Below are 56,714 nucleotides of genomic sequence, written 5' to 3'. Positions count from 1 at the left end.
CATCCGCGCCAGCGACGAAGGCCGCGAGGGCGTGCAGGCCTTCCTACAGAAGCGCAAGCCGTCCTGGCTCGCCGGCTGACAGCCAACCAAGGACCGCCATGAACGCACTCGACATGCCGCAACTGCTCGCACTGGCCGCCGCCATCGGCTGGGCCAGCGGCGTGCGTCTGTACCTCGTCGTGCTGCTGACCGGCCTGGTCGGCTACTTCGGCTGGGTGCCGCTGCCCGCGGGGCTGCAGATGCTCGCGCATCCGATCGTGCTGGCGGTCAGCGGCTTCATGGTGTTCGTCGAGTTCTTCGCCGACAAGATCCCGGGCCTGGACTCGCTGTGGGACGTGGTGCACACCGCCATCCGCATCCCCGCCGGCGCGGCGCTCGCGGCCAGCGTGTTCGGTGCCGACCACGGCGCCATGGCCGTCGTCGCGGCGCTGCTGGGCGGCGGCTTCGCGGCCACGGCGCATGCGGCCAAGGCCACCACGCGCGCGGCCATCAACACCTCGCCCGAACCGTTCTCGAACGTGGGTGCGTCGCTGGTCGAAGACTCGATGGTGCCGGCCGGGCTGTGGCTCGCGGTGGCGCATCCGCTGGTCTTTCTGGTGCTGTTCGTCTTCGTGCTCGTGCTCAGCGTGTGGCTCATCCGCAAGAGCTGGCGTTTCTTGCGCGCGCTGTTCAGCCGCGTGGCACGCATCTTCAGTGGCCGGCCCGATCCGGGCGTCACGTCCGCCTTTCAACTGAAAAAGAATCCTCCGGGAGACACTCCGAATGTTTAAGAAGATCCTCATCGCCAACCGTGGCGAGATCGCCTGCCGTGTCGCAGCAACCGCACGTCGCATGGCCGTTCGCACCGTGGCGGTGTACTCCGATGCCGACGCGCACGCCAACCATGTGCGCGCCTGCGACGAGTCGGTGTACCTCGGCGGCAGCGCCCCGAAGGACAGCTACCTGCGCTGGGAAAAGATCCTCGAGGCCGCCAAGGCCACGGGCGCCGAAGCCGTGCACCCGGGCTACGGCTTCCTCAGCGAGAACGAAGAGTTCGCACAGGCCTGCGCCGACGCCGGCCTGGCCTTCATCGGCCCGCCGCCCTCGGCGATCAAGGCCATGGGCCTGAAGGCCGAGTCGAAGCAGCTGATGGAAAAGGCCGGCGTGCCGCTGGTGCCCGGCTACCACGGCGCCGACCAGGACCCGGCGCTGCTGCAGCGCGAGGCCGACCGCATCGGCTACCCGGTGCTCATCAAGGCCAGCGCCGGCGGCGGCGGCAAGGGCATGCGCGCGGTCGACAAGGCCGCCGACTTCGAGGCCGCGCTGGCCTCGTGCAAGCGCGAGGCCATCAACAGCTTCGGCGACGACGCGGTGCTGATCGAAAAGTACGTGCAGCGTCCGCGCCACATCGAGATCCAGGTGTTCGGCGACACGCAGGGCAACTACGTCTACCTGTTCGAGCGCGACTGCTCGGTGCAGCGGCGCCACCAGAAGGTGCTTGAAGAGGCGCCCGCGCCTGGCATGACCGAGGCGATGCGCAAGCAGATGGGCGATGCGGCCGTGGCCGCGGCGCGCGCCGTGAATTACGTGGGTGCGGGCACGGTGGAGTTCATCGTCGAGCAGCGCGAAGGCGGCGAGATGAACTTCTTCTTCATGGAGATGAACACGCGCCTGCAGGTCGAACACCCCGTGACGGAAGCCATCACCGGCCTCGACCTGGTCGAGTGGCAACTGCGCGTGGCCTCGGGCGAGCCGCTGCCCGCCAAGCAATCGGAACTGCAGATCCACGGCCACGCCATCGAGGCGCGCATCTGCGCGGAGAACCCCGACAACAACTTCCTGCCCGCCACCGGCACCTTGCGCGTGTACCGCAAGCCGCAGGCCACCGCCTTCCAGCGCAGCCGCGTGCGCATCGACGACGGCGTGCGCGAAGGCGGCGAGATCTCGCCCTTCTACGACTCGATGATCGCCAAGCTCATCGTGCACGGCAGCACGCGCGCCGAGGCGCTGGCCCGGCTCGACGCCGCGCTGGCGCAGGTGCAGATCGTGGGCGTGTCGACCAACGTGCAGTTTTTGCGCGGCATCCTGGCGACCGAGTCGTTCTCGAAGGCCGACCTCGACACCGCGCTCATCGAGCGCGAGCGCGCCGTGCTGTTCGACCGCGAGCCGCTGGGCCTGCCGCTGGCCGCGGCCGCCGCCATCACGCGCACGCTGGTCACCGAGTGGCCGACGCAGCTGCCCGACCCCTTCGAGCGCCGCGACGGCTGGCGTGCGCATGGCGAGTACAAGCGCCGCTTCGACTTCGAGTTCCGCGGCGCCGAGCACAGCGCACTGCTGACCTACCGCCGCGACGGTGGCCTGAACCTCGAAGTGGGCGGTGTCGAAGGCCCGCTCACCGTCGGGCGCTTTCCCACGGGCGAGTTCGAGCTCGAGTTCGCCGGCACGCGCCAGACCCTCGACGTGCACCTGGACGGCGCCACCGCCCACGTGTTCGCGGCGAAGGGCGCCACGCGCCTCACGGCCATCGACCGCCTCGCCCACGCGGGCGACACCCACGCCGAAGGCGGCCGCCTCACGGCGCCGATGCCCGGCAAGGTCGTGTCCTTCGCGGTCAAGGCCGGCGACAAGGTCAGCCGCGGCCAGCCGCTGGCCGTGATGGAAGCCATGAAGATGGAGCACACCATCGCCGCGCCGGCCGACGGCACGGTGGAAGAACTGATGTTCTCGCCGGGCGAGCAGGTGGCGGAAGGCGACGAATTGTTGCGAATGGCTGCGGCGGCTTAACCCCGTTGCGGGTCGTCGCCCGTATCAGCGGTGGTAGTCATTCTTTTCAAGGAGTCCTGATGAGCCGCCGCACCCTTTCCGTGTCGACCTCCCGCGCCGCTGTGCGCCACCGCGCGGGCGCTGTCCTGCTGGCCCTGGCGGCTGCCCTGTCGCTGGCTGGCTGCGACCGCCAGCACAGTGCCGAGTCGGCTGCGCCGGCCTCCGCGCCTGCGCCCATGCAGGCGCCGCCGATGGGCTACGGCGGCGGCATGGCCATGAAGGAACAGAGGGCGCGTGCGCCGCAGGCCGAGATCGCCGCGTCGCAGTCCGACGAGGCGCGGCAGGGCAGCGGCGAGACCGCGCTGCAGCGCTTCCTGGCCGTGCGCCAGGACCTGAACGTCGAAGTCCCGGCCGAACAACTGGCCGACGCCTGGGGCAAGGTGCGCGACCTGTGCGGAACGCTGAAGTGCGAGCTGCTGTCGTCGTCGCTGCTGCGCGAGACGCCGCAGCAGCCGGGCAACGCCCTGCTCGAGATGCGCGTGGAACCCGCCGACGTCGACAAGTTGCTCGGCGGCCTGGCCGGCGTGGCGAACGTGGTCTCGCACACCACCACCAGCGAGGACAAGACCTCCGAGGTGATCGACGTCGAGGCCCGCATCAAGAACCGCACCGAGTTCCGCGACAGCCTGCGCGTCATGCTGCGCGACACCGTCACCAAGCGCACCATGGCCGACCTGCTGGCGATCCAGCGCACGCTGTCGGACACGCAGGCCGAGCTCGACGCCATCGCCACCCAGCGCAAGGTGCTGGCGCAGCAGACCAGCAAGCAGCACATCCAGATCCAGTTCACGCCCAAGCGCGCGCTGGTGAGCGGCAGCGACGGCTACAGCCCGATGGCGCACGCGCTGCGCAACGCGGGCGACGTGCTGGCCGAAAGCGTGGGCGCGCTCATCACCTTCGTGGCCGCTGCCCTGCCGTGGCTGCTGCTGGTGGTGCTGCCCGTGGGGTGGCTGGTGCGGGTGCTGTGGCGTCGTCGTCGCGCCAAGGTGGCGTGAGACACTGCGCGCCGGCCGCGCCTGACACAGCGCGGCCGCACGACAAGAAGGAGGGGCCGCATGGCGGGTCGATTTCGGAAGTTTCTTGCGGGGCTGGGCCTGGGGAAGGCGCAGGACGAGGCGGCTGTGCCCGCACCTGCGCCGGCAGTACCTGAACCGGCGCCGCCATCTTCAGCGCCCCCCGCACTGCGCTACACCTTCGACGTCAAACCCGCCCAACCCATGGCGCGCTTGATCGCCGCCCCATGGGCCTCGGCGCCCCCGACGCCCTCGAAGCCTCCACCACGGAACCCGCCCGCGCCACCCGTCGAGGAACCTCCGGCGCAGTTCGACACGACACCCGATCTGCCGGAGCCCTTCGGCTACAAGGTCTGTTGGTTTGCCGTGCGCGCCTCGGACCCCGCGCAGGTGCTCGATGCCCTCGGATGGGAGTCCGAAGGGCCGGCCAACTGGCACACCGGCATCGCGGCGGCCTACCGCCGGGTGTTCGACGGCCAGGCCCCCTGGGTGTTTGCGTCACCGCCCGTCGACGGCTGGGTGTTGCTCGTGGGGGGGCGGCCTGCCGTATCCCGCCGTGTACCCGGAGGACCGCCTCGAAGGCATCGGGCAGGCCTTCGACGTGATCTTCACGCGCCTGAAGGAGCATTTCGGCGAAGCGCAGTTCTTCGGCAGCCACCGTGTCGCCGACTTCGTCGCCTGGGCGCGCGCAAGGCGCGGCGAGCCTGGGCGGCAGTTCAGCTATGCGGGCAGCAGCGGCGAGGTCTATGCCAACGTGGGTGCACAGAGCGCCGAGGAAGCCGCGCTGGGCTTCGCCGTGCTCAGCGGGCTGTCGCCGGTCGACGCGCGCGACCGGCTCTCGGAACTGCTCGAGGAAGAGATGGCGCGCAAGGACGCGCTGGTCGCCTCAGGCATGTCGCGGCGCGACGCCGGCCGGCAGGTCCGCCCGAGTGGCCGCAGCGTCATGCCCGGCGAAGAGGACGTCACGGCGCTTGCCGATGCGTGGAGTGTCGACCCGACGCAGTTCGACGAAGCGGACCGGGGCTATGTGCCGGGCGTGGGGTTGATGGCCCGCGTTCCGAAAGACCTGGGGCAGGAGCCCGTCAGCCCACCACCACTTCGCTGATCTGCATCACCGGCGCGATGTCGGTGTAGTTCTTCACGTCGCCCATGATCTCCTTCACGTGCGGGCCGAAGGCCTTCTGGAAGGACTCGACCGATTCGGCGAACACGTGGCACATGCCGACGTAGGTGGGCGGCGAGCCCGGTGCGCCGCCGCCCAGGCCCTTGTCGATGGTGTACGAGAGGCAGGCGTCGCCCATGCGGGCCTTGAGCATCGGCATGTGCTGGTCGCGGTAGTAGTCGTGGTCGAACCGCGCGCCGGGGGTGTGGGGGTACATCACGCTGACTTTGATCATGGAAGGTGTCTCCTGGGTGGCTGAATGCGGTCGAGCATAGGAGATGGCGCGCGACGCAACAAGCCGGTGCCTTCTAAGATGCTGCCCATGCGAATCTCCGTCTACCTCACCGACAACCGTCCCGATCCCTGGATCGATGGCCTCAAGGCCGAACTCCCCGAAGCCACCATCGAAGCCTGGGCGCCTGGCGCGCCGCAGGCCGACCACGGCGTGGTGTGGGCGCCGCCCCAGCAGTTCCTCGACGAGCAGCCCGACCTGCGCGGCCTGTTCAACATCGGCGCGGGCGTCGATGCGCTGCTCAAGCTCAAGGTGCCGGCGCACACGCGCATCGTGCGGCTCGACGACGCGGGCATGTCGGTGCAGATGGCCGAGTACGTGTGCCACACGCTCATCCGCCACTTCCGCGAATTCGACGTGTACGAGGCCGATGCGCGCGAGGGCAAGTGGAGCTACCGCAAGCCGAAGCTGCGGCGCGACTTCCCGGTCGGCATCATGGGTCTGGGCGTGCTCGGCGAGCGCGTGGCCAAGGCCGTGGCGCAGTTCGAATTTCCGGTGCTCGGCTGGAGCCGCTCTGCCAAGGCCATCGACGGCGTGCAGGTGTTCAGCGGCGAGGCGCAGTTCGACGAGTTCCTGGCCTCCACGCGCGTGCTGGTCAACCTGCTGCCGCTGACCGAGTCCACGCGCGGCATCCTGAACCGCACCACGCTGGGCAAGCTCAAGCCCGAGGGCTACCTCATCAGCATCGCGCGCGGCGGCCACCTGGTGGAAGACGACCTGATCCCGATGCTCGACGCCGGCCAGCTCGCGGGCGCCACGCTCGACGTGTTCCAGGTCGAGCCACTGCCGGCCGACCATGCCTTCTGGCGGCATCCGAAGATCACTGTGACGCCGCACGGCTCGGCGCGCACGCTGCGCGAGGAGTCCATCGCCCAGATCGCCGGGAAGATCCGCGCGATGGAGCAGGGCCTGCCGATCGCCGGCATCGTCGATCCCGTCCGCGGCTACTGACCCCCGTGCGCCGACGACGACGGTCCGGCTGACACGCGGCCGGCGGGGGAAAACCCCGACGCTTTTGTTTTTCACATACGAGAAAATTTCTTCATGGTTGTGAAAACAGCGTTTCGCGTGATCGAGATCGTCGAGCTCTTTGCCCGGGAGAAGCAGCCGCTGGCGCTGTCCGAGATGGCGCGGCTGCTCGACATGCCGGTGTCCAGCTGCCTCGGGCTCATCCGCACGCTCGAAGAGCAGGGCTACATGTACGAGACCGGCCGCCGCCAGGGCTACTACCCGACGGGCAGGCTGCTCGCGATGGCGCAGGTCATTGCCGCGCACGACCCGGTGCTCGACCGGGTGAAGGCCACGCTCGAGGAGCTGCGCGATGCCGCCCGCGAGACCGTGGTGTTCGGCAAGTTCCGCGATGCGGACCATGTCGTCTACCTCGACGTGCTGAGCGCGCCGCAGCGCATCCGCTACACCGCCGAGTCGGGCGAAACGCGCCCGGCGTATGCCAACTCGCTGGGCCGCGCGCTGCTCTCCACGCTCGCACCCGAGGCGCGTCGCAAGCTCCTGGACAGCACGGCGCTCCTGCCGCTGACCGACGCCACGCTCACCACCGCCGATGCCATCGAAGCCGAACTCCAGCGCTCGGCCGCGCGCGGCTGGTACGGCAACCTCGGCGAAAGCATTCCTGACCTGATCGGCCTGGCCTGGCCGCTGCGCATCGGCGGCGAGGCCTATGCGATCTCGGTGGCCGGCCCGCGCTACCGCGTGGAGCCGCGCATCGAGGACATCGCCGCGATGCTGCGTTCGGCCTGCCTCGCGATCGAACCCAAGACAGAAAGCCCCCGATGACTGCCACCGCTGCGCGCTACTTCGTCCGCGAGGACGAGATCACCGGCTACCACCCGGCCAACCACACCGGCACGCTGAACAAGCGGCTGATCGGCCCCGAGACCGTGGGCGCGAAGCAGCTCGAGGTGCTGGTGGGCCACATCCAGAAGGGCAAGGGCGCGCTGCCGCATGCGCACCCGGGCATCGAGCAGGTCTGCTACATGCTCGAAGGCCGCGCGGTCGCCGAGGTGGGCGGCCAGCGGCAGGAGCTGCACCCCGGCGACAGCTGCTTTTTTCCGGCCGACGCGATGCACACCTTCACGGTGGTGAGCGACGAGCCGGTGCGCGTGCTGGTGATCTACAGCCCGCCGTACGAGGAACTGCCGGAGCGCGTGATCCGGCCCTGAACGACAACCACCCGGAGACAAAACCATGCAGACGAAGAACGCGACAGAAACAGTCGCGGTGGAAAGCCGCCGCCGTTTCATTTCCATCGGCGCCGCGGCGGGGCTCGCGGGCGCCGTGCCCTGGGCCTTCGCGCAGGACGGCGGCTACCCGAAGCTGCCGATCCGGCTGGTCGTGCCTTTCGCGGCCGGCAGCGGCACCGACGCGGTCGCGCGCATCACCGGCCAGATGCTGGGCGAGGCGCTGAAGGGCTCGGTCATCGTCGACAACAAGGCGGGCGCCAACGGCGTGATCGGTGCGGAGGCGGTGGCCAAGGCGCCGCCCGACGGCTACACGCTCTTCATGACCACCAACACCACGCACTCGGCCAACCCGAGCCTGATGAAGCACCTGCCCTACGACCCGGTGAAGGACTTCGCGCCGGTGAGCCGCATGGGCAACCTGCCGTTCATGCTGGTGGTCAACAATGACCTGCCGGTGAAGACCGTGGCCGAGCTGCTGGCCTGGGGCCGCGCGAACCCCGGCAAGCTGACCTATGCGAGCGGCAATAGCACCGGCATCGTGAGCGGCGCCACGCTCTCGCGCATGAGCGGCGTGCCGATGCTGCACGTGCCCTACAAGAGCACGCCGCCCGCGATTGCCGACCTGATCGGCGGGCAGGTGTCGATGATGGTGGTCGACCTTGCCGCGGGGCTCGCCACGGTGAAGGCTGGCAAGATGCGCGCGATTGCGGTCACCACGCAGGAGCGCACCAAGCTCTTTCCCGAACTGCCGCCGCTGGCCGACACGCCCGAGCTGAAAGGCTTCGACATCACGTCGTGGAACGGCGTGTTCGCGCCGGCCGGCACGCCGCGCGACATCGTGCTGAAGCTGAACAAGGCGCTGTCGGACATGGCGAACGGCGCGGTGTTCCGCGAGCGGGTGAGCAAGCTGGGCTTCGATGCGTTCGGCAGCACGCCGGAAGAACTGGGTGCGTTCACCGTGTCCGAACTCGCGAAGTGGAAGAAGCTGATCCAGGCCGCGGGCATTCAACCCGAATGAGTTCGCACGACACCTCCGCCGCCGGCCCGCTCCAGGGCATCCGCATCCTCGACCTCACGGCCGTGGTGATGGGGCCGTACGCCACGCAGACGCTCGGCGACCTCGGCGCCGACGTCATCAAGGTCGAGCCGCCTTCGGGCGACAACCTGCGCGCGGTCGGGCCGATGCGCCACGCGGGCATGGGCGCGATGGCGATGCACCTGAACCGCAACAAGCGCTCGATCGTGCTGGACCTGAAGCAACCCGAGGGCCGCGAGGCGTGCCTCCGGCTCGCAGCGGGTTGCGATGCGCTCATCTACAACACGCGGCCGCAGGCGATGGCGCGCCTCGGGCTCGGCTACGACGCCGTGGCGGCGGTCAATCCGAAGATCGTTTATCTCGGCGCGTTCGGCTACGGCGAAGAAGGCCCGTACGCCGGCAAACCCGCGTACGACGACCTGATCCAGGGCGCAGCAGGCGTCGCCTCGCTCTTCGCGCAGCAGAGCGGCGATGCGCCGCGCTACGCGCCCGTCACGCTGGCTGACCGCGCCGTGGGCCTGCAGGCGGCCATCGCGCTGCTTGCCGCCGTGCTGAGCGCACAACGCACCGGCAAGGGCCAGGCGGTGGAAGTGCCGATGTTCGAGGCGCTCTCGCAATTCGTGATGGGCGATCACCTCGGCGGCCACAGCTTCGAGCCGCCGCTCGGTCCTACCGGCTACGCGCGCCTGCTCGCACCGCACCGCAAGCCCTATGCAACGGCGGACGGCCATCTCAGCGTGCTCATCTACAACGACAAGCACTGGCAGGCCTTCTTCGACGTGATCGGCCGGCCCGAGCTGCGCACTTCGCCGATGTTCGGCACGCACACGGCGCGCGCCGCGAACATCGGCGCGGTCTACGCGTTCGTCGCCGAGGTGATGGCCACGCGCGGCAGCGACGAATGGATGGCGGTGCTGGAAGCGGCCGACATTCCGGTCGCGCGCCTGCACAGCACCGAGAGCCTGCTCGACGACCCGCACCTGCGCGCGGTCGATTTCTTTCCCGAATTCGATCACCCGAGCGAAGGCCGCATCCGCACGCTCGCGCCGGTGGGGCGCTACAGCGCCACGCCCGCATCGATCCGCCGCCCCGCACCGCGCATCGGCGAGCAGAGCGTGGAGCTGCTGCGCGAAGCGGGCTACGCGGACGACGACATCGACCGCATGCTCGCGCGCGGCGTCACCCTGCAACCGGAACCTGCGAAAGACGACAGCGAATGAATTTCTCCCTGAACGAAGACCAGCGCTCGCTGGTCGCGGCCATCGAGCGCCTCTGCGAAGACTTCCCCATCGACTACTGGCGCGACCACGACGAGCGCGCCGCGTTCCCGCACGAGTTCCACCGCGCCGTCGCGGAAAGCGGCTGGCTCGGCATCGCGATGCCCGAGGCGCAGGGCGGCGCGGGGTTGGGCATCACCGAGGCGGCGCTGATGATGCGCGCCATCAGCGCATCGGGCGCAGGCATGTCGGGCGCGTCGTCGGTGCACATGAACATCTTCGGGCTCAACCCGGTGGTGGTGTTCGGCACCGAGGCGCAGCGCGTGCGCTTTTTGCCGCCGTTGATCGCGGGCACCGAGAAGGCCTGCTTCGCCGTGACCGAACCCGACGCGGGGCTCGACACCACGAGCCTCAAGACACAGGCGGTGCGCCAGCCGGGCGGCAGCTACCTGCTGCACGGCCGCAAGATCTGGATATCGACCGCGCAGGTGGCCGACCGCATGCTGATCCTCACGCGCACCACGCCCATCGACCAGGTGAAGAAGCCCACGCAGGGACTCACGCTGTTCTACACGGCGCTGGACCGCAGCAAGGTCGAGGTGCGCGAGATCCACAAGCTCGGGCGCGCGGCGGTCGACTCGAACATGCTCTTCATCGACGGCCTCAACGTGCCGGAAGAAGACCGCATCGGCGAGGAAGGGCGCGGGTTCGAATACATCCTGCACGGGCTGAATCCCGAGCGCATATTGATCGCGGCCGAAGCCATCGGCATCGGCCGCGCCGCGCTGCGCATCGCTTCGCAGTACGCGCAGGAGCGCGTCGTGTTCGGCCGGCCCATCGGCCAGAACCAGGGCGTGGCGCATCCGCTCGCGCGCGCCTGGGCCAACCTGGAGGCGGCCGACCTGATGATGCTCAAGGCCGCCACGCTGTACGACGCGGGCGAGCCCTGCGGCATCGAGGCCAACGCCGCCAAGTACCTCGCGGCCGAGGCGGCGCACGACGCCTGCCAGAACGCCGTGCTCACGCTCGGCGGCATGGGTTACGCGAAGGAATACCATGTCGAGCGCCTGCTGCGCGAGAGCTACATCCCGCGCATCGCGCCGGTCAGCCCGCAGATGATCCTGAACTTCATCGCCGAAAAGGCACTGGGGCTGCCGAAGTCGTACTGACCCACTTTCCATGAATGCCCACGCCACCATCACCCGCCATCTCGTCGTCCACGGCCTCGTGCAGGGCGTGGGCTATCGCTGGTCGATGGTGCAGGCCGCGCAGCGGCTCGGCGTGCGCGGCTGGGTGCGCAACCGGCGCGACGGCAAGGTCGAAGCGCTCGTGGCCGGCGAGGCCGATGCGGTCGAGGCGCTGGTGCACTGGGCGCGCCAGGGGCCGGCCGGTGCGCGCGTGGCGGCGGTCGATGTGACCGAGGCCGACGCCACGAGCGATCTGCCCGACGGCTTCGCGCAGCGCGAGACCGTCTAGCGGCTGTTTTCCTGCGGGGCCGACCGGTTGGCACCATTTGCAACCCCACAGGCGCGCATTGCTACCTTCCGCGACTTGTGTACCAAGCAGCGCAAGCCCATGTGTCGGACAATCGAAGCCGGTTTTTCATCACCCTCCCGCGACAGCGACACCAGAGACATCCCATGAAACTCCCCGCCCAGGTCAAGTTCGTCGACGTCGGTCCGCGCGACGGCCTCCAGAACGAAAAGCAACCCGTCTCCGCCGAAGTCAAGATCGGCCTCGTGCACCGCCTGCAGGACGCCGGCCTGAAAGAGATCGAGGTCACCAGCTTCGTCTCGCCCAAGTGGGTGCCGCAGATGGCCGACAACGCCGAAGTGATGCACGGCATCACGCGCAAGCCGGGCGTTCTCTACTCGGTGCTCACGCCCAACATGAAGGGCTTCGAGGCCGCCATTGCCGCGCCGCGCGAAGAGTGGCCCGACGAGATCGTGGTGTTCGGCGCCGCGAGCGAGGCCTTCAGCCAGAAGAACATCAACTGCTCGATCGCCGAGAGCATCGAGCGCTTCGCACCCGTGGTCGAAGCGGCGCGCGCCAAGGGTATCGCCGTGCGCGGCGCGATGTCGTGCACCGTGGGCTGCCCCTACGAAGGCGAGATCGCGCCGGCCAAGGTCGGCTACCTCGCGCAACTGATGAAGGGCATCGGCGTGCAGCGCGTGGACGTGGCCGACACCATCGGCGTGGGCACGCCGCGCAAGGTGCAGGCGGCCATGGAGGCCACGCTGGCGCACTTCGGTGTCGACGCCATCTCCGGCCACTTCCACGACACCTACGGGCAGGCGCTGGTCAACACGCTGGCGGCGCTCGAGCTGGGCGTGTGGAACTTCCAGTCGTCCTCGGCCGGCCTGGGCGGCTGCCCCTACGCCAAGGGCGCGACGGGCAACGTGGCGACCGAAGACGTGGTCTACATGCTGCACGGCATGGGCATCGCCACCGGCATCGACCTGGACAAGCTCATCGACGCGGGCGTGTACATCAGCGAAGCGCTGGGCCGCGAGCCGAACTCGCGCGCCTCGAAGGCGATCCGCACCAAGCGGGCCGGCTGAGCCTTCTTTCCTCTCAGCGCCCGAAGGCGCGCAGCCCCAGCAGCACCACCACCGCCGCGGCCAGCAGCACGGTGGTGCACTGCCAGAAGAGCACCGGGCGGCGCTCGATCAGCGGCGGCATCCGCGCACTCCAGAACTCCGGGCCCGGCGCGCGCAGGTCGTGCGCGAACTCCGACACCGCCTGCTGCCGCTTCGCGGCCTGCGGGTGCAGCGCCTTCTGCAGCACGGCATCGACCCACGCGGGCAGCTCGGGCCGCAGGTGGCGCACGGGCACATAGCGCAGGCGCCCCACATCGGCTTGCGTGCGGATGCGCGACACCTGCAGGCCGTAGGGCAGCTGCCCGCACAGCATCTGGTAGACGATCGCGGCCAGCGAGAACAGGTCGGAGCGCGCGCTGCCGCCGTGGCCGGTGAAGTACTCGGGCGCGGTGTACTGCAGCGTGCCTTCGATGGCGAGCGCGCGGGCCTCGCCGCTGCCGTCGGCCAGGCCGGCCACGTGGGTCGCGGCCAGGTCGATGATCTTCACGGTGCCGGTGCGGTCGATCATCACGTTCTCGGGCCGCAGGTCCTGGTGCAGCATCTCCTTGCCGTGCAGCGCCTGCAGCCCGCGCGCCAGCTGCGCGACGATGCCGCGCACGCTGTCCAGGTCGGGCCGGGGGTGGTCGACCATCCACTGCGCGAGCGTGTGGCCGTCGACGTACTCCATGGCCACGTACAGGTGCGCGCGGGGGCGCTCGACGGCGCTGGCCTTGAGCACGTGCGGGCTGTCGATGCGCCGCGCCACCCACTCCTCGAGCACGAAGCGGTCGAGGTAGCCGGGGTCGTCGCGCAGGTCGACCGACGGCAGTTTCAGCACGGCGGGCTGGCCGGTGGCGTCGTCGGTGGCCAGGTAGACGTGGCTGCGCGCGCTCATGTGCAGCTCGCGCACGAGGCTGAAGCCCTCGAAGCGGGCCCGCGGCGCCAGCGCCGGCGGCATCGCCAGGCCTTCGCGCTGCAACTGCGCGGGCGGCGCGGCGGCGTCGGGCAGCTCGTCGATGCGCAGCAGCTGCACGGTGATGTCGTCGGTGCTGCCTCGCGTGCGCGCAGCCTCTGCGAGCCAGCGCGCTGCTTCGTCGAAGTCGTCTGCGTGCAGCGCCAGCGCCTCGTGCACGGCGGCGGCGTCCAGGTGCGTGTAGGCGCCGTCGGTGGCCAGCAGGTAGACCTCGCCGACCTCGGCTTGCCAGCAGCGATGGTCGATTTCGACATGGGTGCCCGCGCCCAGCGCGCGCCCGAGGTACGACTCGGCCGACGACACGCGCACGCGGTGGTCCTCGGTGAGCTGTTCGAGCGCGCCGGCATGCAGCCGGTGGATGCGCGCGTCGCCCACGTGCAGCAGGTGCGCGTCACGGCCCTTGAGGATCAGCGCGCTGAAGGTGCAGACGTAGCCGCTGTCCTTGTCGAAGCGCGCGTCGCTGCGCATCGTCTGCGCATGCAGCCAGGCGTTGGTGGCGCCCAGCACGCGCTGCGCCGCGCGCTGCACCGACCAGGTGTCGGAGGTCGCGTAGTAGTCGTCGAGAAAGCCGCGCACGGCGGCCGCGCTCGCCACCTGGCTCACGCGGCTGGAGCCGATGCCGTCGGCCAGCGCCACGGCGATGCCCTTGGAAAGAAGCAGCGCGCCCTCGGGCAGCATGGCGCCGTGGAAGTCCTGGTTGACCGGCGCGTGAAGCCCCGCCAGCGAATGCTGGCCGAGCGTCACGCGCAGCTGCTTGCGCGGCGGCGCGGGCATGCGAACGATGCGGTGGCTCAGCCGGCGACGCGCTTGGCCGCCGTCTTGTAGTGCGTGGCGTACAGCGTGAGGCCCACGAAGGTCAGGCCGCCGACGAGGTTGCCGACCACGGTGGGCAGTTCGTTCCAGATCAGGTAGTCCATGAAGGTGAACTTGCCGCCCAGCATGAGGCCGGCGGGGAACAGGAACATGTTGACGATCGAGTGCTCGAAGCCCATGTAGAAGAAGACCATCACGGGCATCCACATGCCGATGGCCTTGCCCGACACGGTGGTCGACATCATGGCCGCGACCACGCCGGTCGAGACCATCCAGTTGCACATCACGCCGCGAATGAACAGCGTGAGCATGCCGGCCGCGCCGTGCGCCGCATAGCCGACGGTGCGGCCTTCGCCGATGTGGCCGAGCTTCTCGCCGATGGCGTTGGGCGCCTCGCTGAAGCCGAAGGTGAAGATGATCGCCATGAACACCGCGACGGTGAGCGCGCCGGCGAAGTTGCCGACGAACACCAGGCTCCAGTTGCGCATCACGCCGCCCCAGGTGGCGCCGGGGCGCTTGTCGAGCACGGCCAGCGGCGCCAGCGTGAAGACGCCCGTGAGCAGGTCGAAGCCCAGCAGGTACAGCATGATGAAACCGACCGGGAACAGCATGGCGCCGACCAGCGCATTGCCGGTGTTCACGGTGATGCTCACGGCGAAGGCCGCGGCCAGCGCGAGGATGGCGCCGGCCATGTACGAGCGGATCAGCGTGTCGCGCGTGGACATCAGCAGCTTGGATTCACCGGCGTCGACCATCTTGGTCACGAATTCGGCAGGGGCGAGGTAGGCCATTCGGGGTCCTTGGAGAGAGGCTGAAAAAAACGGAAGAGGGCGAAGCGGCGTCAGGCGAGCGCGACGAGCACGCGGCCGTCCTCGACGCGCACCGCATGCGCGCGCACCGAGTGCTCGGGCGCCTCCAGGCATTCGCCGCTGCGCAGGTCGAAGTGGTTCTTGTAGAGCGGCGAGGCCACGACGATGCGCTCGCCCAGGCTGCCGACCAGCCCGCGCGAGAGCACGCTGGCGCCGGCCTTCGGGTCGACGTTGTCGATGGCGAAGAGCGACGGCCCCTGGCCGACGCGGAAGATCGCGACATGCACGCCGTCGACCAGCGCGCACACGCCGGTGTCGGGGAGGATGTCGCCGGCGGCGCACACGGCGGTCCAGGTCTGGGTGTCTGTGGTCATGGTGGGTTTTCTTCCTTGTGGGTCGCTCAGGCTTCGCTGGTTTCGCGGCGCTCTTCGGGGCGTGCGGGACGGTTCTGGCCGCGCTCCTGCACGAAGACGATGTGCTCGTCGGGCTTCTCGCTGTTCACGAAGGAGCGGAAGCGCTGGCGCGTGGCGGGGTCGTTCACCGCGGTCTTCCATTCGCACTGGTATGTGTCGACCACGTGCTGCATCTGCGCCTCGAGCTCGGCGCCCAGGCCCAGCGTGTCCTGCAGCAGCACGCCCTTGAGGTAGTCGAGGCCGCCCTCGAGGTTCTCGCGCCAGGTGCTGGTGCGCTGCAGGCGGTCGGCCGTGCGCACGTAGAACATCAGGAAGCGGTCGATCATGCGGATGAGGTCGGCCTTGCTCAGGTCGCTCGCCAGCAGCTCGGCATGGCGCGGCTTCATGCCGCCGTTGCCGCACACATAGAGGTTCCAGCCCTTGTCGGTGGCGATGATGCCGACGTCCTTGCCCTGCGCCTCGGCGCATTCGCGGGTGCAGCCCGACACGCCGAACTTGATCTTGTGCGGCGCGCGCAGGCCCTTGTAGCGGTTCTCCAGTTCCACGGCCAGGCCGACGCTGTCGTCCACGCCGTAGCGGCACCAGGTGGAGCCCACGCAGCTCTTCACCGTGCGCAGCGACTTGCCGTAGGCATGGCCCGACTCGAAGCCGGCGGCGATTAGTTCTTCCCAGATGGCCGGCAGCTGCTCGACGCGCGCACCGAACATGTCCACGCGCGCACCGCCGGTGATCTTGGTGTACAGGCCGTACTTCTTCGCGACCTGGCCCACGGCGATCAGGCCCTCGGGCGTGACCTCGCCGCCGGGCATGCGCGGCACCACGGAGTAGGTGCCGTCCTTCTGGATGTTGCCCAGGAAGTAGTCGTTGCTGTCCTGCAGGCCGGCCAGGTCTTTCTTGAGCACGAACTCGTTCCAGCACGAGGCGAAGATGCTCGCGGCGGTCGGCTTGCAGATGTCGCAGCCCAGGCCCTTGCCGTGCTTGGACAGCAGGTCGGCGAAGCTGCGGATCTCGCCCACGCGGATGAGGTGGTACAGCTCCTGGCGCGAGTAGGGGAAGTGCTCGCACAGGTGGTTGTTCACGGCCATGCCGCGCTTGGCCATTTCCATCTTCATGACCTGCGTGACCAGCGGCACGCAGCCGCCGCAGGTGGCGCCGGCCTGGGTGCAGGCCTTCATCTCGGCGGGCGTGCACACGCCCTGGCCCACGGCCTCGCAGATCTGGCCCTTGGTGACGCTGTTGCAGGAGCAGATCTGCGCGCTGTCGGGCAGGGCCTCGACGCCCAGGCCCGGCTTGGCCTTGCCGTCGCTGGACGGCAGGATCAGGAACTCGGGCTCGTCGGGTAGCGCGATGCCGTTGAGCGCCAGCTGCAGCAGCGTGCCGTACTCGCTGGCGTCGCCGACCAGCACCGCGCCCAAGAGCTGCTTGCCGTCTTCGCTCACCACGATCTTCTTGTAGACCTGCTTGCGCTCGTCGATGTACTGGTAGGCGCGCGACTTCGGCGTCTTGCCGTGCGCGTCGCCGATGCTGGCCACGTCGACGCCCATCAGCTTGAGCTTGGTGCTCAGGTCGGCGCCGGTGAAGGCCGCGTCGTCCTGGCCGGCGATGTGGCGGGCGGCCACGCGCGCCATGTCGTAGCCCGGCGCGACGAGGCCGAAGGTCTGTTCGTTCCACGCCGCGCATTCGCCGATGGCGTAGACGTTGCGGTCGCTGGTGCGGCAGTGGCTGTCGATCGCCACGCCGCCGCGCGGGCCCACGGCCAGCAGGCTCTGGCGTGCGAGTTCGTCGCGCGGGCGGATGCCGGCGGAGAACACGATCATGTCGGTCTCCAGGTGCGTGCCGTCGGCGAACACCATGCGGTGCCGCGCGCTCGCGCCGTCGACGATCTCCACCGTGTTGCGCCCGGTGTGCACGTGCAGGCCCAGCGCCTCGATGCTGCCGCGCAATGCACGGCCGCCGCCTTCGTCGACTTGCACCGCCATCAGGCGCGGCGCGAACTCGACCACGTGCGTTTCCAGGCCCATGTCGCGCAGCGCCTTGGCGCATTCCAGGCCCAGCAGGCCGCCGCCCACCACCACGCCGCTGCGCGACTTGGCGCCGCAGGCCTTCATGGCGTCCAGGTCCTCGATGGTGCGGTAGACAAAGCAGTTCGGCCGGTCGCGGCCCGGCACGGCCGGCACGAAGGGGTTGGAGCCGGTGGCCAGCACCAGCTTGTCGTAGGCGATGACCTCGCCGTCGGCCGTGGTGACGGTGTTGTTGCGCCGCTCGACGGCCACGGCCCGCGCGGCCAGGCGCAGCGTGAAGCCGCTGCGCTCGAAGAAGCCGGGCTCGACCAGCGACAGGTCGTCGGCCGTCTTGCCGGAGAAGTATTCGGACAGGTGCACCCGGTCGTAGGCCGGGCGTGGCTCTTCGCACAGCACGGTGACCTGTGCGTCGGGAATGCCGAGCGTGTGGAGTTGCTCGAGGAACTTGTGGCCGACCATGCCGTGGCCGATGACTGCGATCTTCATTGGGGGTCCTGCACGCAACCGGCCCTGGAAGGCGCCCCCTCAGCCGCTGTCGAACAGACAGCGTCGTTGGGGCCCCCGCGACGGAACGGATGCGAAATGGGTTGGAGCAGACGAACCGGCGGCGGGCGGCCATCGGTGCGCTTGAACCCCGCCGTCGTTAGCGGAGGCACTGCGAACCCGCCGCAGAAGCCGGTGGGTCGCAACCCTGTTCAGCAATAAGCGTGCCGCGCTCAAAAGCCCGTGCGGCGGGCCTCATCGGCCGGTGGCGCACCGAAAGCGGACCGGCGCCGGCGCGCCGCGCACGGGCGTCGTGCGCCGGCGCTCTCCGCATTGGTGCGCCGGGGTTGAAGGGCGGATGGGGGCGGCGGCGCCGGTGCGCGGGGCTTTTCCGTATGCTCGGGGCCTTGCAACGCAGGGCGAACGCCCCCACGAACCTCGAAGAACTTGCCATGTGCGGCTCCGAACTCCATTCCCTCCCTGAAGGTGTCCAGCGCGTCTCCCGCGTGCTGCAGGACGCCGGCCATCCCCATGCGCCCCGCATGCTCGACGACGCCTGCCGCACCGCGCAGCAGGCCGCCGACGCGCTGGGCATCTCGGTCGGGCAGATCGCCAAGAGCATCATCTTCCGCCGCAAGAGCGACGAGGCGGCGGTGCTGGTCATCACCTCGGGCGACAAGCGCGTCGACGAGAAGAAGGTCGATGCCATCGTCGGCAAGACCGGCCGCGCCGACGCCGACTTCGTGAAGGCGCGCACCGGCTTCACCATCGGTGGCGTGTCGCCGGTGGGCCATGTGACCAAGCCCGTGGTGCTGATCGACCGCGAGCTGTTCCGCTTCGAGGAGATCTGGGCCGCCGCGGGTCACCCGCACGCCGTGTTCCAGCTGCACCCGACCGATCTCGAGAAGCTCACCGGCGCGCCGGTGGCCGACGTGGTGTGAACTTCGACGAAGCGCATGCGCTCGCCGAGCGCGCCGGGACCGTGCAGCGCATGGCGGGCGAGGTGCCCTCGCCGTGCTCGTCGGTGTGCCGCATGGACCGCCTGAGCGGCTTCTGCGAAGGGTGCCTCCGCACCATCCCCGAGATCGCCGGCTGGAGCAAGATGGAAGACGACAGCCGCCGCCAGGTGTGGCGCGCGATCGAACTGCGGGCCCAGGCCGGCATCTGGCGCGTGCCCGAACCCACCACAGGAGACCACGACGCATGAAGCACATCGACTTCTATCTCGATTTCATCTCGCCCTACGCGCACCTGGCGTTCGAGCACCTGCCCGAGGCGCTTGAAGGCCTGAGCGTGAGCGTGGCCTACAAGCCGGTGCTGCTGGGTGCGCTGCTCAAGCACCACGGCCAGCTCGGGCCGGCCGAGATTCCTTCCAAGCGCAGCTGGACCTACCGCCACGTGCTGTGGCTGGGCCAGGCGCACGGCATCCCCATCGAGATGCCGGCCTCGCACCCCTACAACCCGCTGCCGCACCTGCGCCTGGCGGTGGCCACGGGCGACGACGGCAGCATCAGCCGCCTCGCGGCCGAGACCCTCTTTCGCCATGTGTGGCGCGGCGGCGAAGAGGCGGGCGATGCCACGCGGCTGGCTGCGCTCACCGCGCAGCTGCAACCGAAGCGCGACGTGAACGGCGACGACAACAAGGCCCTGCTCAAGCGCAACACCGACGAGGCCGTGGCGCAGGGCGTGTTCGGCGTGCCGTGCTACGTGGTCGACGGGCGCCTGTTCTGGGGCTTCGACGGTCTGGCGATGCTGCGCGCCTACCTGCAGGGCGATGCCTGGTTCGACGGTCCGCAATGGACCGGCGCCGACCAGCGGCCCTCGTTGCTGCGCAAGAGCTGAGGCTTTTTTGCTGCTTCGCAGCAAGGACTGAGGACAAACCCGCGCAGGGTCCTTGTTTCTTACAAGCTGAAACGAGCAGCGCGGGTTTCACCCTAAACCGTAAGCGCCCGTTCAGTTTCGCGAAAGCCTCGGGTCAGTCGCGCCTCCAAGAATGCCCCACGGTCCCGAATGCCGGGAACCGATGGACGCATACATACACACCAGGAGACGACGATGGCAGCCACGCTAGATTCAAGGGGAGTGCCGCATCCGGCCCCCCGGCCCATGTCCGCGGAGGAGAAGAAGGTCATCTTCGCCTCCTCGCTCGGCACCGTGTTCGAGTGGTACGACTTCTATCTGTACGGTTCGCTCGCCGCGATCATCGCGAAGCAGTTCTTCAGCGGCCTGGATGCGGGCGCGGCCTTCATCTTCGCGCTGCTGGCGTTCGCCGCCGGCTTCCTGGTGCGTCCGTTCGGCGCCATCGTGTTCGGCCGCCTGGGCGACATGATCGGTCGCAAGTACACCTTCCTGGTGACGATCCTGATCATGGGCCTGTCGACCTTCATCGTCGGCCTGCTGCCCAGCTACGCGACCATCGGCGTCGCGGCGCCGGTGATCCTGATCGCGCTGCGCATGCTGCAGGGCCTGGCGCTCGGCGGCGAGTACGGCGGTGCTGCCACCTACGTGGCCGAGCACTCGCCGCACGGCAAGCGCGGTGCCTACACCTCGTGGATCCAGACCACGGCCACGCTCGGCCTGTTCCTGAGCCTGATTGTGATCCTGGGCGTGCGCACCTGGCTCGGTGAGCAGGCGTTCGGCGAGTGGGGCTGGCGCATTCCGTTCCTGGTCTCCATCCTGCTCCTGGCCATCTCGGTGTGGATCCGCCTGACGCTGTCGGAGTCGCCGGCCTTCCAGAAGATGAAGGCCGAGGGCAAGACCTCGAAGGCACCGCTCGCCGAATCCTTCGGCCAGTGGAAGAACCTGAAGATCGTGATCCTGGCGCTGATCGGCCTCACGGCCGGCCAGGCCGTGGTCTGGTACTCGGGCCAGTTCTATGCGCTGTTCTTCCTGACGCAGCAGCTCAAGGTCGATGCGACCACGGCCAACCTGATGATCGCCGCCGCGCTGCTGCTGGGTACGCCCTTCTTCGTGGTGTTCGGCACGCTGTCCGACAAGATCGGCCGCAAGCCGATCATCATGGCCGGCTGCCTCTTGGCCGTGGTCACCTACTTCCCGGTCTTCAAGATGCTGACCGAAGCCGCCAACCCCGACCTGGCCCGTGCACAGGCCACGGCCGGCGTCACCGTGACGGCCGACCCGAAGACCTGCTCGTTCCAGGGCAACCCCGTGGCCCGCGAGATCGACTTCAAGAGCTCGTGCGACATCGCCAAGCGCTACCTGGTGCAGAACTCGGTGAGCTACGAGAACGTGGCCGGCGCGCCTGGCTCCGCGGCCGTCGTGAAGATCGGCGACAAGACCGTCGAGGCGCCCACCGGCGTGGTCGCGAACTCCAAGTTCGACGAGACCAGCGTCAAGGCCATCGCCGCCTTCAAGAAGGGCGTGGCCGAAGACCTGAAGGTCGCCGGCTACCCGTCCAAGGCCGACCCCGCCAAGATCAACAAGGTGCTGACCATCGTGTTGCTGTTCTGGCTGGTGCTGCTGGTGACCATGGTCTATGGCCCGATCGCCGCGATGCTGGTCGAGATGTTCCCCACGCGCATCCGCTACACCTCGATGAGCCTGCCGTACCACATCGGCAACGGCTGGTTCGGCGGCCTGCTGCCGACCACCGCCTTCGCCATCGTGGCCTCGACCGGCAACATGTACAACGGCCTGTGGTACCCGATCATCATCGCGGGCATCACGCTGGTGATCGGCACGCTGTTCATCCGCGAGACCAAGGACGTGGACATCTACGCCAACGACTGATCGGCGGCATCTGGAGGGGGCCGCGCGGCGGCTGCCCTCCGTTCAACAAAGAGGCTTCATGCCCCGCGGCATGAGGCCTTTTTCTTGAGCCCTCTTCCTCCCCCTTTGCAACTTCTCAGGAGACAGTACCCATGTGGAAAATCGTTGTCGGCTTCGTCATCTTCGCCGCCATTGCCCTGTATGTGATTTCGATGGGCGGCGACAAGATCGACATGTCCGGCGAGAAGCACGGCGGCGACACGACGCACGCCCCCGCACCGGCGGCCACGCCGGCGCCTGGCGCATCGGCACCGGCCGCCGCGGCTTCCGCCGCGAAGTAACGCAACGGGGCGCGCGTCAGCGCTTGAAGCGGCCTTCGCTGATGATCGCGAGGTCCGCGAAGTCGATGCCGCTGTGGTCCTGGGGCGAGTAGCTCACCTCGAGCCCGCCGCTCAGGTCGTTCCGGCCCGTTGCCCCGGTGACGGTCAGCATCGTCGTGGTCAGCGGATCTCCGAACGAGCGCTCACAGCGGGAGCACCTGCGTGATGGTCGCGCTTACGCTGTCCTAGTCCATTCCTTGATGAACCCCACGGCCGCGTTGTTCGACAGCGCGGTGATCTGCGCTGCAGAGCTTGTTGCCCGCAGTGCCTCAGCCGACCCATAGCATCGCCTGCGCGTTGACCTTGATGCGTTGCAGAACGATCGCGCTGTAGCCGGACTTGCTGCAGTTGGTCAGCGCCACCAGCATCAACTGGAGCAGTGGCGCTCCCTTGGAGGGTGCCGAGTTTTTCTCGTTTGCACTCCGGAAACCTTCCTTCGTTTGATGCCAACAAAAAAGTCACGGAGATCGTGGCTCTCCAATCAGGCAGGCAGAAGGCTTCAAACGATCTCAGCCAATGATGTGCGTGCGTTGCTGCGCCGCCCGGATTCTCGACACCAAGCGCCGACCCGATGCTTGTTTCTCGACATCCTTTGCGTAAGCCGTTCGAACTCAAAGCTGACACCCATGCCCCACGTAACCCCCTGCGACCAGTGCTCCCAAACTGGGCTGCCGATTCTGTTTACGCGCTATGCCGCAGCCTTCAGCGCAAGCCAAAGCGGAATGGCCGCACTTGAGGCACTCAAGACGGCCGGCACACTCAAAACCCGGCCGAGCGGTGTCACCCTCAAGGGCTCCATTTGCAACGTTCGCATGCTGCGTACCGGCTATCTGTATATCCGGCTGGAAACGGAGATACGGTATCCCGAGTGGCTTGGCTATGCCGTGCATCCGCATGGCTATCTCACCAAGTTCGACATCGAGCACCCGGAGAATGCATCTGCAGAGCCGGCTTGCCGCCCCAATGAGTGGGGCGCCAACCGCTGTCTGGTGTGGATCAAGGATGTCGATGCCATCACCAAGCTCCATTTCATGTTCCACCCTGACCCGGTTGACCCCGATCACCTCAAGACGGTGATCGGCAAAGAGCCGACAAGGTTCATGCAGAGTTTCGATGTGGCGGGCTGGGCCAAGGGCAACGTCAATCAGGACGACACCATGCTGCCCGCGACCCTGGACGTCATGCTCATGGAGTTCAAGGCCATGTCCGACGAGACCTTGCTCAAGGCGGGTAGCGAGCAACACTATGGACTGATGGGCTCAGGCGTCGAGCGCCAATGGGGAACGCACACCGAAGTGAAGTACGGCAGGCATGTTTCCGAGGGCTACCGCACCGACAAAACCAGCCCCGATCCCGGCGACCACTACCCGACAGGAACAGGCCCAGTGGGGCCGGCCCGCAGTGGTGCCTATTTGCACGAAACTGTCGATCTGCCGTACCGCGTGGCCCATGGCCCACGCCTTGGAAAAATGGCCGAATACCTCAAGGCCAACAAGGGGGCAGTGCTTGCCTGCGAAGACCCCATTGGCGTTGCACAAGAACTGGCGTTGCATCTGCCGACCGCCGCCGTTCCCTACATCGCATGGCTCAAAGAGATAGACGGTACCGACACCAAGAATCCCAAAGTCACCAACCAGTGGAAGCAGGCAGCCTCTGAGACCATCAAGACCATGCAGGGGGCTTTCCAGAAAAAAGCCATGGGCCTGTATGACGAGAGCACCGACAAGCTGCAAGCCCGGCGCGCCGAACTGGAACGCCTGTCCCAATGGCCGCCGGCACAGATGCAAGAGCGTCAACCAGACGGCACCTACAAGCAGGTTCCGGGCAAGGTGTTTATTCAAAACCGCATCAAGGAGATCGATGAGCAGATTCGATTCCGGACGAGCCACCGCGACATCGCCAGCAGCATCGAAGGGATGAATGCCATGGCAAAGACGTTGGCCCACTACGACGCAGACGAGCGGGCGAAGTTCGACGCGGCGCACGCCAGGCAGCTCAAGGATCGCAACGATGCGATGGACAAGCTCACGGAAGACTTGATTGCCTGCATTTGTCACAAGTCCTTTTACGAGCAGAGCTTGGGACGCTACCGCCGCGACCAACATGGCCTGGACGTAGGAGACGGTGTGCGTTGCGCCGCGCAGTTGTGCGCCGTGCTCTCTCCGATGGACTCCAGCCCGCGCGGGCGCCAGTGGTATGGCGGCCTTGACTTGTTCGACCCCTCTCCCCAGAACATTGTCTGGCGCATGGCCAGCCTCAACAACGATGAAGTGACCAAGGAGTTGCAGGTCGCCATAGCCAGCCTGACCCATACCCTGCCGGCGGCCAGCAGTGCCGAGTCCGTCGCTTCCGTCGAGGAAAAAATGCGGCGCCAAAAAGCCTACGCCGACATGGTTGCAGCGCTGGGGCGCGTGCCAAAGACCATCAAGGCCGGTCAAAGCATCATCGACAACGCCAGGAAAGCCATAAACCCCAACATCCCTGCGATGCATCGCGTCCGGGCCTTGCAGCAGATCGTTAAGACGGCCGAGGCAAACATCCATGCCGTGTGGTGTTCTGCCGTCGTGCTCTTCCTGGAAAAGTATCCCGTCACCGAGTGGGAGCGCAAGCTGGCGGCGGCGCAGCTGACCGCCATGGCGACGGGGCTGGGCAAGAACGCCGCCCAGATGGCGAACGCGGACAAGCAACTCGAACTGGAAAAATTGCAAGACAACCGCGTCTATCAGGGCAACAAGAGCCCGTCAGACGCGGCACGAAATTTGAAGCGTGAGATGTTGCGTGGCGCAGAAAAGGTTGACGAGCGCGCGAGCCGCTGGACTGCCAGAAGCGGTGGCCCCGACAAGCTGGCCGTGGGGCGACGGCTGCCTTCGGTGCTGGCCTCGATCGAGATATTCAGCCTGCTGCCCGTCATTGCGCACGCCAATGAACGCGGCGACGACCCGCGTGCCGGCTCCATGGCTGCTGCGGCGCTGGTCACGGTCGTGGGGCACGTACAGACCATGAACCACAGTTTCTACGAAAAGGGGCTGCTCGCAGCGGCAGAGGCTGAATTGGGGTTGGCCGCAAAGACGCCGACTATTGCAAAGGGCCATGCCACCTACATACAGCGACTGACGCAATTGAACGAGGCCAGCATCAGTGAGATTCGCATGCTGAAGGTGGGGGCCGCACACTATGTGGCGGCCGCTTCGATCTGGGGCGTGGTATGGGATGCGGTGGATGCGACCAAGGCAGGGAGAAAAGGGGACCGCGATCTCATGCGTTCCTATGTTGCGCGCTCCGTTGCCGGTCTTGGCGCCATCAGCGCAAGCATCAGTGCCGCGATCTGGTACGAGAGGGCCTACGTCGTACTCTGGTGCACCCGCGTGACCGTTGTCAGTGCAGCGATCACAATTGCCGCAACCATTGTGATCGAGCACCTCAAAGAGAAGGAGTGGATCGTGTGGCTGGAAGCCCAGCCCTTCCGAAGAGGCAACAGTCGGGAGTACCCGCACTCCAGCGAAAACAACATGCTTGCGCGGCTCTCCAATGCCATTGCGGACATGGAGTAAAGCGAGCTATGTTCAAAACAGAGTTGAGTTACGCCCAGGAAGTGCGGAGCACGGGAACGCAAAGGGCGCTGGCCTACTACGCCGATATCAACGAGCACACGCGGTTCTACGAGCCGCACGAAGGCCCCAAGCCTCGCGATCTCAATACGCCTAAGCCAACGAACAGGGAAAAACAGCAAGAGCCTGTCTTTTCCAAGCCCAGCCTATCGGGCAAGAGGGTGCTGTTTGATTTCAACGAGCACTTCATCGAAATGAGCAACGGGGGAGAGGAGTTGCGGTCACTGACGTTCATGTTGTTGACGATGGCTGGACTGATGATTTGCTTGCCGGCGTGCGCATTTTTGGCATATTTCTATTGGCACGGTGTGCTCGATTGGTTCCTGGGCCTGTTGGTCTTGGTCGCATGTTTTTTCCTCTACCTCGCTTGGCGGACCATCTTCACCGCCATCTTCTTTACTGCGCTGTGTCCACGCTACCGGTTCAATCGCACCTCCGGAAAGGTCTACGTGCTGCGGCCTGAAAAATTCGGCGGCAATGCCGTGCTGGATTGGTCTCGCGTGCAGGCCCATGTGCAATGGACACCGCCCAAGTCGTGGATGCCCGAAGAACTGGAGCAGAACCCCCAAGCTCGAGAGGAGCGTTTGCTGTCTGCTTTCAGGGGCGACGGCAGCCTAGTTCTTTACTGGCCGCCGTTGGACGACAACGACGCCAAGCGAAAGGGCGAAGACATTCTGTGGGTTGGCCCCATAGGAAGCGGCGAGCCACTCTGGCAGTACATCCGCACCTTCATGGAGCAAGGTATGCAGGCCGTACCCCAGCCTGATCTCAACAATTGGCTGCGCAAGGGCTTCAGCAATTCAGGTGGCCACCTTGAAGAAAACGTCATGCACGCCAGTCACCGGCGTGACGCGATCGAAGGCAAGGGCATCACGGGAATGACGGCACTCAACTATGCGGCCAACGCGCCTTGGGCCCCCTTGCATTCGTTGGCCGAACGTCTTTGCTACTGGCCGACGTTTCCCGTCGAGTGGAACAGTGACTGCGGTCGAAGGCGGCGTGAGCGCGGACTCGGACCAGAACTACCGTTGCGCTGGGAGGTGGGATCGTGATGATCGAGTCATGGTCAGGAATGAATTGGGTTACGCCAAGCAAACCGCCGTACAGGCACGCAAGAGGCGCCAAGCGCAGCTGGCGTCTTTTGACAACCGCGGTCTTCAGGTGAATGGCAGCGGCCCGCCGGATGCCAACCGGTGAATCGTCCAAGTAGGGTTTCGCGGCGCAGTGCTCAGCGCTTGAAGCGGCCTTCGCTGATGATCGCGAGGTCCGCGAAGTCGATGCCGCTGTGGTCCTGCGGCGAGTAGCTCACCTCGAGCCCGCCGCCCAGGTCGTAGCCCTTGAGGCTTTCGAGCGCCGCCAGCACCTTGGCGCGCGTGGGCTTGGGGCCCGCGCGGCGCAAGGCCTCCACCAGCACCTTGGCCGAGGCGAAGCCTTCGAGCGCGGCCGGTGACAGCTCGCCCTGGCCCTTGGCGCGGGCGAGCGTCAGCGCCTCCTTCACCATCGGCTGGCCCATCGAGCGCTCGCTGGGGAACACCTGCGTCACGATCACGCCGCGGCTGGCGTCGCCCAGCTGCTTGATGAAGCCCGACGAGGCGTTGTTCGACAGCGTGACCACCTGCGCCGCCGAGCCCGCGGCGCGCAGCGCCTTGATGCCGTCGACCACCGCCACGCCCGAGCCGATCCACACCACCGCCTGCGCATCGGCCTTCATGAGGGCGGGCACGATGGTCTTGTAGTCGGGCTTCTCGCGGTCGGCCGGCACGGTCGCGATCGGCTGGGCCTTGCCCTTGGTGAAGCCGTTCATCGCGCCCTGCAGCGCGTCGGCGCCGAACGAGTCGGTCACGTGGACCACGGCGATGCGCGTCAGGCCGATGGTCAGCAGGTGCTGCACCGCCTTCTCGGCCTCGCGCTGGTAGGTGGCGCGCACGTTGAACACGTGCTTTTGCAGCGGCTTGTGCAGCACCATCGCGCCGGTCGAGGGGCCGATGAGCGCCACCTCGTTCTTGTCCAGGTACGGGATGATGGCCTGCGAGTGCGGCGTGCCGCGGCTCATGAAGAGCGCGAGCACCTTCTTGTCCTCGATCAGCACGCGCGCGTTATCGCCCGCGCGCTTGACGTCGAAGGCGTCGTCCATGCGGATCACCTCGATCTTCTCGCCATGGATGCCGCCCTGGGCGTTGGCTGCGTCGATCACCAGCTGCGCGCCGCCGATGGTCTCGTTGACGCTCGCGGCCACCGAGCCGGTCATGCCGGCGGTCTGGCCGATCACGATCTGGGCGGAGGCGCCCATTGCGCACAGCGCCAGCAGGGCGGCCACGCCGAGCGCGTGCCGTGAACCTGCCACTTTCTTCTTCGTCATGAAAGCCTTTCGGAGCCTTCGGGAGACTCGCTGAACAATTGTGAAAACAAATGTCGCATTTGTTTCATAAAGTGTCTTTGGACGCATCCAGACAAACCCCTGCGCGGGCGCCGCCCATGCGCCGGGGTGGGCGAAAGCGTCACGAAGCACTCCCTAGAATGTTTGCCCCACCCCCCAAGGCACTCATGACACAGGGCTCCATCCGGATTCGCGGCGCGCGCCAGCACAACCTCCAGAACCTCGACCTCGACATCCGCACCGGCGAGATGACCGTGGTCACCGGGCCCAGCGGCTCGGGCAAGTCGAGCCTCGTGTTCGACACCCTCTACGCCGAAGGCCAGCGCCGCTACGTGGAGACCTTTTCCGCCTACGCGCGCCAGTTCCTGGACCGCATGGACAAGCCGGCCGTCGACAAGGTGGAGGGCGTGCCGCCCGCCATCGCCATCGACCAGACCAACCCGGTGCGCTCCTCGCGCTCCACGGTCGGCACGATGACCGAGCTGAACGACCACCTGAAGCTGCTCTACGCGCGCGCGGCCCAGCTGTTCGACCGCGAGACCGCGCTGCCGGTGCGCCACGACTCGCCCGACAGCATCTATGCGCAGATCGCCGAGCGCGCGGCGGCCGCGGGCGACCCGCGCATCGTCATCACCTTCCCGGTCGAACTGCCGGCCGGCACCACGGCCGAAGAAGTGACGCAGTGGCTGTCGGCCAGCGGCTTCACGCGCGTGCAGGCCGAGCGCGAGGTGGCCACGCCCACCGGCCCGCGCAAGGTGCTCGACGTGGTGGCCGACCGCTTCCGCATCTCGAGCGCGGAGCGCGCGCGCGTGGTCGAGGCGATCGAGGTGGCGCTCAAGCGCGGCAGCGGGCGCGTCACCGTGCACGCGACCGGTGCGGACGAGAACGCACCCACCGACGTGTGGAAGTTTTCGACCGGCCTGCATTGCCCGGAAAGCGACATCCGCTACACCGACCCCATCCCGTCGATGTTCTCGTTCAACTCGGCGGTGGGCGCCTGCGACACCTGCCGCGGCTTCGGCCGCGTGATCGGCGTCGACCTGGGGCTCGTGATCCCGAACGACAAGCTCACGCTGCGCGCCGGCGCCATCAAGACCATCCAGACGCCCGCGTGGAAAGAGGCGCAGGACGACCTCATGCGCCACGCCGAGGCCGCCGGCATTCCGCGCGACACGCCGTGGAACAAGCTCACCGAGGAGCAGAAACATTGGGTGATCGAAGGCACGCCCAATTACAAGGACGGCAACTGGAACAAGCAGTGGTACGGCGTGCGCCGCTTCTTCGGCTACCTGGAGAGCAAGGCCTACAAGATGCACATCCGCGTGCTCTTGTCGAAGTACCGCAGCTACACGCCGTGCCCCGTGTGCAGCGGCGCGCGCCTGAAGCTCGACCCGCTGCTGTGGCGCATCGGCAGCAAGGACGACGCCGACGCGGTGCTGCCGCCTGAAAAGCGCTTCCTGCCCACCGGTGCGAAGTGGAGCCGCGCGCAGCTCGAGGCGCTGCCCGGCCTGTGCCTGCACGACCTGATGCTGCTGCCCATCGAGCGGCTGCGCAAGTTCTTCGACCGCGTGGAGCACCACGGCAACGGCAGCCCTGCCAGCGAAGGCGAGGCGCAGGCGCTGAAGCTGCTGTTCGAGGAAATCACCACGCGCCTGCGCTACCTGCACGACGTGGGCATCGGCTACCTCACGCTCGACCGCCAGAGCCGCACCTTGAGCGGCGGCGAGGTGCAGCGCATCAACCTCACGACGGCGCTGGGCACCTCGCTGGTGAACACGCTGTTCGTGCTCGACGAGCCCAGCATTGGCCTGCACCCGCGCGACATGAACCGCATCACCGAGGCCATGCTGCGCCTGCGCGATGCCGGCAACACGCTGGTGGTGGTCGAGCACGACCCGGCCGTGATGCTCGCGGCCGACCGCGTGATCGACATGGGCCCCGGCCCCGGCGCGCGCGGCGGGCAGATCGTGTTCGACGGCGGCACCGACCAGCTGCGCGACGCCGACACGCTCACCGGCCAGTACCTGGGCGGGCGCAAGAAGATCGGCATGGGCTTCAAGCGGCTCGTGAGCGAGAACACGCACCGGCTCATCCTCGAAGGCGTGCGCGAGCACAACCTGAAGAACATCACGGTCGACTTTCCGCTCGCGCGCCTCGTGTGCGTGACCGGCGTGAGCGGCTCGGGCAAGTCGACGCTGATCCAGGACGTGCTGGCACCCGCGCTCATGCGCCACTTCGGCAAGGCCACCGAGACGCCGGGCGCGCACGACCGCATGCTCGGCGCCGATCACCTGGGCGACGTGGTGTTCGTCGACCAGTCGCCCATCGGCAAGACCGCGCGCTCCAACCCCGCGAGCTACGTGGGCGCGTGGGACGCCATCCGTGAAATCTTCGCCACCGCGGCGCTGTCGCGCCAGCGCGGCTACACGGCGAGCAAGTTCAGCTTCAACTCCGGCGACGGGCGTTGCCCGACCTGCGGCGGCTCGGGCTTCGAGCACGTCGAGATGCAGTTCCTGTCGGACGTGTACCTGCGCTGCCCCGACTGCGACGGCAAGCGCTACCGACCCGAGATCCTCGAAGTGAAGATCGAGCGCAAGGGCCGCGGCTACAACGTGGCCGACATCCTGGAGCTCACCGTGGCCGAGGCCGCGGCATTGTTCGACACCGACCGCGACGTGCTGCGCGTGCTGCAGCCCATCGTCGACGTGGGCCTGGACTACGTGAAGCTCGGCCAGCCCGTGCCCACGCTCTCGGGCGGCGAGGCGCAGCGCCTGAAGCTCGCGGGCTTCCTGGCCGAAGCGGCCAAGAGCGCGACCGCGAGCCGCCAGATGGTGGCGCGCAAGGGCACGCTGTTCCTGTTCGACGAGCCGACCACCGGCCTGCACTTCGACGACATCGCGCGGCTCATGCGCGCGCTGCGCAAGCTGCTCGACGCCGGCCATTCGCTCATCGTCATCGAGCACAACCTGGACGTGATCCGCGCCAGCGACTGGCTCATCGACCTCGGCCCCGAGGGCGGCGAGGGCGGCGGCCAGGTGGTGGCCGAAGGCACGCCCGAGCAGCTGCGCGAGAACCGCGCCTCGCTCACCGGCGCGGCGCTGGCCGACTACGAACTGGCCGTCGGCCCCGGTGCCTACAAGGTGGCCGAGCGCGCCGCGCGGCGCTACATCGCCAACGCGAAGACCGCGCCCGGCGGCAACGCCATCGAGATCGTCAATGCGCGCGAGCACAACCTGAAGAACCTCAGCGTGGACATTCCGCGCGGCAAGTTCAGCGTGGTGACGGGCGTGAGCGGCTCGGGCAAGTCGACGCTGGCGTTCGACATCCTGTTCAACGAAGGCCAGCGCCGCTACCTCGAATCGCTCAACGCCTATGCGCGCAGCATTGTGCAGCCCGCGGGCCGGCCCGAGGTGGACGCGGTGTACGGCATTCCGCCGACCGTGGCCATCGAGCAGCGCCTGTCGCGCGGCGGCCGCAAGAGCACGGTGGGCACCACCACCGAGGTGTGGCACTTCCTGCGCCTGTTGTACGTGAAGCTGGGCATCCAGCACTGCGTGCACGACGGCGCCGCCGTGCAGCCGCAGACGCCCGACAGCATCGCCGCGCAGCTGATGCGCAACTTCAAGGGCCAGCACATCGGCCTGCTCGCGCCGCTGGTGAGCAACCGCAAGGGCGTGTACACCGAGCTGGCCGACTGGGCGCGCCCGCGCGGCTTCACGCACCTGCGCGTGGACGGCGACTTCCTGCCGACCACGGGCTTCCCGCGCATCGACCGCTTCAAGGAGCACAGCATCGAGCTGCCGGTGGCCAGCCTCGACGTGCTGCCCTCGCAGGAGAACGAGCTGCGCGCGGCGCTCACCAAGGCGCTCGAGCACGGCAAGGGCGTGGTGCATGTGCTGAGCGAACTCGACGGCCTGCGCGCCGCCATGATGGCCGGCGTGTCCGCCGTGGGCATCGGCCGCGTGCAGGTGTTCTCCACGCTGCGCGCTTGCCCGGTGTGCAGCACCAGCTACGCCGAGCTCGACCCGCGCCTGTTCAGCTACAACAGCAAGCACGGCTGGTGCCCCGACTGCGTGGGTACGGGCGTGAAGCTCAGCAAGGACCAGCGCAAGGTCTTCGACGATTCGATCCGCGACGACGACAGCAAGGGCCGCGAACAGACCTTCGCCGAGCCCGAGGTCGAAGACCTCGCCGACGTGGCTTGCCCGACCTGCGAAGGCACGCGCCTGAACGCCACCGCGCGCGCCGTGGGCTTCGGCACCGCGGCCGACGGCTCGGGCGGCATCGGCATCACGCAGCTGGCGCGCATGAGCGTGACCGAGGTGCGCCAGTGGTTCGAAGGGCTGGTGCTCAACGGCCGCGAAGCCGAGATCGCGCGCGACCTCGTGCCCGAGATCAAGAGCCGCCTCGAATTCCTCGAAGAGGTGGGCCTGGGCTATCTCACGCTCGACCGTGGCGCGCCCACGCTCTCGGGCGGCGAGGCGCAGCGCATCCGCCTGGCGGCGCAACTGGGCAGCAACCTGCAGGGCGTGTGCTACGTGCTCGACGAGCCGACCATCGGCCTGCATGCGCGCGACAACCAGATCCTGCTGAACGCGCTGCACAAGCTCGGCGAGAAGGGCAACACGCTGGTGGTGGTGGAGCACGACGAAGACACCATCCGCCGTGCCGACCACATCATCGACATCGGCCCGAGTGCCGGCAAGCGCGGCGGCCGCCTCGTGGCCGAGGGCACGGTGGCCGACATCCAGAAGGCCGGCGATTCGCAGACCGGCCGCTACCTGCGCGATGCCATCAAGCATCCGCTGCAGGCGCGCCGCCTCATTCCCTCGCCCGACCCGAAGGTCGAAGACAGCGGCAACTGGCTCACCGTGCACGGCGCCGACCTGCACAACCTGCAGGACGTGACCGCCACGCTGCCGCTGCACCGCCTCGTGGTGGTCACGGGCGTGAGCGGCTCGGGCAAGTCGACGCTCGCGCGCGACGTGCTGCTGGCCAGCGTGCAGGGCATCGTGGTGCAGCGCATGACCAAGGCCGGCCGTGACGCCGATGCCGCGGGCAAGCGCCCGGCCTGGGTCGGCTGCCGCGGCGTCGACGGCTACGAGGTCATCGACCGCGTGCTCGAGGTCGACCAGACGCCCATCGGCAAGACGCCGCGCAGCTGCCCCGCCACCTACATCGGTTTCTGGGACACCATCCGCAAGCTCTTCGCCGACACCCTCGAGGCCAAGGCGCGCGGCTACGGCCCGGCGCGCTTCAGCTTCAACACCGGCGAAGGCCGCTGCCCGGGCTGCGAAGGCGCGGGCGTGCGCACCATCGAGATGAGCTTCCTGCCCGACGTGAAGGTGCCCTGCGAGGTCTGCCACGGCGCGCGCTTCAACCCCGAGACGCTGGCCGTGAGCTGGCGCGGCAAGAGCATCGGCGACGTGCTGAAGATGGAGGTCGACGAGGCGGTGGCGTTCTTCGCCAGCATGCCCAACATCGCGCATCCGCTGCAGCTGCTGAAGGACGTGGGCCTGGGCTACCTCACGCTGGGGCAGCCGTCGCCCACGCTGTCGGGCGGCGAGGCGCAGCGCATCAAGCTGGTGACCGAACTGAGCAAGGTGCGCGACGACATCACCCGCCGCGGTCAGAAGGCGCCGCACACGCTGTACGTGCTCGACGAGCCGACCGTGGGCCTGCACATGGCCGACGTCGAGAAGCTGATCCACGTGCTGCACCGGCTGGTGAACGGCGGCCACAGCGTGGTGGTGATCGAGCACGACCTCGACCTGATCGCCGAAGCCGACTGGATTCTCGACCTCGGACCCGAGGGCGGCAACGCCGGCGGGCGCATCGTGGCGGCGGCGCCGCCGGAGGAGGTGGTGCGATTGGGTACGCACACCGGGGTGGCGCTGGCGCCTGTTCTGGCGCGTTGATAACGTTGTGCGTTGAAGGTGCGGGAAATTCGCCGCACCGCTTCGCGTCAATACTGCAGCGCGTATCCCAGGAGCCATTCCATCGTGCCTTTGCCTTCGCAGTCGGCCTGGTTGGATGCGAAATGATGGACCCTGGTGTTGTCAAAGCAGCGATACAGGGGAATCGTGTTGGCTTGTGGCGATTGGAATACCCAGCCAGCAGTCCTCAGTCTTGTGTAGCCGCTGCAGGTGCCGTTGTTTGTCAGCAGGTTGTCGGGATGCCCTGGCCAGTTGCTGGTGCATTCTTCGAGCTGGGATGACGCGAACTGGGCTGGCGCCTTCGTCATGAGGTAGCCCAGGAACTTGTCCATCGCAAAGGAGGTGTAGTTGCCGGGGACCGGCGCGACGGTGCTGCGCATGTCGTTGGCGGCCGAGTTGTACCAGCGGCTCAATGCAATACCCACTTGAGGGCTGGCAGGTGAGGTTCCCACGGTCATCGTGACATCCCGGAACACGAGATAGCGTTTGTCGAAGCTTTCGCTGGGGTGTTGGTAGGTGTGGGTCACCAGGAACGGACTGACGAACTGATTGCTGCTGTCCTGGTTGCTCAGAATGCTGAGATAGGCGAACAGGTCGGACTGTCCGGTGGGGGCGCTTCGGTCCCACTGTTGATAGTCCGCGACCCAGAGCGGTTCTTTCAGGCGCGTGAAATTCGTTTTGTCCGCGGCGAAGGAAATCTTGACGCCGCCGAAGCTGTTGTTCTGCCCGGGCGGATAGTTGATTGAATCGGACGCCAGCAGAACCGTCTGGTTCTGGTCGACCCAGCGACCTGAAGCGACACCCAGGATGGCGTCGGTGGCGTTCCCCGGGGACGAGGTGTCGGCGGCGAGAAGTGCCGTCGCGCGCCCCGCGAGCCCAGGCTCCGTCCACGTGCCGCCAAACCACTTTTTCCAGTTTCCTGCTTGCGGCGAAGTGATCGGCGCCCGGGCGACGATGGTCCGCCAATCGGAAGCCCGGAGGCAGTAGGCATAGTAGTAGCCGTCGCCGCCATCCACCACCGTGCAATCGCCCTCGCCGGTGATCTTGTTCGGTGCGAAAGTGTCGGAGCCCGAGATGATCTGCTGGGGCGTGGTCCACGATACGCCGCTGTCGGCCGAGGTCGAATAGGCCATCGATTTGCGTGTTTGGCCGGCGTTGTAGTTGCACAGGGTTTCGGAGTGAACGAAGCCCTGGATCAGGCTGCTGGGGAGGCGCTTCGTGTCGGCCAGCCATCGGCCGCAATCGGAAAATCCGTCGGCGGCACCACTGCTGAGCGTGGGGATCGGTGTTATCGCTCCGCCCATGCTCCATGGTTCGAGGCCCGTCGCATAGTTGCTGGTAGCGTTCGCGGAGAAGCCGCGACGCTCGTTGTTGGACAGCTTGACCTGACTGAATGTCGTGTCGAGGTCGCTGCCGACGGCCCCTCTCACAACCAGTGGCCTGCCAACTCGGATGCTTATGCAATCGATACAGAGCGATTGAGAGACCGCATTGCCCATGAACGAAAGGCTCAGAATCGACAAGAGTAAAGCTTTGTGCGGCAATTTCATGAAGTATTCCCTCTATGGTTTTGAAGGCGGCCCCATCGAATGACGTTGTCCGAGGCTCGGCCACAGTGATTGTGCCTAGACGCCCTTTCGCGGCATACCCCGGATGAGTGGACGTCTCGCTTTGGGCGAACAGGAAGCGCACAATGGCTTGAACCCTTGGCGCAGGCGCATCCTGAATCAGCCATGGTGGAGACCGTGTGAACGGATGAAGCGCCGTGCCGGGGGCTACGCAAGGAGCCGCGCCATGACCCGCTTCATCGATGTTCACAGCCTGGTTCGCCTGGTGGATGAGACCGGCGTCCCGGAATTCCTCGTCACGCTGGCCGACGCGCTGCGCGACGACTTCCTGCGATGGCGCGAGTTCGACAAGAAGGCGCGCGTGGCCAGCCATTCGCACCTGGGCGTGATCGAGCTCATGCCCGTGGCCGACGATGGCGCCTATGCCTTCAAGTACGTCAACGGCCACCCGCACAACACGCAGGTCGGCCTGCCCACGGTCATGGCCTTCGGCGTGCTGGCCGAGGTCGACACGGGCTACCCCGTGCTGCTGTCCGAACTCACGCTCACCACCGCGCTGCGCACGGCCGCCACCTCGGCCATGGCCGCCAAGGCGCTGGCGCGGCCCGATGCGCGCAGCCTGGCGCTCATCGGCAACGGCTCGCAGAGCGAGTTCCAGGCGCTGGCCTTCCATGCGCTGCTGGGCATCGAGCAGGTGCGCGTGTTCGACATCGACCCGCGCGCCACCGACAAGCTGGTGCGCCACCTCGCGGCCTGCACGCCGATGGAGATCGTGCGCGCCGAGTCGACCGCCGAGGCGGTGCGCGGCGCCGACATCGTGACCACCATCACCGCCTACCAGGGCCATGCGACCGTGCTCACGCCCGACATGATCGAGCCCGGCATGCACATCAACGCCGTGGGCGGCGATTCGCCCGGCAAGACCGAGCTGCATCCCGACGTGCTGCGCGGCGCGCGCGTGTTCGTCGAGTACGAGCCGCAGACCCGCATCGAGGGTGAGATCCAGCAGCTGGCGCCCGATTTCCCGGTGCACGAGCTGTGGCGCGTGCTGCTGGGCGAAGTGCCCGGCCGCGAGCGGCCGGAGCAGGTCACGGTGTTCGACTCGGTCGGCTTCGCGCTGGAGGACTACACGGCGCTGCGCTGCATCCAGCAGCTGGCGCTGGAGCGCGGCGTGGGCCGGCAGATCGCGCTGGTGCCCGAGCTCGACGACCCGAAGGACCTGTTCGGTCTCACCGCCTCGGGGCGGCGCCGGGCGGTGCTGCGGCGTGCGGCATGATGGCAGGCCCTGTCGTCACGCCCTTCGCCGCTTCATGCTCACCATCTACAACGACCAGCACGCCCTGCACCAAGGCCAAGTCGAAATGTTCCGGGGCGAGCTGGTGCCCTGCTTCGAGGTGCCCGCGCGCGTCGACCATGTGAGGCACGAACTCGAGCGCCGCGGCCTCGGCCCGCTGCAGGCGCCCGACGCGTTCGACGACGCGCTGCTGGCGAAGGTGCATGCGCCGCGTTACCTCGACTTCATCGCCCATGCCTGGGACGAATGGGTGGCGCTCGACGCCGCCAACGCCACGCGCGACGCGCTGCCCTCGTACTGGCCCACGCGCGGCATGCGCACCGACGTGCTGCCGAAGAGCTTTCCCGCGCGCCTGGGCCTTTTTTCGTTCGACGCCGGCACGCCGCTGATGGCGGGCAGCTGGGCCGCTGCGCGCCATGGCGCGGCCTGTGCGTGGACGGCGACGCAGCGTGTCATCGGCGGCCAGCGCAGCGCCTTCGCACTCACGCGTCCGCCGGGCCACCATGCGGGCGCCGACTTCTTCGGCGGCTACTGCTTCGTCAACAACGCCGCCGTCGCCGCGCAGGCGCTGCGCGATGCGGGTGTCGAACGCGTGGCCGTGCTCGATGTCGACTACCACCACGGCAACGGCACGCAGGCCATCTTCTACGAACGCAGCGACGTGCACTTCGCCAGCCTGCACGGTGACCCGCTCACCGACTACCCGTACTACCTGGGCCACGCCGACGAGCGCGGCGCGGGCGCGGGCGAGGGCTTCAACCACAACCTGCCGCTGCCGCGCGGCACCGACTTCACGGCCTGGCGCGCGGCGCTGCGCACAGCGCTCGACGGCATCGCGAAGGTCAAGGCCGGCGCGCTCGTGGTCTCGCTCGGTGTCGACACCTTCGAGGGCGACCCGATCTCGGGCTTCAAGCTGAAGAGCGACGACTACCTGCGCATGGGCGAAGACCTCGCGCGCGCTGGCGTGCCGACGGTGTTCGTGTTCGAGGGCGGCTATGCGGTGGCCGAGGTGGGTGTGAACGCGGTCAACGTTCTCGAAGGCTTCGCGCAAGCCGCGGGCTGAGGGGGCGAGTAGCCCTGGCGACAGCAGTCGGGTGAGCCCCGATTGCTGCACCGGGCGGGGCAGGGCCCAATGCGCGGCTCGATCCACGCTTCAGGAGCCTTCCGTCATGTTTCGCCGTTCCCTTCTCCGTGCCGCCACGCTGGCCGCCTGCGGCCTCGCCGCGCCGCTGGCGGTGCTTGCACAGGCCTTTCCCGCGAAGCCCATCAAGCTCGTGATCGCCTTTCCCGCCGGCGGCCCGACCGACATCACCATGCGCCAGCTGGCCGACAACGCCAGCAAGATCCTGGGCCAGCCCGTGATCATCGACAACAAGCCCGGCGCCGGCGGCACGCTGCCCGCGCAGGCACTGCAGACCGCGCAGCCCGACGGCTACACCGTCGCGCAGATTCCGCTGGGCGTGTTCCGCCTGGGCTACACCACCAAGATCAACTGGGACCCGCTCAAGGACATCAGCTACGTGCTGAACGTCACCGGCTATGCCTTCGGCATCGTCGTGCCGGCTGACAGCCCCTTCAAGACTTGGGCCGACTTCGTCGCCTACGCCAAGGCCAACCCCGGCAAGCTCACCTACGGCTCGACCGGCAACCTGACCAGCCCGCACCTCACGACCGAGATCGTGGCGCAGAAGGCCGGCATCACGTTGCAGCACGTGCCCTACAAGGGCAGCGCCGACCTGATGCTGGCCGTGGTCAGCGGCCAGCTCATGGCCGCGGCCGACAGCACCGGCTTCGCGCCGCAGGTCGAAGCCGGCAAGCTGCGCGTGCTCAACACCTGGGGCGAGAAGCGCCTGGCCAAGTTCCCCGACGCGCCGACGCTGAAGGAGCTGGGCTACGACGTGGTGCAGAACTCGCCCTTCGGCATCGGCGCCCCCAAGGGCACCCCGCCCGAGGTCGTGAAGAAGCTGCACGACGCCTTCAAGCAGGCGATGGAAGAACCCAGCTACGTGGCCTCGCTCGGGCGCTACGACATGCTGCCCAACTACATGAGCTCGGCCACGTACACCAAGTTCGCGCAGGACACGGTGGTGCGCGAGAAGGTGATCATCGACAAGCTGGGGTTGGCGAAAGAGAAGTAAGCGCCCGCCGGAAAAGGGGAGGCGTGCGCTGCGCCTACCCCGATCCGCGACCGCTGTCCTGAACTCACCCCCTATATCCCTCCGTAATCTAGGCGTTAACCCTATGTAATCCCTTTGTCTTCCAGCGCAGGAAAACTCGGACCCAGTCTCGCGGCAACAAGGCCCGGACGTCCCAAAGTCGCGCCCGGTCTCGGCGCAGCGGCATCCCCCTCCTGGAGTGACACCAATGAAAAAATCCCTGCTTGTTCTGGCTGCCATCGCAGCCTGCGGCGCCGCGTCGGCGCAATCGACCGTGACCCTGTTCGGCGTGGTCGATGCCGCCTACCGCAACGTAGCGAACAAGAGCGTTTCGACCACCCCCTTCGGTCCCGCCTACAGCGTGAAGGCCAGCCGCACCGAGCTGGCGAACTCGGGCCTGAGCTCGAGCCGCCTCGGCTTCCGCGGCGTGGAAGACCTGGGCGGCGGCCTGTCGGCCAGCTTCTGGCTCGAAGCCCCGATCACGAATGACGACGGCGCCACCGGCGTGTCGAACTTCACCCGCCGCTCGACCGTGAGCCTGGCAGGCAGCTTCGGCGAACTGCGCCTGGGCCGCGACAAGACCGCGACGGTGATGAACGAAGAACAGTTCGACCCGTTCGGCGACACCGGCATCGGCGGCTCGCTGATCATCGACGCCAACGAAGCCAGCGTGCCGGGCAGCGGCTACGGCAGCAACGGCACCTACAAGCGCGCCAGCAACATGGTGCAGTACTTCCTGCCGCGCCTGGGCGGCTTCTACGGCAACGTGGCCTACGGCCTGGCCGAGCAGACGCGCCTGTCGCCCGACACCGCCGCCAGCACCAACACCGGCCGCCACATCGGCGGTCGCCTGGGCTACACGACGGGCCCGTTCGACATCGCTGCCAGCTACGCGCAGAACGACACCAGCTTCACGACCGGCAGCGGCGCCGCCGCGGTGGCGCGCCCGGGCAAGGTCAAGACCTTCAACCTCGGCGCGACCTACGACTTCGGCGTGGCCAAGCTGTTCGGCGAAATCTCGCGTTCGAAGGACGAGCGCAACGCGTTGAACATCTTCACGCCCGGCCAGGACGTGGACCTCACCGGCTACCTGCTGGGCGTGACCGTGCCGATCGGCCCGGGCGTGATCCGCGCGTCGTATTCGCAGGTCAAGTACGACTTCAACCGCGTGCCCGTGTTCGGCGTGAACAACGCCGATCCGAAGGCCAACAAGCTCGCGCTGGGCTACGTGCACAACCTGTCCAAGCGCACTGCGCTGTACGGCACGGTCGCGCGCGTCAGCAACAAGAACGGCGCGGCGCTCACGGTGGGTGCAGGCCCGTCGTACGCCACCACGTTCAACCGCACGGCGCTGCAGGCCAAGAGCTCGATGGGCTACGAGTTCGGCATCCGCCACACGTTCTGATGTCCTGAAGGGTCGCGCATCGCGCGACCCTCACCCCTGCAAGTTTCTCCAAGGGTCGTTCAACCGGTCCATTCGGCCCGCCCTGCGCGGGCCTTTTTTTCGTGCGCGACGCCCGCGCGGCGTGCGTGGCTCAGCGCGCCGACAGCACCGCCTGCGCGGCCTGCGCGAAGCCCGCGCCGCGCTCGCCCTGCGTCACGTAGCGCGGCAGGTGCTCCAGCTGCGGCACGAAGCGCGCCACGTTCGCCACGCCGATGCTGTGCGCGAAGCTGCGGAACATCAGCTGGTCGTTGGTGGAGTCGCCCACGTAGGCCCAGCGGTCCATCTCGTCGTCGAGCGTGCGGCCCCACAGTTCGCGCACGATCCAGCGCGCACCCTCGAGCTTGTCGTTGTCGCCGTACCAGCCGTTGATGTGGATGCTGCTCACGGTGGCGTGCATGCCTTCGCCGCGCATCAGCGCGACGACGCGCGCGATGGTGTCGTCGTCGAGCGTCACGAACTCGCTGTGGTCGATGGCGATGTCGGTCTCGCGCCCGGGCGAGTCGGTGGCGCGGCCGGCGCCCGGAATCTCGCGCTCGATGCGCGCCAGCACGGCCTGCATGCGCGCGAAGTTGGTGGCGCGCGTGGCGGCGTCCTGCTGGTAGCGCTTCTCGACACCGCCGTTCGGCGCAGGCCGCAGCGCGACCGCGCCGTTCTCGGCCACGATGGCATCGACCGGCCAGCTGTTCACGAAAGGCAGGCTCCAGCCCACGGGCCGGCCTGTGATCGCGACCACGGCGAGGCCGGCGGCCTTCAGGTCGGCCAGCGCCTTCAACGCGTCGGGCGTGATCGCGCCGTCGGTGGTGAGCGTGTCGTCGATGTCGGTGAACACGCCGACCAGCGCCGCGCGCGCGTCGGCGGGCCAGCGCGTGAGCGGCAACAGGTGGTGGGGCGAGGCGGGCAGGGGAGGCGAAGACATGAGGCAGGATTCTCGAAAGGGCCCGTGATCGTACCGGCGCTTTCGTGTAGCATCCCGCCCCCGCCGCGCTTTCAGGCCGGCGCGGCGCTTCTCACCATGCCCCACATCCTCGTCGACAACCTCCGCAAGACCTACCGCGTGTCCGAGCGCGACCCCGGCCTGCGCGGTGCGCTGCGCGGCCTGCTGCAGCGCCGCCACCGCACGGTGGAGGCGCTGTCGGGCGTGTCGTTCGCGCTGGAGCGCGGCGAGCTGCTGGGCTTCATCGGGCCGAACGGCGCGGGCAAGTCGACCACCATCAAGATCCTCTCGGGCATCCTGCGGCCCGACGGCGGGCGCGTGGAAGTCGACGGCCGCGACCCCTTTGCCGACCGCGAGCGCCACGTGGCGCGCATCGGCGTGGTCTTCGGCCAGCGCACGCAGCTGTGGTGGGACCTGCCCGTGGGCGACGGCTTCGACCTGCTGCGTGACATCTACCGCGTCGATCCGCAGCGCTACCGCAAGACGCGCGACGAGCTGGTCGCGCTGCTGCACCTGGAGCGCGTGCTCGACCAGCCGGTGCGCCAGCTCTCGCTGGGCCAGCGCATGCGCGCCGAGATCGCGGCGGCGCTGCTGCACGAGCCCGACATCCTGTTCCTCGACGAGCCGACCATCGGCCTCGACGCGCCTTCGAAGCTCGCGGTGCGCGACTTTGTGCGCCGCGCCAACCGCGAGCGCGGCACCACCGTGCTGCTGACCACGCACGACATGCATGACATCGAGGCCCTGGCCCAGCGCGTGATCGTCATCGGCCACGGTCGCGTGCTGGCCGACAGCCCCGTCGAGGCGCTGCGCGCGCAGGTGATGGCCGAGCGCCGGCTGGTGGTCGACTTCGCGCAAGACGCCACGCTGCCCGCGCACGTCGACGGCGCCACCGTGCATTCGCGCGACGGCCAGACGCTGGTGCTCGACTTCGACCCCAAGCAGACCCCCGCGCCCGCGCTCATCGCCCGCATCGCCGGCGCGCACGCCGTGGAAGACATCCGCCTCGAAGGCCTCGCGATCGAAGCCGTGATCGCGCGCTTCTACGCCATGCACGGAGCGGCCGAGGCGTGAGGCCGGCCATGGGCCCGCGCGACCTCGCCCGGCCGTATGTCGCGGCGTTCGTCTCACGTTTCCTGCAGATGCTGCAGTACCGCACCGCGGCGCTCGCGGGCTTTGCCACGCAGTGCTGGTGGGGCGGCATCAAGGTGATGGTGTTCGCCGCGTTCTACAGCGGCAGCGCCATCGCGGGTGCGGCCTCGTCGATGTCGCTGGCCCAGGTCATCACCTACACCTGGCTCGCACAGGGCCTGCTGGTGCTCATGCCCTGGCTCGGCGACCCCGAAGTGGCGCAGGCCGCGCGCACCGGCGCGGTGGCCTACGACCGGCTGCGTCCGGTGGACGCCTACGCGCTGTGGTTCGCGCGCACCGCAGGCTGGATCGCGGCACGCCTGCTGCCGCGCGTGGCGCTGATGGCGGCCTTCGCGGCGGTCGCATTGCCGCTGGTGGGGCTGGGCGACTGGGCCTGGCAACTGCCCGCGAACGCCGTGGCCGGCGCTGCGTTCCTGCTGTCGGTGGTGCTGGGCCTCTTGCTTTCGACTGCGATGGTGATGCTGCTCAACGTGGCGACCACGGCGGCGCTCAACGAACGCGGCATCCAGGCGGTCGCGACGCCCGTGGTCATCGTGTTCTCGGGCAACCTGCTGCCGCTGGCGCTGCTGCCCGACGCCTGGCAGACCGCGCTGCTGGTGCAGCCGCTGGCGGGGCTGTTCGACATTCCGGCGCGGCTCTACTTCGGACAACTGAGCGGCGCGCATGCGCTGGGCGCGCTGGGGCTGCAGTGCTTCTGGATCGTCGCGCTGGTCGCGTTCGGGCGGATGACGATGGGGCGCACGATGCGCAGTCTGCAGGTACAGGGTGGCTAGGGTGACGGGCGCGCGCAGGGAGCCACTCCCGCCCTCGGAGGCAGCGCTGTCGTATGGTGGCGGGTGCGACAACCCCGCCCCTGCCATGCGCCCCGTCATTCCCGTTGAAGCCGATGCGCCGGCGCCCCTCGCCGTGCGGACCGTGACCTGCGCGATCGACCAGATCGCCGTGGCCGATCTGCCGCGCAGCGCGAGTTCCCCGCTCTTCGAACGCCTTCGCCGCTCCGTGCGCGGGGTGACCCTTCGCACGCCGCCTTCGAACGAGGCCGCGCGCTGGCACACGCACACGATCGGCGGCGTCGCGCGGCGCCTTGCGCAGCCCCTCACGTTCACGCCATACGCCTCCGTGAAGCCCTGTTCGGCACGTTGCGGCTTTTGCTCGGAAAACCTGCGCAAGACCGAGGGCGGAACCTCGGCGTCCCGGCTGCGTCCGGCGCCCGACTACTTCGACGGCCTGTCCCGTGCGCTGCGCGCCTTGCGCGGCGTGCCGCTGTCGTGGTCGCTCTCGGGCCTGGAAACGAGCGACGACGCCGACTGGATGCTCCGGCTGCTGCACACGCTGGCCGCGAGCGAAAGCGAGGGCCCGGTGGTCGAGGACCGTGTGCTCTACACCAACGGCGCAGGCTTTGCCGGCCCGCAGGGCGAGGTGCTGCGGCGCGCGCTGCAACGTTTCGGAATGAGCTGGCTGGAGCTGTCCCGCCATCACCACGACGGCGCGGTCAACCAGGCCATCATGCGGTTCCGGCCCGAGGTGGCCATCGGCGATCCCGTCGTGTTCGAGCGCACCGCGCGCCAGCTCGCCGATGCGGTGGCGCTGCGGCTCGTGTGCATCCTCCAGCGCGGCGGCGTCGCGCAGCCGACCGACGTGGCCGCGTACCTCGCCTGGGCACGGCAATGCGGCGCCGGCACCGTCGTCTTCCGGGAGTTCTCGCGGCTCGACGACGGCTATCGCGACAACGCCACCGCGCGCTATCTGCGCACGCAACGGGTCTCGATGGACGCGCTGCTGACGGCCTGCCTCGACGCCCCCGACATCTCGCGCGGGTGGACCCTCGAAAGCCTCACCGAGGGCTACTACTTCTGGAACCTGCGCCTGCGCACCGACAGCGGCCTGACGGTCGTCTTCGAAAGCGCCGACTACGGTGCCATGCACGCGCGCCACGCGACCGGCGACGTCTACAAGCTCGTCTACTTTGCCGACGGACAACTCTGCGCCGGCTGGGAGCCGGGGCACGACGTGCTGCTCGACACGCGCACCGCGAAGGCCTGCCCATGAGCAGTCACAGCTGGCTGATGCTCGACCATGAATCGCCGCGCTACCGGCTGCCGGACGACCTGCGCGCGCGGGACCCGATGGGCGGGCGCGACTGCGGATGGCTCGAGCAGATGCTGCCCTTCGTGCGCCGGTTCTCGCAACCGGGCGACACGGTGTTCGATCCGTTCGCCGGCTTCGGCACGACGCTGCTCGCGGCGCGCCTCGAGGACCGACGGGCCCTGGGCTGCGAAGTCGATGCGGGCCGCATCGACCTCATCCGCGAGCGGCTGGCACGCCACGGCCTCGCCCACGGCACGACGCTCCTGCGTGCCTCGTGCGATGCGCTCGAAGACGCCGCGCTCCCGCCCTTCGACCTGTGCCTGACGAACGTGCCCTACTTCGGTTGCCGCTGGACCGGTGCGCAGGCAACCTCCCAGCTCTACGACAGCCCCAGCTACGCGCAGCACCTCGACGGCCTGCGCAACGTCTTCCACCGCGTCCGCGCCGGATTGCGCGAGGGCGGCGCCTGCATCGCGATGGCGGAGAACCTGCGGATCGGCGATCGCGTGCTGCCGCTGGCCTTCGATCTCGCACGCATCCTGGGTTCGCTCTTCACGATGGAGGAGGAGCGCGTGCTGGTCTATCCGCACGACGCGGAAGACAACGACGCCGATGCCCGCACCGACCGGCGCCACGAACACGCGCTGGTCTTTCGCAAGCAGCGCGAGCGCATCGACCTGCCGGCCACCGCTGCGCTGCTCGATGCCATGCGCGCCGCAGGACACGACTTCACGCTGTTCGGCAGCTTCGCGCGCTGGCAGCAGGACCCACAGGGCCCGCCGCCCGCAGACGCAGACATCCGCGTCGACGCCGACCCGCAGCGCCTGGACACCCTGCTGCGATGGCTGCAAGGGCAGGGCTTCTCGGTGACGAGCTGGGGCGACCCGGTCACCGTGCCCCTTCACCTCGACAGCTACCGCGGCCGCTTCTATTTCCGCGCCGATCGCATCGATGCCCGCGGCGCATTGATCAGGCTCGACATCTGCTACGAGCAATGAGCGGCATGACGCAATCCGCACAGCGGTGGATCGACCCGCACCACGACCGCGCTCGGTGTGTGCAGGACACCGGGTGCTTCCCGCAGCGAAATCAAGGAGGAGGGCGAAGCCCGGGGGACATTCGCGGAGGGAAGTACCCGGTGGCCTGTGCACGCGCCCTGAACCACGGCGCAACAGAACGAGAGGGCCACTGAAGATGGGCGCACTTCCCCTGTTCTTCCGCCTCATGGCCGCCTCCATCAGCGGCCAGGCCAGGTACCCCGCGTCCGCACTGCTGCTGACCCTGGGCCAGTTCCTCGGCACAGGCATCGAAGTGGTCGCCGTCTGGGCCCTGTTCCATCGCTTCGGCGAAGTGCAGGGCTGGGGCATCGGCGAGGTCGCGCTGTTCTATGGCCTGGTGAACTGCATGTTCGCCCTCGCCGACGCATTGGGCCGCGGCTTCGACGTGCTGGGCACCGAGTTCCTCCGCACCGGCACCTTCGACCGGCTGCTGCTGCGCCCGCGCCCGCTTGCGTTGCAGCTCATGGGCCACGACGTGCGCATCAGCCGCCTCGGCCGCCTGCTGCAGGGCCTGCTCGTGCTGGCCTTCGCGACCGTGCAGGCCGACATCGCATGGACCCCCAGCGCCGTGGCAATCGCCATGTTCGCCCTGGCCGGTGGCATCGCACTGTTCCTCGGCATCCTCGTGCTGCAGGGCACGCTGTCGTTCTGGACCGTCGAAAGCCTGGAGATCGCCAACGTGCTCACCTACGGCGGCGTGCAGGCGGCGCAGTACCCGCTGGCGCTCTATGCGCAGTGGTTCCGCCGTGTGCTGACCTTCATCGTGCCGCTGGCCTGCGTGGCGTACTACCCGGTGCTGGCGATTCTGGGCAAGCCCGATCCGCTGGGCGCGCCGGCCTGGGTCGGGTGGGTGTCGCCGCTCGCGGGCTTCGTGTTCCTCGCGGCGGCGTTCGGTGCGTGGCGCGTCGGGCTGCGCCACTACACCTCGTCGGGCAGCTGATCAGCCCGCGCTCTGCAGCGCCAGCCCCGCGTGCTCGCGCAGCGGATGGAAGTGGATCTTCGGAAAACGCTCCTGCGCCAGCCGCACGTCGTACGGCGAGGTGCACAAAAAGGCCAGCGTGTCGGCCGCATCCTTGGCCATGCGCACCGGGTAGGCGTGGACGAACTCGCGCAGCTCGGCCGGGGTGTCGGCCGTGATCCAGCGCGCGCCCGTGTACTGGCAGCCTTCGAGGCGCACGTCGGCGTCGTACTCGGCCTTCAGGCGGTGCTGCACCACTTCGAACTGCAGCTGGCCGACCGCGCCCAGCAGCATCGGGCCGCCGACCTCGGGGCGGAAGACCTGGATCGCGCCTTCCTCGCCCAGCTGGGCCAGGCCCTGCTGCAGCTGCTTGGTGCGCAGTGGGTTCTTCAGGATGACGGTCATGAACAGCTCGGGCGCGAAGAAGGGCAGCCCGGTGAACTGCAGGTTCGCGCCGTCGGTGATGGTGTCGCCCAGCTGCACGCCGCCGTGCGTGGTGAAGCCCACGATGTCGCCGGCGTAGGCCTCTTCCACCGCCTCGCGACGCTGGCTCATGAAGGTCACGACGCTGGTGGGGCGCAGCTCTTTCGACGTGCGCTGCACCTTGAGCTTCATGCCCGGCGTGTACTTGCCCGAGGCCATGCGCACGAAGGCGATGCGGTCGCGGTGGTTGGCGTCCATGTTGGCCTGCACCTTGAACACCACGCCCGCGAAGTCCTTGTCCTCGGGCTGGATCTCTTTCACCACCGGCTGGCGGTTGACCAGCGTGGTACTGGTGCGCGACTGCGGCGAGGGCGCCAGGTCGACCAGCGCGTCGAGCACTTCCATCACGCCGAAGTTGTTCACGCCGGAGCCGAAGAACACCGGCGTCTGCTTGCCCGCCAGGAAGGCTTCGCGGTCCCAGGTGGGGGAGGCGCCGGTGGCCAGTTCCATGCTTTCCATGGCGTGCTCGAAGTCGGCACCGAAGCGCTTCGTCAGCGTGTCGCGCTCGCTCAGCGGGATGGTCTCGAAGTCGTGCGGCAGCCGCTCGCTGCCCGACTCGAACACCGTCATCGCCTGCGTGCGCAGGTTCATGATGCCGCGGAAGCTCTTGCCCTGGCCCACGGGCCAGGTCATGGGCACGCAGGGCATGCCGAGTTCGCGCTCCACCTCGTCCAGGATGTCCAGCGGCTCGCGCACTTCACGGTCCATCTTGTTGACGAAGGTGATGATGGGCGTGTCGCGCTGGCGGCAGACCTCGATCAGTCGGCGCGTCTGCGCTTCCACGCCGTTGGCGGCGTCGATCACCATCAGCGCCGAGTCGACGGCGGTGAGCACGCGGTAGGTGTCTTCCGAGAAGTCCTTGTGGCCGGGCGTGTCGAGCAGGTTGATCACGTGCTCGCGGTACACCATCTGCATCACCGACGAGGCCACCGAGATGCCGCGCTGCTTCTCGATTTCCATCCAGTCGGAGGTGGCGTGGCGCGAGGCCTTGCGCGCCTTCACCGAGCCGGCGATCTGGATCGCGCCCGAGAACAGCAGCAGTTTTTCGGTCAGCGTGGTCTTGCCGGCGTCAGGGTGGGAAATGATCGCGAAGGTGCGACGGCGGCGGGTTTCGGCGAGAAAAGACAAGGTGGGCAATCTGCAGGGGAATCCTCCGATTTTAGGAGGCCGCCCCGCCAACCCCGGGCTGTAGGCCTAAAACGCCTCCGTCACCCCGTACGCCCGCATCTGCGCCTCGACCTGCGCCGCGTCCTGGCTCAGCACCACGAGGTCGTGCGCCTTGCCCTCGCGGTCCTTCACGTGGCGCGTGAGCAGGGCCTCGGGCCGGAAGCCCAGGGCCTGGAAGACGGCGATGGCGCCGCGCTGGTCGACGGTCATCTGGGCGACGATCTTTTCCTGCCCGTGGGCGAAGGCCAGCGCGCAGCCCTCCTGCGCCAGCTGCTGGCCCAGGCCGCCGCCGCGCAGCGCGGGCGACACCAGCACGCGCAGCTCGGCCACGTGGCCCGACCACGAATGCGGGTCGCGGATGACGGCCGCGCAGCCCAGCACGGCGCCGTCGCGCACGGCGAGCACGCTGTCGATGTCGCCGCGCTCGATGGCGCGGACCCAGGCGGCCATCACCTTGGGCTCGGTGATGTCGCGCGGCAGAAAGAGCAGGTCGTGCGCCGGCAGCGCCTGCGCGAAGGCCAGCACGGCGGGGGCGTCGGCGCCCGTCATCAGGCGCAGGGCGATGTCGCCGTCCGCGTGGGAAACGGTGCGCGGGTAGGTGCGGGAAGAAGATGCGGTCATGAGCGTAGGAGGATGGTTGTCTTCGTCAGGTGGAGCGCACGCCCAGCCACTCGTCGAGCTTGGGCCACAGCCGCCGCACGGCGTTGGTGCCGGCCGCCAGGCTCACGTGGCCGCCCTTGAGCACCACCTCTTCCTTGTCGGTGGAGCCGATGCCGGCGATCAGCGGCTGCCCCGCCTCGTAGGGCACGATGTGGTCGTGCTGCGCCAGCGCGTGCAGCACCGGCACGGTGATGTTCTTCAGCAGCACGGGGCGCCCGCCGAGCACCAGCTCGCCCTTGTGCAGCTTGTTGTCCCACATGAGTTCCTTCACCGTCTGGCGGAAGTACTCGCCGGCCAGCGGCAGCATCTCGGCGCCCCAGCGGTCGAACATGCGGTACGACTTGACGAACTCGTCGTTGGCCATGTTGTCCCACAGCTGCACCAGCCCGGCGCCGCGCCCCGCGGGGCGCAGCATGTCGAAGGAGGCGAACAGCATCTCGGGCGGCACGTTGCCCACGGTGTCGATGAGGCGGTCGACGTCGAAGTAGCGCCGGTCGGACCACGCATGAAAGAGCTTCATGCGGCTGAAGTCGATCGGCGTGGTGAAGAGCGCCAGGTTCTTCATCGGCCCGCCGGGGTGCAGCGCGGCGTACAACGTGGAGAGCACGCCGCCCATGCAGTAGCCGGCGATGGTCACGTCGTCCTCGCCCGAGTCTTCCTGCACGCGGCGGATCGAATCGGGAATGAAGTCGAGCACGTAGTCCTCGATGCGCAGGCGCTTCTCGTCGGGGCGCGGCGCGTTCCAGTCCATCACGTAGACGTCGTAGCCCTTGAGCAGCAAATACTCGACCATGCTCTGGCCCGGCGCGAGGTCGAAGATGTAGGCGCGGTTGGTGGTGGCCATCACCATGAGCACCGGCACGCGGTAGATCTCGTCGACCATCGGGCGGTAGTGGTACAGGCTCAGCGTGCCGCGCCGGTGGATCTCGTCCTTGGGCGTGAGGCCGACGGCGGGCGCGGTCGAGGTCAGGAAATCCAGCCCCTTGATGTTGCGCTGGATCGTGCGCTCGATCTCGCCGCGGATGTCGGGCAGTTGGAAGGTGTCGGGCGGCGCGCTCATGGGCGGCGCTTTCCAGCGGTGCGTTTCCTGGGGGCGGCGGCCTTGGCTGCCGGTGCAGGCACTGCCGCCGCCGGCGGTTGCTTGGTGCGACGCGGCCGGGGCGGTGCAGTGGCCGTATCGGCGGTCCGCGCGGCCGGCCCGGCCCCGCCTTCCAGCGCGCGGCGGATGCCCGCCAGGTGGTCGTCGATGCGGTGCAGCTGCTCGCCCAGCGCCTGCAGGTCGGCGCGCGTGGGCAGGTTCAGCAGCGTGAGGTAGCGCGCCATCAGGTCGCCCAGCGCCTTCTGCGCGGTGAGCGAGGCGTTCATGCCGCCGTGCATGCCCTGGCGGAACGGGTCCGAGGCCATGGCTTCGTTGGCGAATTCGTTGGTGCTTTTTTCCCATTGGGCCGTGAGCTCGCGCCACAGGGCCATGGGATCGAGGGACGGAAACTGGCTCATGAAAACACCTCCGTCTGGGTTCGTTGTCGTGTCTCTTTTTTCTTCAGTGATCGTCGCGTCGCGCCGCCCGTGCGGTGTGCGCGGCGATGGCCTCGATGATCTGCGGCCACATCGCGATCGGCAGCGCATGGCCCATGCGCGGGATGCGCAGCAGCGTCGCGCCGGCAATGGCCTCGGCCACGTCGATGCCGCAGGCCACGGGCACCAGCGGATCGACGTCGCCGTGGATCACCAGCGTGGGCACCTGCACCGCGCGCAGCGCCGGCTTGCGGTTGCCCGATGCGAACACGGCCGCCAACTGCCGCGCCACGCCGCCCGGGTTGAGGCCGCGCAGGAAGGCCAGTTGCGCGCGTTCAGCGTCGCGCGCCTCGTCGAGCGGAAAGGCGTCGGGGCCGCGCAGCACGCGCCACAGCTTGGCGTGGTGCGGCAGGTAGGCCTCGAAGCTCGTCGGCGCGGGTGCGAACAGCACCGCCAGCGCCTCGGGCGTGGGCGGCGGCAGGGCCGGGTCGCCGGTGCTCGACATGATGCTGGTGAGCGAACGCATCCGCCCCGGGTGATGGATGGCCATCTCCTGCCCGATGGCGCCGCCCATCGACGCGCCTACGACGTGGGCGCGCGCGATGCCCAGCGCGTCGAGCAGGCCGGCGCAGTCGTCGGCCATGTCGCGCAGCGTGTAGGGCACCTGCAGCGGGCGCCCGGCCATGGCCTGCAGCATCAGCGCCTGGATGTCGGGCACGCCGGCGTGCGGCAGGTGGGTGGAGTGGCCGATGTCGCGGTTGTCGAAGCGGATCACGTGGTGGCCGCCGGCCTGCGCCAGGGCGGCGCAGAACGCGTCGTCCCACGCGACCATCTGGGCGCCGAGGCCCATGACCAGCAACAGCGGCGGCGCCTCGGGGTCGCCGAAGCTGTCCCAGGCCAGTTCGATGCCGTTGGCGCGGGTGCGCCGTTCGGTGCGGGGCGCGACGGCGGTCATGCGGGCCTTTCTTTGCTTCTTGTTACTTGCGCTGCAGCAGCTTCGTGACCTCGTCCACGTTGGCCTGGATGCGCTGGCGCACCACGTCGAAGGCGTCGGCCTGCGACTTGGCGGCCAGGGTGGCCAGCTCCTTGATGTCGTCGACGGCGCGCTGGAACGACTGGCGGCCCAGCTCGTCGAGCTTGGCCAGGTTTTCCTTCGGGTCCTTGCCCGGCATCGCCTTGGCGGCGGTCTGCCATTCGGCGATGGCCGTCTTGATCATCTCGGTCTGTCGCTGCACCACGGTCTGCAGGCCCTGGTAGGACTTCTCGTTGGCCTGCATCAGCGCCTGCAGGTCCTTGCGGCCGCTGTCGAGCAGCTTGCCGGCGCCGCCGGTCAGGTTCAGGTTCTGCAGGCGCTCGGCCATGCCCTTGAGGTTCTTCATCGGATCGAGCATGTCCGCGGCGGACGGCGCCGCCTGCTTCGCGCCGGCGCTGCTGGCGGTGGTTTTTTTCGCGGCGGCTTTCTTGGCAGTGGCCATGGTGCGGAATCTCCTGTGTCGGGTGATGAAAACAATCGAACGGGTGGATGCAGGCAGCGGCCGGGCGGCCGGGGCCCGCCGCCACGATACGCCGGGCCGGCGCGGCTCAGGGCGCTCCAAGCGCGGATTTGCCTGCGGAGTTTCCCGGGGTGGCCCGCGCCGCCCGGCCCAGCCTCGCGGGCGTCCGCGCTTTCCGTGATGTGGGATGCCCCGGTCGATTGGCGGGCCGGGCGGCCGCGACTACAATCCGGCGCTCCGAGGAGCGTTGCAGCGCCGTCAGGCGTGAGGCTCGGACCACATCGCAACCACGCTCACCCGCTGTTCTCGCGGTGAGTCTTTCTTCCCCGTACGCAGTGGCATCTTTCAAACCAGTTTTGGAGTTCACATGAGCGCTGTACTCAAGCCCACCCCCGTCTCGACCGCCGACCAGGCGATTGCCGACCTGTCCCTTGCCGCCTGGGGCCGCAAGGAAATCAAGATCGCCGAAACCGAGATGCCCGGCCTGATGGCCATCCGTGAAGAGTTCTCGAAGGGCCAGGCCCTGAAGGGCGCGCGCATCACGGGCTCGCTGCACATGACCATCCAGACGGCCGTGCTGATCGAAACGCTGCAAGCCCTGGGCGCCGAAGTGCGCTGGGCCTCGTGCAACATCTTCTCGACGCAGGACCACGCAGCCGCCGCCATCGCCGCCGCCGGCACGCCGGTGTTCGCCATCAAGGGCGAGTCGCTGAAGGACTACTGGGACTACACCCACGCCATCTTCGACTTCGGTCCCAAGGGCTCGAAGGGCGAAGGCCCGAACATGATCCTGGACGACGGCGGCGACGCCACGCTGCTCATGCACCTGGGCCAGCGCGCTGAAAAAGACCTGGGCGTGCTCGCCAACCCGACCAGCGAAGAAGAACGCATTCTGTACGCCGCCATCAAGGCCAAGCTGGCCGTGGACGACACCTGGTACACCCGCAAGTCGGCCGAGATCATCGGCGTGACCGAAGAGACCACCACCGGCGTGCACCGCCTGAACGAGATGAGCGCCAAGGGCACGCTGCTGTTCCGCGCCATCAACGTGAACGACTCGGTCACCAAGAGCAAGTTCGACAACCTGTACGGCTGCCGCGAATCGCTGGTGGACGGCATCAAGCGCGCGACCGACGTGATGATCGCCGGCAAGGTGGCCTGCGTGGCCGGCTACGGCGACGTGGGCAAGGGCTCGGCCCAGGCGCTGCGCGCGCTGTCGGCGCAGGTGTGGGTCACCGAAATCGACCCGATCAACGCCCTGCAGGCCGCCATGGAGGGCTACAAGGTCGTGACCATGGAGTACGCCGCCGACAAGGCCGACATCTTCGTGACCACCACCGGCAACAAGGACGTCATCACGCACGACACCATGGTCAAGATGAAGGACCAGGCCATCGTCTGCAACATCGGCCACTTCGACAACGAGATCGACGTCGCGTCGATCGAGAAGTACGAGTGGGAAGAGATCAAGCCGCAGGTCGACCACATCACCTTCCCGGACGGCAAGAAGATCATCCTGCTGGCCAAGGGCCGCCTCGTGAACCTGGGCTGCGGCACGGGCCACCCGAGCTTCGTGATGTCGTCGTCGTTCGCCAACCAGACCATCGCCCAGATCGAACTGTTCACCAAGCCCGACGCCTACCAGGCCGGCAAGGTCTACGTGCTGCCCAAGCACCTGGACGAGAAGGTCGCGCGCCTGCACCTGAAGAAGGTCGGCGCCATGCTCACGGAGCTGACCGACTCGCAAGCCGCCTACATCGGCGTGGACAAGAACGGCCCTTACAAGCCGGACACCTACCGCTATTGATCCGCGTGCGCGCCGATCAACTGTTGGTGGAGCGCGGCCTGGCCGCGTCGCGTTCGCAAGCGGTCCGGCTCATCGCCGGCGGCATGCGCTGGCGTGACGCGGGCACGGGCGACGCGTGGCGCAACGTCGCCAAGAACAAGGACGAAGTGCCCGAGTCGGCCGAGCTCGAGCTCGCCGACGCCGCCGAGGCGCGCTACGTGTCGCGCGGCGGCCTCAAGCTCGAAGGCGCGCTGAAGACCAGCGGCGTGGACCCGACCGGCAAGCTCTGCCTGGACGTCGGCCAGTCGACCGGAGGCTTCACCGACTGCCTGTTGCAGCACGGCGCCGCCAAGGTGGTGGGCGTCGACGTCGGCCACGGGCAGCTGCATGCGCGCATGCGCGAGGACGAACGTGTGGTCGCCATCGAAGGCGTCAATGCGCGGGCGCTGTCGCCGGCCGATCTGCAGGTGGACGATGAAGAAGGCGCAGAAGCTGGCGAGGCGCTCGAAGTTGTCGAAGCCCCGGCCGAACCGCGCTTCGACCTCATCGTCGGCGACCTGTCCTTCATCTCGCTCACGCTGGTGCTGCCGGCCGTGGTGCAGTTCCTGGCCGACGACGGCCAGTTGCTGATGCTGGTCAAGCCGCAGTTCGAGCTGCAGCCCGGCCAGGTCGGCAAGGGCGGCATCGTGCGCGACGAGGCGATGTACGCTGTGGTCGAGAAGCGCCTGCACGACGCCTGCGCGGCGCTCGAGCTGAAGGTGCTGCGCTGGTTCGACAGCCCGATCGCCGGGGGCGACGGCAACCGCGAGTTTTTCATTCACGCCGTTCGTGCTGCCAAGGCCGGCGACGGTTCCTAAGGAGACGCAGGTGCGCCTTCCGCTGAGTTTCGAATTCTTCCCGACCAAGACGCCCGAAGGCGCGGTCAAGCTGCGCGCCGTGCGCCAGCAGCTGTATGCGCGCAAGCCGCAGTTCTGCTCCGTCACTTACGGCGCGGGCGGCTCCACGCACCAGGGCACCTTCGGTGCGGTGCAGGAGATCCTGGCCGAGGGCGTGGACGCCGCCAGCCATTTCTCGTGCATCGGCGCCACGCGCGCCACGGTGCGCGAGCAGCTGGCCGAGCTGAAGGCCATGGGCGTCAAGCGCCTCGTCGCGCTGCGCGGCGACCTGCCCAGCGGCTATGGCATCGGCGGCGAGTTCCAGTACGCGAGCGACCTCGTCGCCTTCATCCGCGAGGAGACCGGCCGCGACTTCCACATCGAGGTGGCCTGCTACCCCGAAGTGCATCCGCAGGCGCGCTCGCCCGAAGCCGACCTGCAGGCCTTCGCGACCAAGATGAAGGCCGGCGCCGACTCGGCCATCACGCAGTATTTCTTCAGCCCCGAGGCCTACTTCCGCTTCGTCGACGACGCGCGCAAGCTGGGGCTCGACACGCCGATCGTGCCGGGCATCATGCCCATCACGAGCTCGACGCAGCTCATGCGTTTCTCGGACGCCTGCGGCGCCGAGATTCCGCGCTGGATCCGCCTGCGCCTGCAGGGCTTCGGCGACGACACGGCTTCCATCAAGGCCTTCGGCCTGGACGTGGTGACCGACCTGTGCGCGCGCCTGCAAGCGGGCGGCGCACCCGCGATCCACTTCTACACGATGAACCAGTCGGCGGCCACGCTGGCGATCCTGGAGCGCCTGGATTGAGAGGGCTGCGCGCGGTCGCCGTCGCGGTCTCCTGCGTGCTCGCAGGGTGCACCATGCCGCCTGCCACGCAGGAGAAAGACGCGGACACCGCCGCCGCGCCGGCGGCGTCCGGCAAGCGGCTGCAGCCGCTGGGACGCGGCCTGGCCGTGCCGCCCGGCGCCGCCCCGCGCTCGGCCGTGCCGTCGGTGCGCTACGACCTCGCGGTGTCGGGCACCGGCGAATCGCTGGACGACGGCGTACCCGGCGATGAGCCGCGCGAGATCTTCGAGCGTGGTGGCGCGTCGTGGTACGGCATCCAGTTCCATCAGCGCAAGACCGCCAACGGCGAGCGTTTCGACATGGGCGCCATGACGGCGGCCCACAAGACGCTGCCCTTCAACACGCGCGTGTGCGTGCGCAGCCTGGTCAACGGCAGCGAGGTGCTGGTGCGCGTCAACGACCGCGGGCCCTTCACGCCGGGCCGCATCATCGACCTGAGCCGCGCCGCGGCCGACCGCATCGGTCTCACGAGCATGGGCATCAAGCAGGTGGCGCTGTCGGTCATCGACCGCGAGGGCATGCGCTGCGGCGGCCAGGCCGTGGCGGCGGAAGATCTGCAGCCCGCGCTGTTGCCCGAGGCGCCGACGTCGCGCGTTCGCGCGCCGGCACCTGCGCGCAAGCGGGTGATCGTGCCGCCGCGCAAGCGCCGCTGAGCGGCCGGCCTCAGCCGCCGCTCTCGAGCGAGTAGGCGGCGTTGCGGTCCTGGGCCAGGCGCTCGGCCAGCTGGGGCAGCGCCTCGGCCAGTTGCGCCTTCAGCGTGTAGGGCGGGTTGATCAGGAACATCCCGCTGGCCGGCAGGCCCGGGCGCTGCGTTTCGCCCGAGGCGGCGTCCTTCGTGATCTTGCTCGACTTGACCGTCAGCGTGGCGTGCAGCCACGGCTTGCCGGCCTTGGTCGCCATCGTCTTCAGGCGACGCGGCAGGTCGTGCGCCTCGGGGCGCGGAATGATCGGGTACCAGACGGCATAGGTGCCGGTGGCGAAGCGCTTGAGCGCCTCGGCCGCGAAGTCGAGCACGCGGCCGTAGTCGGTCTTCATTTCGTAGCTCGGGTCCATCAGCACCAGCGCGCGGCGCGAGGGCGGCGGCAGGAACTTGGTGGCGCTGCCGAAGCCGTCGTCGCGCAGCACGGCGATGCGGCGGCCGGCCTCGAGCTGGGCGATGTTGGCGTCCAGCGTGCGGGCGTCGGTCGGGTGCAGCTCGAACAGTTTGAGCTTGTCGTGGTCGCGCAGCAGGTGCTGCACGATGAACGGCGAGCCGGGGTAGACGCGCGCGCCGCCCTTGGGGTTGAAGTCGTGGATCACGCTCAGGTAGCGGGCGATGGCTTCGGCGACCGGCTTTTCTTCGGCGGGGGCTGCGGGCTTCTTGCCCGTCGACTTGGCGGCGGG

At 68.2% G+C, this 56,714-nt stretch carries 50 protein-coding genes and 1 riboswitch (1 of these 51 running past the window's edge); of the genes, 34 read left to right on the top strand and 16 right to left on the bottom strand.

Translation table 11 applies throughout. The annotated features are described in order from the left end of the window. The 5 genes from AC07XP_RS16300 to AC07XP_RS16280 form a co-directional block, all read left to right on the top strand. On the top strand, window positions 1–79 hold the 3' end of the coding sequence (locus AC07XP_RS16300; protein WP_159279449.1) for an enoyl-CoA hydratase/isomerase family protein. It extends 716 nt beyond the left edge of the window; 79 of the gene's 795 nt are visible here — the last part of the coding sequence; the start codon falls outside the window, past its left edge; the stop codon is at window positions 77–79. Window positions 80–98: 19 nt separating this feature from the next. After that, window positions 99–770 (top strand): DUF4126 domain-containing protein, encoded by a 672-nt coding sequence (locus AC07XP_RS16295; RefSeq protein ID WP_095947914.1) that lies wholly within the window; start codon window positions 99–101, stop codon window positions 768–770. Continuing rightward, the gene (locus tag AC07XP_RS16290; protein WP_495265259.1) at window positions 763–2,763 is read left to right on the top strand and encodes an acetyl/propionyl/methylcrotonyl-CoA carboxylase subunit alpha; all 2,001 of its coding nucleotides are present in this window, start codon (window positions 763–765) and stop codon (window positions 2,761–2,763) included. Before AC07XP_RS16295 ends, AC07XP_RS16290 begins: the two co-directional genes overlap by 8 nt. 59 nt (window positions 2,764–2,822) lie before the next feature. Beyond that, the gene (locus AC07XP_RS16285) at window positions 2,823–3,797 is read left to right on the top strand and encodes a DUF4349 domain-containing protein (protein ID WP_495265258.1); all 975 of its coding nucleotides are present in this window, start codon (window positions 2,823–2,825) and stop codon (window positions 3,795–3,797) included. Window positions 3,798–4,371: 574 nt separating this feature from the next. Then, window positions 4,372–4,920 carry a hypothetical protein gene (locus tag AC07XP_RS16280; RefSeq protein ID WP_495265257.1) on the top strand — a complete coding sequence of 183 codons (549 nt, stop codon included), beginning with the start codon at window positions 4,372–4,374 and terminating at the stop codon, window positions 4,918–4,920. Here AC07XP_RS16280 and AC07XP_RS16275 read toward each other — a convergent pair. Next, entirely contained in the window at window positions 4,898–5,212 is a 315-nt protein-coding gene (locus tag AC07XP_RS16275; RefSeq protein ID WP_062477314.1) for an EthD family reductase, read from the bottom strand. The genes AC07XP_RS16280 and AC07XP_RS16275 overlap by 23 nt on opposite strands. A gap of 87 nt (window positions 5,213–5,299) precedes the next feature. Between AC07XP_RS16275 and AC07XP_RS16270 the strand changes: the two genes are divergently transcribed. The 8 genes from AC07XP_RS16270 (at window position 5,300) to AC07XP_RS16235 (ending at window position 12,284) form a co-directional block, all read left to right on the top strand. Then, window positions 5,300–6,220, top strand: coding sequence for a 2-hydroxyacid dehydrogenase (locus AC07XP_RS16270; RefSeq protein ID WP_495265256.1), 921 nt, complete (start codon window positions 5,300–5,302; stop codon window positions 6,218–6,220). 93 nt (window positions 6,221–6,313) lie between these two features. Beyond that, the gene (locus AC07XP_RS16265) at window positions 6,314–7,063 is read left to right on the top strand and encodes an IclR family transcriptional regulator (RefSeq protein ID WP_495265255.1); all 750 of its coding nucleotides are present in this window, start codon (window positions 6,314–6,316) and stop codon (window positions 7,061–7,063) included. Continuing rightward, window positions 7,060–7,449, top strand: a complete 390-nt coding sequence (locus tag AC07XP_RS16260) for a cupin domain-containing protein (protein ID WP_093442251.1) — start codon at window positions 7,060–7,062, stop codon at window positions 7,447–7,449. The genes AC07XP_RS16265 and AC07XP_RS16260 overlap by 4 nt, the downstream gene beginning before the upstream one ends. A 25-nt stretch (window positions 7,450–7,474) precedes the next feature. After that, window positions 7,475–8,488, top strand: a complete 1,014-nt coding sequence (locus AC07XP_RS16255) for a Bug family tripartite tricarboxylate transporter substrate binding protein (RefSeq protein ID WP_495265254.1) — start codon at window positions 7,475–7,477, stop codon at window positions 8,486–8,488. Next, the gene (locus tag AC07XP_RS16250; RefSeq protein WP_495265253.1) at window positions 8,485–9,726 is read left to right on the top strand and encodes a CaiB/BaiF CoA transferase family protein; all 1,242 of its coding nucleotides are present in this window, start codon (window positions 8,485–8,487) and stop codon (window positions 9,724–9,726) included. Before AC07XP_RS16255 ends, AC07XP_RS16250 begins: the two co-directional genes overlap by 4 nt. After that, a complete protein-coding gene (locus AC07XP_RS16245; RefSeq protein ID WP_495265252.1) occupies window positions 9,723–10,892 on the top strand; it encodes an acyl-CoA dehydrogenase family protein in 1,170 nt (389 codons plus the stop codon). Before AC07XP_RS16250 ends, AC07XP_RS16245 begins: the two co-directional genes overlap by 4 nt. A gap of 10 nt (window positions 10,893–10,902) precedes the next feature. Then, on the top strand, window positions 10,903–11,199 hold the full coding sequence (locus AC07XP_RS16240; protein ID WP_095746913.1) for an acylphosphatase: 297 nt from the start codon (window positions 10,903–10,905) through the stop codon (window positions 11,197–11,199). Window positions 11,200–11,363: 164 nt separating this feature from the next. Further along, the gene (locus AC07XP_RS16235; RefSeq protein ID WP_495265251.1) at window positions 11,364–12,284 is read left to right on the top strand and encodes a hydroxymethylglutaryl-CoA lyase; all 921 of its coding nucleotides are present in this window, start codon (window positions 11,364–11,366) and stop codon (window positions 12,282–12,284) included. A gap of 13 nt (window positions 12,285–12,297) precedes the next feature. On the opposite strand, the gene AC07XP_RS16230 is transcribed toward AC07XP_RS16235, so the two are convergent. The 4 genes from AC07XP_RS16230 to nirB are packed head-to-tail and all read right to left on the bottom strand — an operon-like array spanning window position 12,298 to window position 17,817. Then, a complete protein-coding gene (locus tag AC07XP_RS16230; RefSeq protein WP_495265250.1) occupies window positions 12,298–14,049 on the bottom strand; it encodes a bifunctional protein-serine/threonine kinase/phosphatase in 1,752 nt (583 codons plus the stop codon). 17 nt (window positions 14,050–14,066) lie between these two features. Continuing rightward, the gene (locus tag AC07XP_RS16225) at window positions 14,067–14,879 is read right to left on the bottom strand and encodes a formate/nitrite transporter family protein (protein ID WP_095746910.1); all 813 of its coding nucleotides are present in this window, start codon (window positions 14,877–14,879) and stop codon (window positions 14,067–14,069) included. Window positions 14,880–14,929: 50 nt separating this feature from the next. Then, window positions 14,930–15,271, bottom strand: coding sequence for a nitrite reductase small subunit NirD (gene nirD, locus AC07XP_RS16220; RefSeq protein ID WP_495265249.1), 342 nt, complete (start codon window positions 15,269–15,271; stop codon window positions 14,930–14,932). A gap of 26 nt (window positions 15,272–15,297) precedes the next feature. Beyond that, window positions 15,298–17,817 carry a nitrite reductase large subunit NirB gene (gene nirB / locus AC07XP_RS16215; protein WP_495265248.1) on the bottom strand — a complete coding sequence of 840 codons (2,520 nt, stop codon included), beginning with the start codon at window positions 17,815–17,817 and terminating at the stop codon, window positions 15,298–15,300. Window positions 17,818–18,266: 449 nt separating this feature from the next. Here nirB and AC07XP_RS16210 point away from each other — a divergent pair, with 449 nt between their 5' ends. The 5 genes from AC07XP_RS16210 to AC07XP_RS16190 all read left to right on the top strand — a co-directional run bounded on the left by AC07XP_RS16210 (window position 18,267) and on the right by AC07XP_RS16190 (window position 21,884). Next, entirely contained in the window at window positions 18,267–18,755 is a 489-nt protein-coding gene (locus AC07XP_RS16210; protein WP_062477348.1) for a YbaK/EbsC family protein, read from the top strand. Next, entirely contained in the window at window positions 18,752–19,021 is a 270-nt protein-coding gene (locus tag AC07XP_RS16205) for a DUF1289 domain-containing protein (protein WP_487850281.1), read from the top strand. The genes AC07XP_RS16210 and AC07XP_RS16205 overlap by 4 nt, the downstream gene beginning before the upstream one ends. Beyond that, window positions 19,018–19,656 carry a 2-hydroxychromene-2-carboxylate isomerase gene (locus AC07XP_RS16200; RefSeq protein WP_095746907.1) on the top strand — a complete coding sequence of 213 codons (639 nt, stop codon included), beginning with the start codon at window positions 19,018–19,020 and terminating at the stop codon, window positions 19,654–19,656. The genes AC07XP_RS16205 and AC07XP_RS16200 overlap by 4 nt, the downstream gene beginning before the upstream one ends. Window positions 19,657–19,869: 213 nt before the next feature. Then, on the top strand, window positions 19,870–21,564 hold the full coding sequence (locus AC07XP_RS16195; RefSeq protein WP_062477354.1) for an MFS transporter: 1,695 nt from the start codon (window positions 19,870–19,872) through the stop codon (window positions 21,562–21,564). Between the two features lie 131 nt (window positions 21,565–21,695). Next, window positions 21,696–21,884, top strand: coding sequence for a hypothetical protein (locus AC07XP_RS16190; protein WP_056577413.1), 189 nt, complete (start codon window positions 21,696–21,698; stop codon window positions 21,882–21,884). 16 nt (window positions 21,885–21,900) lie between these two features. On the opposite strand, the gene AC07XP_RS16185 is transcribed toward AC07XP_RS16190, so the two are convergent. Continuing rightward, window positions 21,901–22,035: a hypothetical protein gene (locus tag AC07XP_RS16185; RefSeq protein ID WP_495265247.1), complete on the bottom strand. Its 135-nt coding sequence runs from the start codon at window positions 22,033–22,035 to the stop codon at window positions 21,901–21,903. A gap of 514 nt (window positions 22,036–22,549) precedes the next feature. Between AC07XP_RS16185 and AC07XP_RS16180 the strand changes: the two genes are divergently transcribed. After that, window positions 22,550–25,474, top strand: coding sequence for a T6SS effector BTH_I2691 family protein (locus tag AC07XP_RS16180; protein ID WP_495265246.1), 2,925 nt, complete (start codon window positions 22,550–22,552; stop codon window positions 25,472–25,474). Between the two features lie 8 nt (window positions 25,475–25,482). Then, complete coding sequence (locus tag AC07XP_RS16175; RefSeq protein WP_495265245.1) at window positions 25,483–26,583, top strand: MFS transporter; 1,101 nt, start codon at window positions 25,483–25,485, stop codon at window positions 26,581–26,583. A gap of 176 nt (window positions 26,584–26,759) precedes the next feature. Here the strand turns inward: AC07XP_RS16175 and AC07XP_RS16170 are convergent, their stop codons facing one another. Further along, the gene (locus tag AC07XP_RS16170) at window positions 26,760–27,890 is read right to left on the bottom strand and encodes an ABC transporter substrate-binding protein (RefSeq protein ID WP_495265244.1); all 1,131 of its coding nucleotides are present in this window, start codon (window positions 27,888–27,890) and stop codon (window positions 26,760–26,762) included. 185 nt (window positions 27,891–28,075) lie between these two features. Here AC07XP_RS16170 and uvrA point away from each other — a divergent pair, with 185 nt between their 5' ends. Then, on the top strand, window positions 28,076–33,826 hold the full coding sequence (gene uvrA / locus AC07XP_RS16165; protein ID WP_495265272.1) for an excinuclease ABC subunit UvrA: 5,751 nt from the start codon (window positions 28,076–28,078) through the stop codon (window positions 33,824–33,826). 47 nt (window positions 33,827–33,873) lie between these two features. Here the strand turns inward: uvrA and AC07XP_RS16160 are convergent, their stop codons facing one another. Beyond that, the gene (locus AC07XP_RS16160) at window positions 33,874–35,394 is read right to left on the bottom strand and encodes a hypothetical protein (protein ID WP_495265243.1); all 1,521 of its coding nucleotides are present in this window, start codon (window positions 35,392–35,394) and stop codon (window positions 33,874–33,876) included. Between the two features lie 244 nt (window positions 35,395–35,638). Here AC07XP_RS16160 and ocd point away from each other — a divergent pair, with 244 nt between their 5' ends. The 4 genes from ocd (at window position 35,639) to AC07XP_RS16140 (ending at window position 40,267) form a co-directional block, all read left to right on the top strand. Further along, window positions 35,639–36,688, top strand: coding sequence for an ornithine cyclodeaminase (ocd, locus tag AC07XP_RS16155; RefSeq protein WP_492745087.1), 1,050 nt, complete (start codon window positions 35,639–35,641; stop codon window positions 36,686–36,688). Window positions 36,689–36,722: 34 nt separating this feature from the next. Further along, a complete protein-coding gene (locus AC07XP_RS16150; RefSeq protein ID WP_495265242.1) occupies window positions 36,723–37,769 on the top strand; it encodes a histone deacetylase family protein in 1,047 nt (348 codons plus the stop codon). A 106-nt stretch (window positions 37,770–37,875) separates the two neighbouring features. Continuing rightward, window positions 37,876–38,844 carry a Bug family tripartite tricarboxylate transporter substrate binding protein gene (locus tag AC07XP_RS16145; RefSeq protein WP_095947927.1) on the top strand — a complete coding sequence of 323 codons (969 nt, stop codon included), beginning with the start codon at window positions 37,876–37,878 and terminating at the stop codon, window positions 38,842–38,844. 226 nt (window positions 38,845–39,070) lie between these two features. After that, window positions 39,071–40,267 carry a porin gene (locus AC07XP_RS16140; RefSeq protein WP_495265241.1) on the top strand — a complete coding sequence of 399 codons (1,197 nt, stop codon included), beginning with the start codon at window positions 39,071–39,073 and terminating at the stop codon, window positions 40,265–40,267. A 130-nt stretch (window positions 40,268–40,397) separates the two neighbouring features. On the opposite strand, the gene AC07XP_RS16135 is transcribed toward AC07XP_RS16140, so the two are convergent. Next, complete coding sequence (locus tag AC07XP_RS16135) at window positions 40,398–41,222, bottom strand: HAD-IIB family hydrolase (protein ID WP_495265240.1); 825 nt, start codon at window positions 41,220–41,222, stop codon at window positions 40,398–40,400. 96 nt (window positions 41,223–41,318) lie between these two features. Here AC07XP_RS16135 and AC07XP_RS16130 point away from each other — a divergent pair, with 96 nt between their 5' ends. The 5 genes from AC07XP_RS16130 (at window position 41,319) to AC07XP_RS16110 (ending at window position 46,478) form a co-directional block, all read left to right on the top strand. Continuing rightward, complete coding sequence (locus AC07XP_RS16130; RefSeq protein WP_062477380.1) at window positions 41,319–42,314, top strand: ABC transporter ATP-binding protein; 996 nt, start codon at window positions 41,319–41,321, stop codon at window positions 42,312–42,314. A gap of 8 nt (window positions 42,315–42,322) precedes the next feature. Further along, window positions 42,323–43,165 carry an ABC transporter permease gene (locus tag AC07XP_RS16125; RefSeq protein ID WP_495265239.1) on the top strand — a complete coding sequence of 281 codons (843 nt, stop codon included), beginning with the start codon at window positions 42,323–42,325 and terminating at the stop codon, window positions 43,163–43,165. Window positions 43,166–43,250: 85 nt separating this feature from the next. After that, window positions 43,251–44,441, top strand: a complete 1,191-nt coding sequence (locus AC07XP_RS16120; RefSeq protein ID WP_495265238.1) for a hypothetical protein — start codon at window positions 43,251–43,253, stop codon at window positions 44,439–44,441. Then, complete coding sequence (locus tag AC07XP_RS16115; protein WP_495265237.1) at window positions 44,438–45,478, top strand: DNA methyltransferase; 1,041 nt, start codon at window positions 44,438–44,440, stop codon at window positions 45,476–45,478. The genes AC07XP_RS16120 and AC07XP_RS16115 overlap by 4 nt, the downstream gene beginning before the upstream one ends. Before the next feature lie 196 nt (window positions 45,479–45,674). Further along, window positions 45,675–46,478, top strand: coding sequence for an ABC transporter permease (locus AC07XP_RS16110; RefSeq protein ID WP_495265236.1), 804 nt, complete (start codon window positions 45,675–45,677; stop codon window positions 46,476–46,478). Here AC07XP_RS16110 and AC07XP_RS16105 read toward each other — a convergent pair whose 3' ends face one another. The 6 genes from AC07XP_RS16105 to phaP form a co-directional block, all read right to left on the bottom strand. After that, window positions 46,479–48,107, bottom strand: coding sequence for a peptide chain release factor 3 (locus tag AC07XP_RS16105; protein WP_495265235.1), 1,629 nt, complete (start codon window positions 48,105–48,107; stop codon window positions 46,479–46,481). Between the two features lie 66 nt (window positions 48,108–48,173). After that, window positions 48,174–48,767, bottom strand: coding sequence for a GNAT family N-acetyltransferase (locus AC07XP_RS16100; protein ID WP_139706027.1), 594 nt, complete (start codon window positions 48,765–48,767; stop codon window positions 48,174–48,176). 25 nt (window positions 48,768–48,792) lie between these two features. Then, a complete protein-coding gene (locus tag AC07XP_RS16095; protein WP_062482906.1) occupies window positions 48,793–49,866 on the bottom strand; it encodes an alpha/beta fold hydrolase in 1,074 nt (357 codons plus the stop codon). Continuing rightward, on the bottom strand, window positions 49,863–50,303 hold the full coding sequence (locus tag AC07XP_RS16090; protein ID WP_495265234.1) for a hypothetical protein: 441 nt from the start codon (window positions 50,301–50,303) through the stop codon (window positions 49,863–49,865). Before AC07XP_RS16090 ends, AC07XP_RS16095 begins: the two co-directional genes overlap by 4 nt. Before the next feature lie 43 nt (window positions 50,304–50,346). After that, window positions 50,347–51,276, bottom strand: a complete 930-nt coding sequence (locus AC07XP_RS16085; RefSeq protein ID WP_495265233.1) for an alpha/beta fold hydrolase — start codon at window positions 51,274–51,276, stop codon at window positions 50,347–50,349. Between the two features lie 22 nt (window positions 51,277–51,298). Beyond that, window positions 51,299–51,796 carry a TIGR01841 family phasin gene (gene phaP / locus AC07XP_RS16080; RefSeq protein WP_062482351.1) on the bottom strand — a complete coding sequence of 166 codons (498 nt, stop codon included), beginning with the start codon at window positions 51,794–51,796 and terminating at the stop codon, window positions 51,299–51,301. A gap of 251 nt (window positions 51,797–52,047) precedes the next feature. After that, window positions 52,048–52,116, top strand: a riboswitch (S-adenosyl-L-homocysteine riboswitch). 65 nt (window positions 52,117–52,181) lie between these two features. Between phaP and ahcY the strand changes: the two genes are divergently transcribed. From ahcY to AC07XP_RS16060, 4 genes are read left to right on the top strand one after another with little or no spacing between them, the layout of a single operon-like run. Next, on the top strand, window positions 52,182–53,621 hold the full coding sequence (gene ahcY / locus AC07XP_RS16075; RefSeq protein WP_062482353.1) for an adenosylhomocysteinase: 1,440 nt from the start codon (window positions 52,182–52,184) through the stop codon (window positions 53,619–53,621). Between the two features lie 5 nt (window positions 53,622–53,626). Continuing rightward, entirely contained in the window at window positions 53,627–54,457 is an 831-nt protein-coding gene (locus AC07XP_RS16070) for a TlyA family RNA methyltransferase (protein ID WP_495265232.1), read from the top strand. Window positions 54,458–54,467: 10 nt separating this feature from the next. Continuing rightward, window positions 54,468–55,292, top strand: coding sequence for a methylenetetrahydrofolate reductase [NAD(P)H] (metF, locus tag AC07XP_RS16065; protein WP_062482359.1), 825 nt, complete (start codon window positions 54,468–54,470; stop codon window positions 55,290–55,292). Between the two features lie 53 nt (window positions 55,293–55,345). Next, on the top strand, window positions 55,346–55,984 hold the full coding sequence (locus AC07XP_RS16060) for a septal ring lytic transglycosylase RlpA family protein (protein WP_095746890.1): 639 nt from the start codon (window positions 55,346–55,348) through the stop codon (window positions 55,982–55,984). A 10-nt stretch (window positions 55,985–55,994) separates the two neighbouring features. Here AC07XP_RS16060 and AC07XP_RS16055 read toward each other — a convergent pair. Beyond that, window positions 55,995–56,714 (bottom strand): 23S rRNA (adenine(2030)-N(6))-methyltransferase RlmJ (locus tag AC07XP_RS16055; protein ID WP_495265231.1); only part of this gene is annotated, 720 nt, incomplete at its 5' end.

Source organism: Variovorax sp. GW531-E2, from assembly GCF_059423125.1.
Note: the sequence above shows the minus strand (reverse complement) of the source record. Positions and strands in the feature narration are given on the sequence as shown.

Coding starts and splice junctions, on each gene's coding strand:
- AC07XP_RS16295 (WP_095947914.1), top strand. CDS start 99: ATGAACGCACTCGACATGCCGCAACTGCTCGCACTGGCCGCCGCCATC.
- AC07XP_RS16290 (WP_495265259.1), top strand. CDS start 763: ATGTTTAAGAAGATCCTCATCGCCAACCGTGGCGAGATCGCCTGCCGT.
- AC07XP_RS16285 (WP_495265258.1), top strand. CDS start 2,823: ATGAGCCGCCGCACCCTTTCCGTGTCGACCTCCCGCGCCGCTGTGCGC.
- AC07XP_RS16275 (WP_062477314.1), bottom strand. CDS start 5,212: ATGATCAAAGTCAGCGTGATGTACCCCCACACCCCCGGCGCGCGGTTC.
- AC07XP_RS16270 (WP_495265256.1), top strand. CDS start 5,300: ATGCGAATCTCCGTCTACCTCACCGACAACCGTCCCGATCCCTGGATC.
- AC07XP_RS16265 (WP_495265255.1), top strand. CDS start 6,314: ATGGTTGTGAAAACAGCGTTTCGCGTGATCGAGATCGTCGAGCTCTTT.
- AC07XP_RS16260 (WP_093442251.1), top strand. CDS start 7,060: ATGACTGCCACCGCTGCGCGCTACTTCGTCCGCGAGGACGAGATCACC.
- AC07XP_RS16255 (WP_495265254.1), top strand. CDS start 7,475: ATGCAGACGAAGAACGCGACAGAAACAGTCGCGGTGGAAAGCCGCCGC.
- AC07XP_RS16250 (WP_495265253.1), top strand. CDS start 8,485: ATGAGTTCGCACGACACCTCCGCCGCCGGCCCGCTCCAGGGCATCCGC.
- AC07XP_RS16245 (WP_495265252.1), top strand. CDS start 9,723: ATGAATTTCTCCCTGAACGAAGACCAGCGCTCGCTGGTCGCGGCCATC.
- AC07XP_RS16240 (WP_095746913.1), top strand. CDS start 10,903: ATGAATGCCCACGCCACCATCACCCGCCATCTCGTCGTCCACGGCCTC.
- AC07XP_RS16235 (WP_495265251.1), top strand. CDS start 11,364: ATGAAACTCCCCGCCCAGGTCAAGTTCGTCGACGTCGGTCCGCGCGAC.
- AC07XP_RS16230 (WP_495265250.1), bottom strand. CDS start 14,049: ATGCCCGCGCCGCCGCGCAAGCAGCTGCGCGTGACGCTCGGCCAGCAT.
- AC07XP_RS16225 (WP_095746910.1), bottom strand. CDS start 14,879: ATGGCCTACCTCGCCCCTGCCGAATTCGTGACCAAGATGGTCGACGCC.
- nirD (WP_495265249.1), bottom strand. CDS start 15,271: ATGACCACAGACACCCAGACCTGGACCGCCGTGTGCGCCGCCGGCGAC.
- nirB (WP_495265248.1), bottom strand. CDS start 17,817: ATGAAGATCGCAGTCATCGGCCACGGCATGGTCGGCCACAAGTTCCTC.
- AC07XP_RS16210 (WP_062477348.1), top strand. CDS start 18,267: ATGTGCGGCTCCGAACTCCATTCCCTCCCTGAAGGTGTCCAGCGCGTC.
- AC07XP_RS16200 (WP_095746907.1), top strand. CDS start 19,018: ATGAAGCACATCGACTTCTATCTCGATTTCATCTCGCCCTACGCGCAC.
- AC07XP_RS16195 (WP_062477354.1), top strand. CDS start 19,870: ATGGCAGCCACGCTAGATTCAAGGGGAGTGCCGCATCCGGCCCCCCGG.
- AC07XP_RS16190 (WP_056577413.1), top strand. CDS start 21,696: ATGTGGAAAATCGTTGTCGGCTTCGTCATCTTCGCCGCCATTGCCCTG.
- AC07XP_RS16185 (WP_495265247.1), bottom strand. CDS start 22,035: ATGCTGACCGTCACCGGGGCAACGGGCCGGAACGACCTGAGCGGCGGG.
- AC07XP_RS16180 (WP_495265246.1), top strand. CDS start 22,550: ATGCCCCACGTAACCCCCTGCGACCAGTGCTCCCAAACTGGGCTGCCG.
- AC07XP_RS16175 (WP_495265245.1), top strand. CDS start 25,483: ATGTTCAAAACAGAGTTGAGTTACGCCCAGGAAGTGCGGAGCACGGGA.
- AC07XP_RS16170 (WP_495265244.1), bottom strand. CDS start 27,890: ATGACGAAGAAGAAAGTGGCAGGTTCACGGCACGCGCTCGGCGTGGCC.
- uvrA (WP_495265272.1), top strand. CDS start 28,076: ATGACACAGGGCTCCATCCGGATTCGCGGCGCGCGCCAGCACAACCTC.
- AC07XP_RS16160 (WP_495265243.1), bottom strand. CDS start 35,394: ATGAAATTGCCGCACAAAGCTTTACTCTTGTCGATTCTGAGCCTTTCG.
- ocd (WP_492745087.1), top strand. CDS start 35,639: ATGACCCGCTTCATCGATGTTCACAGCCTGGTTCGCCTGGTGGATGAG.
- AC07XP_RS16150 (WP_495265242.1), top strand. CDS start 36,723: ATGCTCACCATCTACAACGACCAGCACGCCCTGCACCAAGGCCAAGTC.
- AC07XP_RS16145 (WP_095947927.1), top strand. CDS start 37,876: ATGTTTCGCCGTTCCCTTCTCCGTGCCGCCACGCTGGCCGCCTGCGGC.
- AC07XP_RS16140 (WP_495265241.1), top strand. CDS start 39,071: ATGAAAAAATCCCTGCTTGTTCTGGCTGCCATCGCAGCCTGCGGCGCC.
- AC07XP_RS16135 (WP_495265240.1), bottom strand. CDS start 41,222: ATGTCTTCGCCTCCCCTGCCCGCCTCGCCCCACCACCTGTTGCCGCTC.
- AC07XP_RS16130 (WP_062477380.1), top strand. CDS start 41,319: ATGCCCCACATCCTCGTCGACAACCTCCGCAAGACCTACCGCGTGTCC.
- AC07XP_RS16125 (WP_495265239.1), top strand. CDS start 42,323: ATGGGCCCGCGCGACCTCGCCCGGCCGTATGTCGCGGCGTTCGTCTCA.
- AC07XP_RS16120 (WP_495265238.1), top strand. CDS start 43,251: ATGCGCCCCGTCATTCCCGTTGAAGCCGATGCGCCGGCGCCCCTCGCC.
- AC07XP_RS16115 (WP_495265237.1), top strand. CDS start 44,438: ATGAGCAGTCACAGCTGGCTGATGCTCGACCATGAATCGCCGCGCTAC.
- AC07XP_RS16110 (WP_495265236.1), top strand. CDS start 45,675: ATGGGCGCACTTCCCCTGTTCTTCCGCCTCATGGCCGCCTCCATCAGC.
- AC07XP_RS16100 (WP_139706027.1), bottom strand. CDS start 48,767: ATGACCGCATCTTCTTCCCGCACCTACCCGCGCACCGTTTCCCACGCG.
- AC07XP_RS16095 (WP_062482906.1), bottom strand. CDS start 49,866: ATGAGCGCGCCGCCCGACACCTTCCAACTGCCCGACATCCGCGGCGAG.
- AC07XP_RS16090 (WP_495265234.1), bottom strand. CDS start 50,303: ATGAGCCAGTTTCCGTCCCTCGATCCCATGGCCCTGTGGCGCGAGCTC.
- AC07XP_RS16085 (WP_495265233.1), bottom strand. CDS start 51,276: ATGACCGCCGTCGCGCCCCGCACCGAACGGCGCACCCGCGCCAACGGC.
- phaP (WP_062482351.1), bottom strand. CDS start 51,796: ATGGCCACTGCCAAGAAAGCCGCCGCGAAAAAAACCACCGCCAGCAGC.
- ahcY (WP_062482353.1), top strand. CDS start 52,182: ATGAGCGCTGTACTCAAGCCCACCCCCGTCTCGACCGCCGACCAGGCG.
- AC07XP_RS16060 (WP_095746890.1), top strand. CDS start 55,346: ATGCCGCCTGCCACGCAGGAGAAAGACGCGGACACCGCCGCCGCGCCG.